General features: G+C 71.7%; 49 protein-coding genes and 1 pseudogene (1 of these 50 running past the window's edge). 22 read left to right on the top strand and 28 right to left on the bottom strand.

What is annotated here, in order from left to right; all coding sequences use genetic code 11:
• Both ACZ69I_RS15195 and ACZ69I_RS15190 read right to left on the bottom strand, forming a co-directional pair.
• Window positions 1-145 carry the 5' portion of an alpha/beta hydrolase gene (locus tag ACZ69I_RS15195; RefSeq protein ID WP_470832529.1) on the bottom strand. The gene continues 1175 nt to the left of window position 1, outside the view, so 145 of the gene's 1320 nt are visible here — the first part of the coding sequence; the start codon lies at window positions 143-145; its stop codon lies beyond the left edge, outside the window.
• A gap of 145 nt (window positions 146-290) precedes the next feature.
• Window positions 291-503, bottom strand: coding sequence for a hypothetical protein (locus ACZ69I_RS15190; protein ID WP_470832527.1), 213 nt, complete (start codon window positions 501-503; stop codon window positions 291-293).
• Between the two features lie 95 nt (window positions 504-598).
• Between ACZ69I_RS15190 and ACZ69I_RS15185 the strand changes: the two genes are divergently transcribed.
• Entirely contained in the window at window positions 599-745 is a 147-nt protein-coding gene (locus tag ACZ69I_RS15185; RefSeq protein WP_470832526.1) for a hypothetical protein, read from the top strand.
• 35 nt (window positions 746-780) lie between these two features.
• Here the strand turns inward: ACZ69I_RS15185 and ACZ69I_RS15180 are convergent, their stop codons facing one another.
• Window positions 781-1545, bottom strand: coding sequence for a bestrophin-like domain (locus tag ACZ69I_RS15180; RefSeq protein ID WP_470832525.1), 765 nt, complete (start codon window positions 1543-1545; stop codon window positions 781-783).
• Between the two features lie 15 nt (window positions 1546-1560).
• The gene (locus ACZ69I_RS15175) at window positions 1561-2100 is read right to left on the bottom strand and encodes a hypothetical protein (protein ID WP_470832524.1); all 540 of its coding nucleotides are present in this window, start codon (window positions 2098-2100) and stop codon (window positions 1561-1563) included.
• 297 nt (window positions 2101-2397) lie between these two features.
• On the opposite strand from ACZ69I_RS15175, the gene ACZ69I_RS15170 reads away from it, so the two are divergent.
• The 4 genes from ACZ69I_RS15170 (at window position 2398) to ACZ69I_RS15155 (ending at window position 6903) form a co-directional block, all read left to right on the top strand.
• Window positions 2398-3378 carry an SCO0930 family lipoprotein gene (locus ACZ69I_RS15170; protein WP_470832523.1) on the top strand — a complete coding sequence of 327 codons (981 nt, stop codon included), beginning with the start codon at window positions 2398-2400 and terminating at the stop codon, window positions 3376-3378.
• 212 nt (window positions 3379-3590) lie between these two features.
• Window positions 3591-4403, top strand: a complete 813-nt coding sequence (locus ACZ69I_RS15165; protein ID WP_470832522.1) for an SAM-dependent methyltransferase — start codon at window positions 3591-3593, stop codon at window positions 4401-4403.
• A complete protein-coding gene (locus tag ACZ69I_RS15160; protein WP_470832520.1) occupies window positions 4400-6535 on the top strand; it encodes a putative bifunctional diguanylate cyclase/phosphodiesterase in 2136 nt (711 codons plus the stop codon). The genes ACZ69I_RS15165 and ACZ69I_RS15160 overlap by 4 nt, the downstream gene beginning before the upstream one ends.
• Before the next feature lie 74 nt (window positions 6536-6609).
• Entirely contained in the window at window positions 6610-6903 is a 294-nt protein-coding gene (locus ACZ69I_RS15155) for a DUF3303 family protein (protein WP_470832518.1), read from the top strand.
• A 42-nt stretch (window positions 6904-6945) separates the two neighbouring features.
• Here the strand turns inward: ACZ69I_RS15155 and ACZ69I_RS15150 are convergent, their stop codons facing one another.
• The gene (locus tag ACZ69I_RS15150) at window positions 6946-7821 is read right to left on the bottom strand and encodes a LysR family transcriptional regulator (RefSeq protein WP_470832517.1); all 876 of its coding nucleotides are present in this window, start codon (window positions 7819-7821) and stop codon (window positions 6946-6948) included.
• A gap of 94 nt (window positions 7822-7915) precedes the next feature.
• Between ACZ69I_RS15150 and ACZ69I_RS15145 the strand changes: the two genes are divergently transcribed.
• From ACZ69I_RS15145 to ACZ69I_RS15130, 4 genes are all read left to right on the top strand, one after another.
• A complete protein-coding gene (locus ACZ69I_RS15145; RefSeq protein WP_470832515.1) occupies window positions 7916-8623 on the top strand; it encodes a succinate dehydrogenase in 708 nt (235 codons plus the stop codon).
• Between the two features lie 3 nt (window positions 8624-8626).
• Window positions 8627-10585 carry a fumarate reductase/succinate dehydrogenase flavoprotein subunit gene (locus tag ACZ69I_RS15140; RefSeq protein ID WP_470832513.1) on the top strand — a complete coding sequence of 653 codons (1959 nt, stop codon included), beginning with the start codon at window positions 8627-8629 and terminating at the stop codon, window positions 10583-10585.
• Window positions 10582-11328 carry a succinate dehydrogenase/fumarate reductase iron-sulfur subunit gene (locus ACZ69I_RS15135; protein ID WP_470832512.1) on the top strand — a complete coding sequence of 249 codons (747 nt, stop codon included), beginning with the start codon at window positions 10582-10584 and terminating at the stop codon, window positions 11326-11328. The genes ACZ69I_RS15140 and ACZ69I_RS15135 overlap by 4 nt, the downstream gene beginning before the upstream one ends.
• Window positions 11329-11408: 80 nt before the next feature.
• A complete protein-coding gene (locus ACZ69I_RS15130; RefSeq protein ID WP_470832510.1) occupies window positions 11409-12923 on the top strand; it encodes an acyl-CoA synthetase in 1515 nt (504 codons plus the stop codon).
• A 26-nt stretch (window positions 12924-12949) separates the two neighbouring features.
• Here ACZ69I_RS15130 and ACZ69I_RS15125 read toward each other — a convergent pair whose 3' ends face one another.
• Together ACZ69I_RS15125 and ACZ69I_RS15120 are read right to left on the bottom strand one after the other, a co-directional pair.
• Window positions 12950-15307, bottom strand: a complete 2358-nt coding sequence (locus ACZ69I_RS15125; RefSeq protein ID WP_470832508.1) for an ATP-binding cassette domain-containing protein — start codon at window positions 15305-15307, stop codon at window positions 12950-12952.
• Window positions 15308-15403: 96 nt separating this feature from the next.
• On the bottom strand, window positions 15404-16420 hold the full coding sequence (locus ACZ69I_RS15120) for an LLM class flavin-dependent oxidoreductase (protein ID WP_470832506.1): 1017 nt from the start codon (window positions 16418-16420) through the stop codon (window positions 15404-15406).
• Window positions 16421-16462: 42 nt separating this feature from the next.
• On the opposite strand from ACZ69I_RS15120, the gene ACZ69I_RS15115 reads away from it, so the two are divergent.
• The gene (locus ACZ69I_RS15115) at window positions 16463-16951 is read left to right on the top strand and encodes a phosphatase domain-containing protein (protein ID WP_470832504.1); all 489 of its coding nucleotides are present in this window, start codon (window positions 16463-16465) and stop codon (window positions 16949-16951) included.
• Window positions 16952-16962: 11 nt separating this feature from the next.
• Here ACZ69I_RS15115 and ACZ69I_RS15110 read toward each other — a convergent pair whose 3' ends face one another.
• The gene (locus ACZ69I_RS15110) at window positions 16963-17184 is read right to left on the bottom strand and encodes a dodecin (RefSeq protein ID WP_467675354.1); all 222 of its coding nucleotides are present in this window, start codon (window positions 17182-17184) and stop codon (window positions 16963-16965) included.
• A gap of 291 nt (window positions 17185-17475) precedes the next feature.
• On the opposite strand from ACZ69I_RS15110, the gene ACZ69I_RS15105 reads away from it, so the two are divergent.
• Window positions 17476-18681, top strand: a complete 1206-nt coding sequence (locus tag ACZ69I_RS15105) for an extracellular solute-binding protein (protein ID WP_470832806.1) — start codon at window positions 17476-17478, stop codon at window positions 18679-18681.
• A gap of 85 nt (window positions 18682-18766) precedes the next feature.
• Here the strand turns inward: ACZ69I_RS15105 and egtD are convergent, their stop codons facing one another.
• The 6 genes from egtD to ACZ69I_RS15075 form a co-directional block, all read right to left on the bottom strand.
• Window positions 18767-19729 (bottom strand): L-histidine N(alpha)-methyltransferase, encoded by a 963-nt coding sequence (egtD, locus tag ACZ69I_RS15100; RefSeq protein WP_470832502.1) that lies wholly within the window; start codon window positions 19727-19729, stop codon window positions 18767-18769.
• Window positions 19726-20481, bottom strand: coding sequence for an ergothioneine biosynthesis protein EgtC (egtC, locus tag ACZ69I_RS15095; RefSeq protein ID WP_470832501.1), 756 nt, complete (start codon window positions 20479-20481; stop codon window positions 19726-19728). Before egtC ends, egtD begins: the two co-directional genes overlap by 4 nt.
• Complete coding sequence (egtB, locus tag ACZ69I_RS15090) at window positions 20481-21824, bottom strand: ergothioneine biosynthesis protein EgtB (protein ID WP_470832499.1); 1344 nt, start codon at window positions 21822-21824, stop codon at window positions 20481-20483. The genes egtC and egtB overlap by 1 nt, the downstream gene beginning before the upstream one ends.
• The gene (gene egtA / locus ACZ69I_RS15085; protein WP_470832497.1) at window positions 21821-23161 is read right to left on the bottom strand and encodes an ergothioneine biosynthesis glutamate--cysteine ligase EgtA; all 1341 of its coding nucleotides are present in this window, start codon (window positions 23159-23161) and stop codon (window positions 21821-21823) included. Before egtA ends, egtB begins: the two co-directional genes overlap by 4 nt.
• 154 nt (window positions 23162-23315) lie before the next feature.
• Window positions 23316-23747: a type II toxin-antitoxin system PemK/MazF family toxin gene (locus ACZ69I_RS15080; protein ID WP_470832805.1), complete on the bottom strand. Its 432-nt coding sequence runs from the start codon at window positions 23745-23747 to the stop codon at window positions 23316-23318.
• Between the two features lie 101 nt (window positions 23748-23848).
• Window positions 23849-25279: an amidase gene (locus tag ACZ69I_RS15075; RefSeq protein ID WP_470832495.1), complete on the bottom strand. Its 1431-nt coding sequence runs from the start codon at window positions 25277-25279 to the stop codon at window positions 23849-23851.
• 167 nt (window positions 25280-25446) lie between these two features.
• Here ACZ69I_RS15075 and ACZ69I_RS15070 point away from each other — a divergent pair, with 167 nt between their 5' ends.
• A complete protein-coding gene (locus ACZ69I_RS15070; protein WP_470832493.1) occupies window positions 25447-26481 on the top strand; it encodes a LacI family DNA-binding transcriptional regulator in 1035 nt (344 codons plus the stop codon).
• 22 nt (window positions 26482-26503) lie between these two features.
• On the opposite strand, the gene trxA is transcribed toward ACZ69I_RS15070, so the two are convergent.
• Window positions 26504-26887, bottom strand: coding sequence for a thioredoxin (gene trxA / locus ACZ69I_RS15065; protein WP_470832491.1), 384 nt, complete (start codon window positions 26885-26887; stop codon window positions 26504-26506).
• Window positions 26888-27051: 164 nt separating this feature from the next.
• On the opposite strand from trxA, the gene ACZ69I_RS15060 reads away from it, so the two are divergent.
• Window positions 27052-28476, top strand: a complete 1425-nt coding sequence (locus ACZ69I_RS15060; RefSeq protein WP_470832489.1) for a dihydrolipoyl dehydrogenase family protein — start codon at window positions 27052-27054, stop codon at window positions 28474-28476.
• 55 nt (window positions 28477-28531) lie between these two features.
• Here the strand turns inward: ACZ69I_RS15060 and ACZ69I_RS15055 are convergent, their stop codons facing one another.
• Entirely contained in the window at window positions 28532-31804 is a 3273-nt protein-coding gene (locus ACZ69I_RS15055; RefSeq protein WP_470832488.1) for a bifunctional cytochrome P450/NADPH--P450 reductase, read from the bottom strand.
• Window positions 31805-32019: 215 nt separating this feature from the next.
• Between ACZ69I_RS15055 and ACZ69I_RS15050 the strand changes: the two genes are divergently transcribed.
• The 4 genes from ACZ69I_RS15050 to crcB (ACZ69I_RS15035) all read left to right on the top strand — a co-directional run bounded on the left by ACZ69I_RS15050 (window position 32020) and on the right by crcB (ACZ69I_RS15035) (window position 34865).
• Window positions 32020-32763, top strand: a complete 744-nt coding sequence (locus ACZ69I_RS15050; RefSeq protein ID WP_470832486.1) for a PAS domain-containing protein — start codon at window positions 32020-32022, stop codon at window positions 32761-32763.
• Window positions 32764-32819: 56 nt separating this feature from the next.
• Window positions 32820-33929, top strand: a complete 1110-nt coding sequence (locus tag ACZ69I_RS15045; protein ID WP_470832804.1) for a M20 family metallopeptidase — start codon at window positions 32820-32822, stop codon at window positions 33927-33929.
• Between the two features lie 70 nt (window positions 33930-33999).
• Window positions 34000-34494, top strand: coding sequence for a fluoride efflux transporter CrcB (gene crcB, locus ACZ69I_RS15040; RefSeq protein ID WP_470832484.1), 495 nt, complete (start codon window positions 34000-34002; stop codon window positions 34492-34494).
• Window positions 34491-34865, top strand: a complete 375-nt coding sequence (crcB, locus tag ACZ69I_RS15035; protein WP_470832482.1) for a fluoride efflux transporter CrcB — start codon at window positions 34491-34493, stop codon at window positions 34863-34865. The genes crcB (ACZ69I_RS15040) and crcB (ACZ69I_RS15035) overlap by 4 nt, the downstream gene beginning before the upstream one ends.
• Window positions 34866-34916: 51 nt before the next feature.
• Here the strand turns inward: crcB (ACZ69I_RS15035) and ACZ69I_RS15030 are convergent, their stop codons facing one another.
• Window positions 34917-35258: a tetratricopeptide repeat protein gene (locus tag ACZ69I_RS15030; protein WP_470832480.1), complete on the bottom strand. Its 342-nt coding sequence runs from the start codon at window positions 35256-35258 to the stop codon at window positions 34917-34919.
• Window positions 35259-35476: 218 nt separating this feature from the next.
• Between ACZ69I_RS15030 and ACZ69I_RS15025 the strand changes: the two genes are divergently transcribed.
• Window positions 35477-36406: an endo-beta-N-acetylglucosaminidase H gene (locus ACZ69I_RS15025; protein ID WP_470832479.1), complete on the top strand. Its 930-nt coding sequence runs from the start codon at window positions 35477-35479 to the stop codon at window positions 36404-36406.
• A gap of 123 nt (window positions 36407-36529) precedes the next feature.
• Here the strand turns inward: ACZ69I_RS15025 and ACZ69I_RS15020 are convergent, their stop codons facing one another.
• Both ACZ69I_RS15020 and ACZ69I_RS15015 read right to left on the bottom strand, forming a co-directional pair.
• Entirely contained in the window at window positions 36530-38845 is a 2316-nt protein-coding gene (locus ACZ69I_RS15020) for a glycosyl hydrolase family 18 protein (protein ID WP_470832477.1), read from the bottom strand.
• 334 nt (window positions 38846-39179) lie between these two features.
• The gene (locus ACZ69I_RS15015; RefSeq protein ID WP_470832475.1) at window positions 39180-44858 is read right to left on the bottom strand and encodes a hypothetical protein; all 5679 of its coding nucleotides are present in this window, start codon (window positions 44856-44858) and stop codon (window positions 39180-39182) included.
• A 293-nt stretch (window positions 44859-45151) separates the two neighbouring features.
• On the opposite strand from ACZ69I_RS15015, the gene ACZ69I_RS15010 reads away from it, so the two are divergent.
• A complete protein-coding gene (locus ACZ69I_RS15010; protein WP_467675388.1) occupies window positions 45152-45892 on the top strand; it encodes a trypsin-like serine peptidase in 741 nt (246 codons plus the stop codon).
• A gap of 71 nt (window positions 45893-45963) precedes the next feature.
• Here ACZ69I_RS15010 and ACZ69I_RS15005 read toward each other — a convergent pair whose 3' ends face one another.
• The 3 genes from ACZ69I_RS15005 to ACZ69I_RS14995 all read right to left on the bottom strand — a co-directional run bounded on the left by ACZ69I_RS15005 (window position 45964) and on the right by ACZ69I_RS14995 (window position 48163).
• Window positions 45964-46215 (bottom strand): CBU_0592 family membrane protein, encoded by a 252-nt coding sequence (locus ACZ69I_RS15005; protein ID WP_470832473.1) that lies wholly within the window; start codon window positions 46213-46215, stop codon window positions 45964-45966.
• Window positions 46216-46323: 108 nt separating this feature from the next.
• Window positions 46324-46764 carry a VOC family protein gene (locus ACZ69I_RS15000; protein ID WP_467675392.1) on the bottom strand — a complete coding sequence of 147 codons (441 nt, stop codon included), beginning with the start codon at window positions 46762-46764 and terminating at the stop codon, window positions 46324-46326.
• A 184-nt stretch (window positions 46765-46948) separates the two neighbouring features.
• Window positions 46949-48163 carry an amidohydrolase family protein gene (locus ACZ69I_RS14995; RefSeq protein ID WP_470832471.1) on the bottom strand — a complete coding sequence of 405 codons (1215 nt, stop codon included), beginning with the start codon at window positions 48161-48163 and terminating at the stop codon, window positions 46949-46951.
• Window positions 48164-48265: 102 nt separating this feature from the next.
• Between ACZ69I_RS14995 and ACZ69I_RS14990 the strand changes: the two genes are divergently transcribed.
• Window positions 48266-48733, top strand: a complete 468-nt coding sequence (locus ACZ69I_RS14990; RefSeq protein ID WP_470832469.1) for a MarR family winged helix-turn-helix transcriptional regulator — start codon at window positions 48266-48268, stop codon at window positions 48731-48733.
• A gap of 5 nt (window positions 48734-48738) precedes the next feature.
• On the opposite strand, the gene ACZ69I_RS14985 is transcribed toward ACZ69I_RS14990, so the two are convergent.
• The 5 genes from ACZ69I_RS14985 to ACZ69I_RS14965 form a co-directional block, all read right to left on the bottom strand.
• Window positions 48739-49308 (bottom strand): carboxymuconolactone decarboxylase family protein, encoded by a 570-nt coding sequence (locus ACZ69I_RS14985; protein ID WP_470832468.1) that lies wholly within the window; start codon window positions 49306-49308, stop codon window positions 48739-48741.
• A gap of 128 nt (window positions 49309-49436) precedes the next feature.
• On the bottom strand, window positions 49437-49736 hold the full coding sequence (locus ACZ69I_RS14980; RefSeq protein ID WP_470832466.1) for a winged helix-turn-helix transcriptional regulator: 300 nt from the start codon (window positions 49734-49736) through the stop codon (window positions 49437-49439).
• Window positions 49737-50000: 264 nt separating this feature from the next.
• Window positions 50001-50783, bottom strand: a complete 783-nt coding sequence (locus ACZ69I_RS14975) for a phosphotransferase family protein (protein ID WP_470832465.1) — start codon at window positions 50781-50783, stop codon at window positions 50001-50003.
• A 41-nt stretch (window positions 50784-50824) separates the two neighbouring features.
• On the bottom strand, window positions 50825-52189 hold the full coding sequence (locus tag ACZ69I_RS14970) for an MATE family efflux transporter (RefSeq protein WP_470832463.1): 1365 nt from the start codon (window positions 52187-52189) through the stop codon (window positions 50825-50827).
• A gap of 299 nt (window positions 52190-52488) precedes the next feature.
• Window positions 52489-53745, bottom strand: coding sequence for a neprosin family prolyl endopeptidase (locus ACZ69I_RS14965; RefSeq protein WP_470832462.1), 1257 nt, complete (start codon window positions 53743-53745; stop codon window positions 52489-52491).
• Between the two features lie 217 nt (window positions 53746-53962).
• On the opposite strand from ACZ69I_RS14965, the pseudogene ACZ69I_RS14960 reads away from it, so the two are divergent.
• Both ACZ69I_RS14960 and ACZ69I_RS14955 read left to right on the top strand, forming a co-directional pair.
• Window positions 53963-54142: pseudogene (locus tag ACZ69I_RS14960) on the top strand (VOC family protein); the annotation flags it as partial.
• Between the two features lie 92 nt (window positions 54143-54234).
• Window positions 54235-55179 (top strand): threonine/serine dehydratase, encoded by a 945-nt coding sequence (locus ACZ69I_RS14955; RefSeq protein ID WP_470832461.1) that lies wholly within the window; start codon window positions 54235-54237, stop codon window positions 55177-55179.
• A 62-nt stretch (window positions 55180-55241) separates the two neighbouring features.
• Here the strand turns inward: ACZ69I_RS14955 and ACZ69I_RS14950 are convergent, their stop codons facing one another.
• Window positions 55242-55739, bottom strand: a complete 498-nt coding sequence (locus tag ACZ69I_RS14950) for a cupin domain-containing protein (RefSeq protein WP_470832459.1) — start codon at window positions 55737-55739, stop codon at window positions 55242-55244.
• Window positions 55740-56138: the final 399 nt, after the last annotated feature.

Raw genomic sequence — 56138 nt, 5'->3', positions numbered from 1 at the left:
GGAGCAGCCGGGTCCACCAGCGGCGGTCGCGGGAGAGGAGCAGGGCGGCGAGCGCCAGACAGCCGAGGATCCGTACGACGAGCGGGACCGCTCCGTCGACCAGTGACCAGTCCAGCGGCCCGGCGGCCATCGGTACCCGCTCCACGCGCGTCCCCGTTCCGTTCGGTCCCGTGCGGCCCCGAAGAAACCATAACAATGGGGCCGGGTCCGGCAAATCGGGCAACTCTGTTCACGGGGCGGGGTGAGGCGGGGCGGGGCCGGGCCCGTCGCCCGTCCGGGCTGTCCTGTCCTCAGACGTCCGTCCACGCGTGCGCCATGCCGCGCCACTCGACCAGATGCGGGTCGTCGAGCGCGATGTCGGCCTCGCCGATGCCCGCGCGCCGCAGGAGCTCCGTCAGGTCCGCGTCGCTGCGGGCGACGCCGACGTCCTGCCCGCGCACGGTGACCCGCCGTCCGCCGTCGGCGGCGGGCGGATGGACGACGATCGGTGTCTGCCAGGCCATGACACAAGGGTGCGCCGTACGGGAGCGCGGCGCAGCGCGGTTCACGGCCAAGGCGGAACCGGGACGGCCGCAGGGCCGGGATCGGTGGCCATACTGTGGAGCCGACCGCACCGCGCACCGCACGGGAGCGCGTCGACGGCGAGTCGAAGCTCAGCCTGCGGGTGCTCAGCCTGCGGGTGCGGGCGGAGTCGGCGATCACCCTGTGGCGGCTGCGCCTCGGCCGCCGGGGCGCGGGGAGCTGACGGGCGGGCTCCCCGCGCCCCCGGGCCGGGCCCGGTCAGCCTCCCAGTCCCGGGAACAGCGCCCGGAAGGGTTCCGCCGTCGCCGCGATGCCGCGGCTGTAGGGCGCGTCGAAGTCCCAGATGAGGAAGAGCAGGAAGGCGAACAGGGCGGAGAAGATGCCCGCGAGGACCAGTTCGCGCACGGTGCGGCGGATCTGCAGGGCGAAGATCATGCCGATGGTGATGAGCCCTCCGATGATGAGGCCGAACCAGACCACGCCGGGCATGGTCGCCCCCGTACTGTCCGCGCGGGCGCTGCGCGCGTCGTCCGCGGCCGCCACCGCGTCGACCAGGGGCTGGTAGGCCTGGGCCTCGAAGTCCGACTTCGGCTCGTAGTCCGTCACGTCGTGCCGGACGCGAGCCAGCAACTCGGCGCCCCGGTCGGTGAGTTCGCCCTTGTCCCTCATCGCGTCCCACTCGGTGGTGACGACATGGCTGGCATAGGCGTGGACATCGGCGCGGATCCGGTCGCGGACGTCGTCGGGGTAGACCCGCGCCCGCTCCGAGACCTCGTGCAGCGCCTGGGCCTCCAGCCGCACGTGTTCCTGCGCGCTGCCCCGTGCCTCCCACACACCCGCGATGGCCAGGCCGAGGACGATGGCGTAGACGACGCCGATCATCATCGTCATGTACTCGATGACGTCCGGAGTCTCGGACGCGTCGTAGTCCGCGCCGGTCCTGCGGTGCCGCAGCAGCGTCACGACGAGGACGACAGCGCAGGCCGCCGCCATCGCGAGGGTGAGAACAAGCCATTCCGACATGGAAACCTCCGGCGGTCAGCGCGGGCGGAGCGCGGCGACGGCGAGCACCGCGGGCGCCGTGATGAGCAGGGTGAGGGAGACGAGGGACGGGCCGCCGCGCGGCTGCTGCCTGCGCGACTGGGCGTGATACGCCGGATAGGTCACGGACGGGGGTGACGGAGTGGGCCGAGGGGTCACGGAAGGCTTCGGCTTCTTCGGCTTGGGCTCGGGGGCCGGTGCGGGGGGCGGCGCCGGTGGCGGCGGTGGCGGCGCCACGGGCCTGACGGGCGGCGCGGGAGCGGGGGGCGGTTCCGGGGCCGGTGGCGGGGGAGGCGGCGGTGGTGGTGGCGGAGCCGGAGGTGGCGGCGGGGGCTTCGGTTTCGGTGGCTTCGGGTGGTGCGTGGGTCCGGCGTGGCAGTCGCCGTCGCCCGCGACGGCCACCGCCCCACCGCCCGAACTCCCGCCGTCCTGACTGATCGAGGCGTACCCGCAGTCGTCGGCGGAGGCCGCGCCGACGGCCGACGAGGCGCCGAGCAGCAGGGCCAGCGCGATGAACGCCAACACGCGTATGGCCATGGGTGACAAGGCCCGTGATGTTCCGTGCACGACGGGGAGCATGAGCCGTACATCCGCCTGCCACGCCGGAGAGGCCCAGGAATGACCCGAAGGAAGGATCTCCCCGGTCGGGGGTTCGACGGCGCGATCTGCCCGCTCGGGGGTTCGACGGCGGGCGGTTCTCTCCCCGCGGCCGCGTCCGCCCCGGCAAAGAATCTTGCGGCGCGGCTGAACGCGACGGGCGCTCCCGCCCGTACCTAGGGCCATGTGTGACGCAATCGGGCGCCACAACACCTCTGTGGACAGTGGGAGTCAAGGATGCTGCATCCAAGTGGGGTTTCCCCCCGGGCCCGGCGGAGCGCCTCGCTCGTAGCGACGGCCGCGGCCCTGCTGGCGCTCACGACGGCGTGCGGCCAGGAGAAGGGCGACCAGTCACCGAACGGGCAGAACGTGGGCAACCAGGCGCCCGCGAAGGACGGCGGCTACGGAGCGGACGACGGCTACGGGTCGGACTCCGGCGCCGCGGACAAGGGCGCGGACGCCAAAGTGAAGCCCGCGGGGCAGCTCGCGGTGTGGGACAGCAAGAAGCTCGGCAAGGTCGTCACCGACAGCAAGGGCTTCACTCTCTACCGTTTCGACAAGGACACCGCCCAGCCGCCCAGGTCCAACTGCGACGCGGCCTGTCTGAAGACCTGGCCCGCCGTGGGTGCCGACGGGGCCAAGGCCGCGCCGGGCGTCGACGAGTCCCTCCTCGGCGAGGTCACCGCCGCCGACGGCACCAAGCAGCTGACCGTCGACGGCTGGCCGATGTACCGGTACGCGCAGGACGCCGAGCCCGGCGACGCCAAGGGCCAGGGCGTGGGCGGGACTTGGTACGCCGCGGCCCCCGACGGCAAGAAGGCGGCGCCCGCGGCGGCCGGCGCGGCCCCCGTCGACCGGGCAGGCCTGTCCACCCGCAAGGACCCGAAGCTGGGCGAGATCGTCGTCGACAGGAACGGCATGACCGTCTACCGCTTCACCAAGGACTCCGCCTGGCCGATGAAGTCGGCGTGCACCGGCGCCTGCCTCGACAAGTGGCCCGTCGTGGCCCCGGTGGCCAAGAACGACACTCGAGGAATCCTCGAGAAGGGCTTTATCGTCTTCAACCGGCCCGACGGCGCGAAGCAGCAGACGATCAACTGCTGGCCGCTGTACACCTTCGCCGGCGACAAGAAGCCCGGTGACACCAACGGCCAAGGCGTGGGCGGCACTTGGTATGCCGCGAGCCCGCAGGGGAAGCCGGTGGGTGCCGCGAAGTAGCCCGTACGGCGTACGGACAGACCGGCCCGTCTCCTCCCATATCACAGGGAGGGGGCGGGCCGGCCCGTGATGGGGGACAAGGCACTTGCCAAAGGCAGTGACCGAGAACGGACGACCAATTTCCGTTTTGACTCGCTCCCTTGGCGGACGATCAGTAGCCTCACCCTCGAACACCGGATCGCCTGCGTCACCCCCTACGCCTTGGAGTCTTGATGGAGCGTCCCGCCTGGGCCCCGCTCGGCATCGACATCTCGATGCCCAGCGTGTCCCGCATCTACGACTACTACCTGGGCGGCTCGCACAACTTCGAGGTGGACCGGGAGGCGGCCCGCCGGGCGATGGAATCCATGCCGGGGCTCCCGAAGGTCATGCAGGCGAACCGGGCCTTCATGCGGCGCGCGGTGCGCCACGCCGTCGAGCAGGGCGTCACGCAGTTCCTCGACATCGGCTCCGGCATCCCGACGTTCGGCAACGTCCACGAGGTGGCGCGACAGGCGAGCCCCGAAGCCCGCGTCGTCTACGTGGACCACGACCCGGTCGCCGTGGCGCACAGCCAGGCCGTGCTCGAAGGCATCGAGGGAACCGCGGCCGTCGCCGGGGACCTGCGCAAGCCCCGGGACATTCTGGGCAGTTCGGAGGTCGCATCGGTTCTCGACCTGGACCGCCCGGTTGCCCTCCTCCTTGTCGCCGTACTGCACTTCGTGGAGGACGCGTACGATCCTTACGCGGCGGTCGCCGAGCTGCGGGACGCAACCGCGCCCGGCAGCCTCGTGATCGTCAGCCACGCCTCGTACGAGGGGATCCCGGTTCCCCCCGAACAGGCCGGCCGGACGGTCGGTGTATACAAGGACATCCGCAATCCACTGATCATGCGCTCGCGCGACGAGGTCGCGCGGTTCTTCGAGGGATACGACATGGTGGAACCCGGTCTGGTGCCGATGCCGCACTGGCGGCCCGACACCGCGCCCGAGGAGGAGGATCCCTACTCCTTCTCGGGATTCGCCGGCGTGGGACGGAAGCGTTGAGCGGCGAGCAGGACGGACCCGAGGGAAGAATCCGCCGGTTCGCCACCATCTGGAGCCGCGCGATCTTTCCCGTGACGGCGACCTCGCTGACCCGCCCCGAGTTCGAGCAGCAACTGGTGCCGCTCGCCCGGCGGTTGAGCGACGCGCTGCAGGCACGCGTCTTCGAGGCGGCCGAGAGCCAGTCCGTCGGCGCCGCACTCATCGACACCCACTGCACGGACCCCGAGGCGCTCAGCCGCACGCTCGACTGCGTCGACGCCTACCTGGTCCTGTACTGCGGCGGCGACGGCCAGCAGGAAGCGCTGCGCGCCCGCTCCGCGCGCATCCAGCACGCGATGGCCGCCGGTTTCGCCCAGGCCCTGCGCGAGCGCACCCTCGCCGAGCAGGAGGCGATCTCCCGCGCCGCGCTGAGCGCGCGCAGCGCCGTCGCCGAGGCGCTGCACGCCAGCGAGGCGCGGTTCCGAGCCGTCTTCCACGGCGCCGCGATCGGCATCGGCATCGCGGCCCTCGACGGCACGGTCCTCGAGGTCAACGACGCGCTGATCCGCATGTTCGGCGGCTTGGAACACCAGCTGCGCGGGCGCAACGTGGGGGAGTGGACGCACCCCGACGACTCGCCGCACGTCTGGAAGCTGTACGAGGAACTCGTACGCGGCGACCGTGAGCACTACCGCGTCGAGAAGGCCTTCTACCGCCCCGACGGCACGGTTCTGTGGACCAACCTGACCGTCTCCCTGCTGCGCGACGCGGACGGCCAGCCGCAGTACCAGCTGGCGCTGATGGAGGACACCACCGAGCGCAGGCTGCTCAACCTCCGCCTGCGGTACGAGGCCACGCACGACGCGCTCACCGGGCTGCCCAACCGCACCCTGTTCTTCGAGCGCCTGGAGAAGGCCCTCGCGGCGGGCACCACCGCCCGGTTCGGCCTCTGCTACCTGGACCTCGACGGCTTCAAGACCGTCAACGACAGCCTCGGCCACGCGGCCGGCGACCGGCTCCTGGTCGAGGTCGCCGACCGGCTGCAGTCCTGCGCGACCGCCCCCGGCGAGATGGTGGCCCGGCTCGGCGGCGACGAGTTCGTGGCGCTCACCACGGGCCCCGACACCGAGACGGAGGTGGACGAGCTCGCGGGCCGCATCATGAACGCGCTCGCCGCCCCGATCCGCGTCGACGGACGCGAACTGACCGTACGCGGCAGCATCGGCATCGTGGAGGGCCCGGCGGGCGAGCGCGGCGCCGCGGAGGTCCTGCGCAGCGCCGACATCACGATGTACCGCGCGAAGTCGGCGGGCGGCAACCGGTACGAGCTCGCCGACCCCGAGGCCGACGCCCGCGCCATCACCCGGCACGGCCTGACCACCGCGCTGCCCGCCGCCCTGGAGCGCGGCGAGTTCTTCATCGAGTACCAGCCGCTGGTGCACCTCGGCGACGGCAGCGTGCGCGGTGCCGAGGCGCTGGTGCGCTGGCTGCACCCGCAGCACGGCGTCATCGGCCCGGACCGGTTCATCCCGCTCGCCGAGCACACCGGCCTGATCGTGCCGCTCGGCCGCTGGGTCCTCGAGGAGTCCGTGCGCCAGGCCCGCCTGTGGGAGGCCCGGCACACCGACGCGGGACCGCTGCGCGTCAACGTCAACCTCTCGCCCATGCAGCTCACCCACCCGGGCCTCGTCTCCGACACGGTCGACATCCTGGAGCGCGAGGGCCTGGAGCCGGGCGCGCTCTGCCTGGAGGTCACCGAGTCCGCCCTGATAGGAGCGGACGACGACCTGCTCAAGCCGCTGCGCAGGCTCGCCGAGATGGGCGTCGACATCGCGCTCGACGACTTCGGCACGGGGTACTCCAACCTCGCCAATCTGCGCCGCCTGCCGGTGAGCGTGCTCAAGCTGGACCGCTCGTTCACCCAGGGCATGCAGCACTTCCCCGCGGACCCCGTCGACCTGAAGATCGTCGAGGGGATCGTCGCGCTCGCCCACAGCCTCGACCTCGCGGTCACCGTCGAGGGCGTCGAGACCGGCGCGCAGGCGGACCAGCTGCGGGAGCTCGGCTGCGACACGGCGCAGGGCTGGTACTACGCGCGGCCAGGCCCGCCGGACCGGCTGCACGAACTGGCACTCGCGGACGCGATCAGCTGACCGGGGCGCTGCCCCGGCCCTGAGGTGCGGGGCGGTGCGGACGGCGGGACTCTGGAAGGGAGGAAGTGAGTCCCATGAGAGTCATGCTGAGAGCACGTCTGGACACCCAGGCCGCGAACGAGGCGATCAAGAGCGGAGCCCTGCCGAAGATGATGGGTTCGCTGACGGAGCGGCTGCAGCCGGAGGCGGCCTACTTCGGCCCGAGCGACGGCGGCCGGTGCTGCACTTTCGTCTTCGACATGCAGGACACGTCGGAGATGCCGTCCATCACCGAGCCGCTCTTCGGCGAGGTCGGCGCGGAGATCGAGATCTACCCGGTCATGAACGCGGAGGACCTGCGCAAGGGCCTGGAGGCGCTGGGCCACTGACGCCCCAACCCGGAGCGCAGGCGGGGGTTCGCGGACAGGCGCTCAGCGCGCCAGCAGCATCCGCTGGAATTCGCGCGCCGCGCGCGGCGGCGCCACGTCGCTGCGGTGGGCGAGCGCGATCGTGCGGTGCAGGCTGGGGCGGGCCAGCGGCGTCATCCGCAGGCCGGCGCCCGAGCGCTCGGCGACCATGCGGGGGACCACTGCCACGCCGATTCCCGCGCGCACGAAGCCGAGCACCGCGTCCATCTCGCCGCCCTCCACCGCGAACTCGGGCTCGAAGCCCTCGGCCCGGCAGGCGCTGACGGTGAGCTCCCGCAGGTCGTAGCCGTGCCGGAACATCACGAGGCGCTCGCCCTGCAGATCCGCGATCCGTACCGAGCGGCCCAGGCCCCGTGCTTCCGGTGCGGACACCACGACCAGGTCCTCACGCAGCAGCTCGACGGTGGTCAGGGCCGGGGAGGGGCTGGGCAGCGGGAGGACGACGAGCGCCAGGTCCAGCGCGCCGCGCGCCAGTTCGCGCACGAGGTCGTGCGAGCCGCCCTCCTCGATGAGGAGCTGGATGCCCGGATGCCGGTCGTGGAAGGCGCGCAGGACATCGGGGAGCAGGCCCGTGCACACGCTCGGCGTCGCGCCCAGGCGGATGCGGCCGCGGCGCAGCTGCGCCAGTTCCTGGACCTCGATCCGGGCGGTGTCCGCGTCGGCGAGGATGCGGCGGGCCAGCGGCAGCAGCGCCTCGCCCGCGTCGGTGAGGGTGATGTTGCCGCGCGCCCGGCTGAAGAGTTCGGCACCCAGCTCCTTCTCCAGGGCCCGGACCTGCTGGGAGAGGGAGGGCTGGGAGACGTGCACCTCCTCCGCGGCGCGGGTGAAGTGCCGGGCCTCGGCGACCGCGACGAAATACTGCAGCTGCTGGAATTGCATGGTCGAACGATACGCGGTCGATAGGCTCAGGCTATGGAGATGAGCTGAACCATCTCTTGGACCGATCGGGACTTTCGGCCGTAGCGTCTCTGACATGGCTCTGGCAACGCGGACGGACAAACGGCCGTCCATGACCCGCACGCTGTGGGACTCCACCATCGGCAAGAAGACGGTCATGGCGGTGAGCGGCCTGATCATGCTGCTCTACCTCATCGCGCACATGATCGGGAATCTGAAGATCTTCTTCGGTCCTGCGGAGATCAACCACTACGCGCACTGGCTCCGCACCGTCGGCGAGCCCTTCATGCACTACGAGTGGACGCTCTGGCTCATCCGCGTGGTGCTCGTCGCCGCGGTCGTCGCGCACGCCACCTCCGCGTACCAGCTGAGCCGTCGCGACATCCGGGCGCGCCCCACGAAGTACGTGCACAAGCGGCGCGAGGCGAGCTTCGCCACCCGCACCATGCGCTGGGGCGGCATCATCATCGCCCTGTTCATCGTCTGGCACATCCTCGACCTGACGACGGGCACCGTGCACCCGGGCGGCTACGAGCACCTCCACCCGTACCAGAACATCATCGACACCTTCTCGACCTGGTACGGCAACGTCGTCTACATCGTCGCCGTGGTCGCCGTCGGTTTCCACGTGCGGCACGGGCTGTGGAGCGCGGCCCAGACCCTGGGCGTGGGCACCGCCGCCCGCGACCGCGTCCTGGGGCTCCTCGCCAACGGCTTCGCCGTGGTGCTGACCCTCGGCTTCGTCTCCGTACCCGTGGCCGTCATGACCGGACTGGTGAGCTGACCCATGAACTACTCCAGTGAGTACTCCGCGTACGCGACGGGTGAGCCGCTCGTCGACGACAAGGCCCCCGCCGGGCCCATCGCCGAGCGCTGGGACACCCGCCGCTTCCAGGCGAAGCTGGTCAATCCCGCCAACCGGCGCAAGCACACCGTGATCGTCGTCGGCACCGGCCTTGCGGGCGGCTCCGCCGGGGCCACCCTCGCCGAACAGGGCTACCACGTCGTGCAGTTCTGCTACCAGGACTCTCCGCGCCGCGCCCACTCGATCGCCGCGCAGGGCGGCATCAACGCGGCGAAGAACTACCGCAACGACGGCGACTCGATCCACCGCCTCTTCTACGACACCGTCAAGGGCGGCGACTTCCGCGCCCGCGAGTCCAACGTGCACCGCCTCGCGCAGATCTCCGTCGAGATCATCGACCAGTGCGTCGCCCAGGGCGTGCCCTTCGCCCGCGAGTACGGCGGCCTCCTCGACACCCGCTCCTTCGGCGGCGTGCAGGTCTCCAGGACGTTCTACGCGCGCGGCCAGACGGGGCAGCAGCTCCTGCTCGGCGCCTACCAGGCACTCAGCCGCCAGATCGCCGCGGGCAACGTGGAGATGCATCCCCGTACCGAGATGCTCGACGTGATCGTCGTCGACGGGCGGGCCCGCGGCATCGTCGCCCGCGACCTGGTCACCGGCAGGATCGACACCTACTTCGCCGACGCGGTGGTCCTCGCGTCCGGCGGCTACGGCAACGTCTTCTACCTGTCGACCAACGCCATGAACTCCAACGCCACGGCCGTCTGGCGGGCCCACCGGCGCGGCGCGTACTTCGCCAACCCCTGTTTCACGCAGATCCACCCCACCTGCATCCCGCGCACCGGTGAGCACCAGTCCAAGCTGACGCTGATGAGCGAGTCGCTGCGCAACGACGGCCGGATCTGGGTGCCCAAGGCCAAGGGCGACGACCGCCCGGCGAACCGGATCCCCGAGGACGAGCGCGACTACTACCTGGAGCGCATCTACCCCTCCTTCGGCAACCTCGTGCCCCGCGACATCGCCTCGCGCGCCGCCAAGAACGTGTGCGACGAGGGCAGGGGAGTGGGCCCCGGCGGCCAGGGCGTCTACCTCGACTTCGCCGACGCCATCCGGCGCATGGGCAGGAAGAGCGTCGAGGAGAAGTACGGCAATCTCTTCGACATGTACGAGCGGATCACCGCGGAGAACCCGTACGAGGTGCCGATGCGGATCTATCCCGCCGTGCACTACACGATGGGCGGCCTCTGGGTCGACTACGACCTGCAGACCACCGTCCCCGGGCTCTTCGCGGTCGGCGAGGCCAACTTCTCCGACCACGGCGCCAACCGGCTCGGCGCGAGCGCCCTCATGCAGGGCCTCGCCGACGGCTACTTCGTCCTGCCGTCCACCATCAACGACTACCTCGCGCGCCACCCGCACAAGGACGAGGTGGGCGACGACCACCCCGCCGTGCAGGAGGTGCTCGCCGAGACCGAGGACCGCCTCAACCTGCTCCTGTCCGTCGACGGCGACCGCACCCCCGACTCCTTCCACCGTGAACTCGGCGAGGTCATGTGGGAGTTCTGCGGCATGGCCCGCACGGAGACCGGGCTGCGCAAGGCCCTGGAGCGCATCCCGCAGATCCGCGAGGAGTTCTGGCGCCGCATCAAGGTGCCGGGCACCGGTGAGGAGTTCAACCAGTCCCTGGAGAAGGCCAACCGCATCGTCGACTACCTGGAACTCGCCGAGCTGATGTGCCTCGACGCCCTGCATCGCGCCGAGTCCTGCGGCGGCCACTTCCGCGAGGAGTCCCAGACGCCCGACGGCGAGGCCGCCCGCGTCGACGAGGAGTTCTCCTACACGGCCGCCTGGGAGTTCACCGACACCGGCGCCGCTCCCGTCCTGCACAAGGAAGACCTCGTCTTCGAATACGTCCACCCCACTCAGCGGAGCTACGCATGAAGCTCACCCTGCGCGTCTGGCGCCAGAAGAACGCCGACGCCGACGGCGCGATGTCCACGTACGAGGTGGACGGCATCTCCTCCGACATGTCCTTCCTGGAGATGCTCGACACCCTCAACGAAGAGCTCATCGTCAAGGGCGACGACCCGGTCGCCTTCGACCACGACTGCCGCGAGGGCATCTGCGGAGCCTGCTCGCTCGTCATCAACGGCGACGCGCACGGCCCCGAGCGCACCACCACCTGCCAGCTCCACATGCGGTCCTTCGAGGACGGCGACACCATCGACATCGAGCCGTGGCGCGCCGCGGCCTTCCCGGTCGTCAAGGACCTGGTGGTCGACCGCTCCGCCTTCGACCGGATCATCCAGTCCGGCGGCTACATCAGCGCACCGACCGGGGCGGCGCCCGAGGCGCACGCCACGCCCGTGCCCAAGCCGGCGGCCGATTCGGCGTTCGAGCACGCCGAGTGCATCGGCTGCGGGGCGTGCGTCGCGGCCTGCCCCAACGGGTCGGCCATGCTCTTCACCTCGGCCAAGGTCAACCACCTGAACGTGCTTCCGCAGGGTGCGCCCGAGCGGGAGACGCGCGTTCTCGACATGGTGACGCAGATGGACGCGGAGGGATTCGGCGGCTGCACGCTCACCGGCGAGTGCGCCACCGCCTGTCCGAAGGGCATTCCGTTGCCGTCCATCGCCGCGATGAACAAGGAGTGGTTGAGGGCCACGCGCAAGGTCGGCCGGTAGCCGCTGCCCGGTTGGGTGCGGGACGGCTGTGGCTGGTCGCGCGGTTCCCCGTGCCCCTGCGGGGCGCGTACCGTCTGCCCATGTATCCGGGAGCGTACGACCCCGCCAGAACGGCCGTCGTCACCGCTGACGGCACACGGAACCTCACCTACGGACAGCTCGAAGAACGCTCCCTGCGGCTCGCGGATCATCTGCGGGCCGCCGGGCTGCGCCGGGGCGACCACCTCGCCCTGCTCTGCGACAACGACCCGCGCGCCCTGGAGATCTACTGGGCCGCCATGCGCTCCGGCCTCTATCTCACCGCCGTCAACCACCACTTGAGCGACGACGAGGCCGCCTACATCGTGCGAGACTGCGGCGCGGGCGTACTGATCGTGTCGGGTGCGCTCACCGAACAGGGCGACAGGGTGCGGGAGTTGGCGAGCGGGCCCGCGCTGCTTCTCGGGCTCGACGACGGCACCTACGAGAAGGCGCTTGCCGGCGCCTGCGCCGTACCGCCGGACCGGCAGCCGCTCGGGGCCGACATGCTCTACTCCTCCGGCACCACGGGACGCCCCAAGGGGGTGCGGCCCGCGCTTCCCGAGGGGGACGTGCGTGACCGGCCCACGACGTACACCGCCGTCTTCCAGACGATGTACGGCTTCGGCGAGGACACCGTCTACCTCTCGCCCGCGCCGATCTACCACGCCGCGCCGCTGAGGTTCTGCGGTGTGGTGACCGCGCTCGGCGGCACCGTCGTCCTGATGGACACCTTCGACGCCGAGAGGGCCCTCGCGGCCGTCGAACGCCAGCGGGTGACGCACAGTCAGTGGGTGCCGACCATGTTCGTGCGCATGCTGAAGCTGCCCGCCCGGGTCCGCGAACGCCACGACCTCTCGTCGATGAGGATCGCCATCCACGCCGCCGCGCCCTGTCCCGTCGAGGTCAAGCGTCGGATGATGGAGTGGTGGGGGCCGATCCTGTACGAGTACTACTCGTCGACGGAGGGCAACGGCATCACGTTCATCTCCCCGCAGGAATGGCTGCGCAAGCCCGGTTCGGTCGGCCGCGACGGATTCCTCGGCACCCTGCGGATCTGTGACGAGGAGGGGCGCGTGCTGCCGCCCGGCGAGACCGGAACCGTCTACTTCGAGCGCGACGAACCGCCCTTCCGCTACCACGGCGACGAGGCCCGCACCCGCGAGGCCCAGCACCCCGCGCATCCGAACTGGACGACCACCGGCGACATCGGCCACGTCGACGAGGACGGCTACCTCTTCCTCACCGACCGCAGGGCCTTCATGATCATCTCGGGTGGCGTGAACGTCTACCCGCAGGAGGCCGAGGACGTGCTCGTGCTGCACCCCGCCGTCGCCGACGCGGCCGTCGTCGGCGTGCCCGACGCCGAGATGGGGGAGGCGGTCAAGGCGGTCGTCCAGGTCGAGGAGGGAGTCGCCCCCGGCCCCGGCCTCGAGCGGGAACTCATCGACTTCGTACGGGAGCGGCTCGCGCACTACAAGGCGCCGCGCACCGTCGACTTCACCGACCGTCTGCCGCGCACTCCCACCGGCAAGCTGGCGAAGGCCCGGCTGCGGGAGGCGTACCGGCGGGGGTGACCGGCGGGGGCGCGGGACCCCAGGGGTCAGCCCCGCCCGCCCGGGGCTCCCAGCGCGCGGGCCAGATACGGCGCGGTCCGGCTGCCCTCGGCACCCGCCACCCGCGCCGGGGTGCCGGCCGCCACGATGAGGCCGCCCCGGTCACCGCCGCCGGGGCCGAGGTCGACGACCCAGTCCGCGCCCGCCACGACCGCCATGTCGTGCTCGACGACGACCACGGAGTTGCCCCCGTCGACCAGTTCGTGCAGGCGATGGGTGAGGACCTCGACGTCGGCCGGGTGCAGGCCGGTCGTCGGCTCGTCGAGGAGGTAGAGCGTGTGGCCCCGCCCGACCCGCTGCAACTCGCTGGCCAGTTTGATGCGTTGGGCCTCCCCGCCCGACAGCTCCGTGGCGGGCTGGCCGAGCCGCAGATAGCCGAGGCCGACGTCGAGGAGCGTGCGCAGGCTGCGCAGGACGGCCGGTGTGTCGGCGAAGAAGCCCGCGGCTGCCTCGACGGTCAGGTCGAGCACCTCCGCGATGTTCCGTCCCCGGTACGTCACTTCGAGCGTGGCGGGGTTGTAGCGGGCGCCCGCGCAGTCCGGGCAGGGTGCGTAGGTGCTCGGCAGGAAGAGCAGCTCGACGCTGACGAAGCCTTCGCCCTGACAGGTCTCGCAGCGCCCGCCCGCGACGTTGAAGGAGAACCGCCCCACGCCGTAACCGCGCTCCTTCGCCGTGTCCGTGGCCGCGAAGACCTTGCGCACGACGTCGAAGAGGCCGGTGTAGGTGGCCAGGTTGGAGCGCGGTGTACGTCCGATCGGCTTCTGGTCGACGCAGACCAGGCGGCCGACCCCCGCGAGGTCCTCGGTGATCTCGCCGACGAGCGTGGACTTCCCCGAACCCGACACGCCCGTGACGGCGGTGAAGGCGCCGAGCGGGATCTCCGCCGTCACGTCCCGGAGGTTGTGCCGGGTGACCGGGCCGATTTTCAACCAGCCCTGCGCGGCGCGCACTTCACGCGCCGGAGGGGCTTCCCGGCCGAACAGGAAGCGGGCCGTGGCCGACTCGTGGACCCCTTCGAGCTCCGCCACCGGACCGCTGTGCAGCACCCGCCCGCCGTGCTCGCCCGCCCGCGGGCCGACGTCGACGAGCCAGTCCGCGTGGCGCATCACGTCGAGGTGGTGCTCCACGACGAAGACGGAGTTGCCCGCCGCCTTCAGCCGGTCGAGGACCGTCAACAGGGCCTCGGTGTCCGCCGGGTGGAGCCCCGCCGACGGTTCGTCCAGGACGTACACCACGCCGAAGAGCCCCGAGCGCAGCTGGGTCGCCAGGCGCAGGCGCTGCAGTTCGCCCGCCGACAGGGTGGGCGTGGCGCGGTCCGGACTGAGGTAGCCGAGGCCGAGCTCGGTGACGGTCGCGATGCGGGCGAGCAGGTCCCCGGTCAGGACGCGGGCCGTCTCCGAGGTGTCCGCGGCGCCCGCGAGGGCGTCGGCGAGGTCGGACAGGGGCAGCGCGGCGAGCTCGGCGATCGTGCGGCCCGCGAAGGTGACCGCCATCGCCTCCGGCCGCAGCCTGCTGCCGCCGCACGCCGGGCACGGCGCGCTCGCCAGGAACCGCTCGGCCTTGGCGCGCAGCGTCTGGCTCTTGGAGTCCGAGAAGGTCTTCATCACATAGCGGCGGGCGCTCATGTAGGTGCCCTGGTAGGGGCGGTGGATCCGGCCGGCCTCCCGCACCGGGTGCACGGTCACCACCGGCTGCTCGTCCGTGAACAGGATCCAGTCGCGGTCCCGCTGCGGCAGCTCGCGCCAGGGCCGGTCGACGTCGTGGCCCAGGGCGTCGAGCACGTCCCGCAGGTTCTTGCCCTGCCAGGCGCCGGGCCAGGCGGCGATTGCGCCCTCGCGGATGGACAGCGACGGGTCGGGCACGAGCAGCTCTTCCGTCGTGCGGTGGACGCGGCCCAGGCCGTGGCACTCGGGGCACGCGCCGGCCGCCGTGTTCGGCGAGAAGGCGTCCGAGTCGAGCCGCTCGGCGCCCGGCGGATAGCTGCCCGCGCGGGAGAAGAGCATCCGCAGGGAGTTGGAGAGCGTGGTGACCGTGCCGACGGAGGAGCGGGAGGTCGGCGCCGAGCGGCGCTGCTGGAGCGAGACCGCGGGCGGCAGCCCGGTGATCTCCCCGACCTTGGGGGCGCCGACCTGGTGGATCAGCCGCCGGGCGTACGGCGCGACGGACTCGAAGTAGCGCCGCTGGGCCTCGGCGTAGACGGTCCCGAACGCGAGCGAGGACTTCCCCGAGCCGGAGACGCCGGTGAAGACCGCGAGGACGTCGCGCGGGATGTCCACGTCGACGCCCTGGAGGTTGTGCTCCCGGGCGCCGCGGACGCGTACGAACGGGTCATGGGGGCTGTGCATGGGGACTCCGTACGCGGCTCGGGGACAAACCCCACCATTCTAGGCCTCGGGCCGACGCGCGAGCCGGGAGCCCCTACGGGCGGGGCCGCAGTCGCCTCAAAGCTGCGGGGCCGGAGCCAGCCGCGCCACGCGGGCCAGCCGCCGGAAGGAGTCCAGGAGCCCGGCCCGGTCGTACGTACTGGTCGTCACGAGGACTTCCTGCGCCCCGCTCTCCTTGATCACCCGCTCCAGCTCGTCGGCCACCTGCTCCTCCGTGCCGTGCACGTGACCGCGCAGCCCCGCCTCGTAGAAGCCGCGCTCCTTCTCCGTCATGGCCAGGGCCTCCACCCGCTCGGCCGACAGCAGCGGCGGAAACGTGCCGTGCGTGCGCGAGTACGCCATCGACCAGGCCTCCGGGACGAGGAGCCGACGGGCCGCCTCCTCGCTCTCCGCCACCGCGACGGTGCCCGCGATCATGACGTACGGCTCGGCGAGCCAGGGCGAGGGACGGAAGCCGCCGCGGTACCGCTCGATGCCGCGCAGCATCTTCTCGCGGCCCCGGATGTCCCCGATGACCAGCGGCAGCCCCGCCTCGGCGGCGATCGTCGCGCCCTCGCCCACGGCCAGCACGTACGGCGGCACGGTCAGCCCCTCGGCGGGGCGGGCCCGCACCCCCGTGCCGGACGTCCCGCGGAACCAGTCGAGCAGTTCGCCGAGCTGCCCCGCGAAGTCCTCGGCAGCGTGTTTGTCGCGCCCCAGCGCCTTGCGCACCCCGTCGGTGAAGCCGACCGAACGGCCGAGCCCCATGTCGATCCGGCCGGGAAAGAGCGATTCCAGCACCCCGAACTGCTCGGCCACGACCAGCGACTGATGGTTCGGCAGCATCACTCCGCCCGTACCGACGCGGATGGTGCGGGTGGCCGCCGCCACGGCCGACGCGAGGACCGTGGGCGCGGAACCCGCCACGCCGGGCACGCCGTGGTGCTCGGAGACCCAGAAACGGTGATAGCCGAGCGCCTCGAGGTCCTGGGCGAGGCGCACGGTGTCGCGCAGCGCCGCGGGACCGTCGTAGCCCTCACGGGTGCGGGAACGGTCGAGTACGGAGAACCGGGTTGCTGCGATCACTGAGCTCACACAGGGTTCAACACCTGGCCGCCGTCATGATTCCCTGTCGGAGTGACCGACACCAGCAGACCCCTCGCCGTGTTCGACCTGGACAACACCCTCGCGGACACCGCGCACCGCCAGCGGTACCTGGTGGGCGGGGCACGCGACTGGGACGCCTTCTTCGCCGCGGCGCCCCAGGACCCGCCCTTGGCCCGCGGCATCGAGCTGGCCCGGGCCAGTGCCGAGGAGTGCGAGGTCGTCTACCTGACGGGCCGCCCCGAGCGGTGCCGGGCGGACACGGAGGACTGGCTGGCGCGCCAGGGCCTGCCGGCGGGCCGCGTCTGGATGCGGCGCGACGGCGACCGCCGCCCGGCCCGCCGCACCAAACTGGAGATCCTGCGCTCCCTCGCCCGGGACCGCGAGATCCGCGTGCTGGTGGACGACGACGAGCTCGTCTGCGACGAGGCGGAACGCGCGGGCTTCACCGTCCTGCGCGCCACCTGGGCCGCCGAGTCCGAACCTCTGAAGACGGCCCAGGAGGAAGACGGCCGAACCTGACCGCCTCCCGCCTACGCGCTGTCCCCGTCCTCCAGCCGGAATCCCACCTTCAGCCCCACCTGGTAGTGCTGGATCCGCCCGTCCTCGATGTGCCCGCGCACCTGTGTGACCTCGAACCAGTCCAGCGAGCGGAGCGTCCGCGAGGCCCGCTCGACGCCGTTGCGGATCGCCTGGTCGATGCCTTCGTGGGAGGTGCCGACAATCTCGGTGACGCGATAGGTGTGGTCGGTCATGAGCGTGTTCCTCCGGGCCGTCGGGTGGCGTCGCGCGGCGCCGATGAGCGCCGTCACTCCACCGTGCACCAGTGCGCCCGCTCGCGCGAGATGGCGTCACCCCTTGACCAGGCCTTTGGTACATACCAAAATCCAGGCCAGTAACCCGTTCGAGCCACGAGCTCATCCCCCCGCGTCGGGCCGACCTTCCCTGTCCGCAGGCAGAAAGTGACCCACGTGAACCCGCACCACCGCGCCGCCGTGTCTCTGGCCCTGGCGCTCTCCTCCTCCGTTCTCCTCGCCGGATGCGGGATGCTGCCCGGCGGGGACGACTCCCGGACCGTCACGGTCTGGCTGATGCGGGGCAGCGCGTCGCCCGAGTTCGTCGAGCGCTTCACGGCGGACTTCGAGAAGGAGCACGACGGGCTCGAACTGGACGTCCGCGTCCAGGAGTGGACCGGCATCGGTACCAAGGTGAAGAAGGCGCTCAAGGAGGAGGACGGGGACGGCCCCGACGTCATCGAGGTCGGCAACACCCAGGTCGCGCAGTACGTGGACGAGGGCGGCCTGTACGACCTCACCCTGGAGTCCGCGCGCGACCTCGGCATGAACGACTGGCTGCCGGGTCTCGCCGAGCCGGGGCGCTACCGCGGCGCCCAGTACGGCATCCCCTGGTACGCCGCCAACCGCGTCGTCATCTACAACAAGGACCTGTTCGCGCAGGCGGGCATCAAGAGCCCCCCGCGGACCCGCGAGGAGTGGGTCACGGCCACGGAGAAGCTCAACTCCGGCGGCAATCAAGGCATATACCTGGCGGGCCAGGACTGGTACACCCTCGCAGGCTTCGTCTGGGACGAGGGCGGCGACCTCGCCAAGGAGACCAAGGAGTCCTCCGGCGACTGGCGCGGCAGCCTGCACACGGCGGCGGCCCGGCGCGGCATGGAGTTCTACCAGCGGCTGCAGGCGCTCGGCGACGGCCCGCGCGACTCCGACGAGGAACACCCCTCACAGGCAGGCGTGTTCGCGGGCGGCGACGTCGCGCAGATCATCACGGTGCCCGGCGCGGCCCGCGCCATCGAGGAGAAGAACCCCGAACTGAAGGGCAAGCTTGGCTACTTCCCCATCCCCGGCAAGAAGGCGGGCAAGCCCGGCGCGGTCTTCACGGGTGGCTCCGACCTCGTGGTGCCCGAGCACAGCGACGACCACAAGGGCGCGGTCGAGGTGATCGAGGCGCTCGCGGGCAAGAAGTGGCAGACCGACCTGGCCCGGACGATGAACTACGTCCCGAACAAGGCGAAGCTGGCCCCCGCCGTCGCGGGCGAGGAGGGTGTCGCGGCGATGGCCGCAGGCGCCGCGAACGGCCGGGCGACGCCCAACTCGCCCCGCTGGGCGGGCGTCGAGGCGGACAACCCCATCAAGGAGTACATGACGCAGGTCCTCATGGGCGGCGACCCGGAGGCCGAGGCCCGCAAGGCCTCGGACCAGATCACCGAGGCGCTGAACGTCGGAGGGCTGTGACGGACGGCCCGGTCCCGCGCCGCACGGGCGGGACCGGGCACGCCGGGTGAGCTCTCGGGGCCGGTCGGGGACATGGCCCGGACTCTTACGCCACCGTGCTCAGCGACAGCGCGAAGCGGCTCCTCTCGTCGGTCCACCAGTGCGTCAGTTCCAGTCCGGCGGCGGCCAGTTCGGACCGTACGCCGTCCTCCCGGAACTTGGCCGAGATCTCCGTACGGAGCTCCTCGCCCGCGACGAAGTCGACCGCCAGGTCGAGCGCGTGGATCTTCACCGTCTGATCGGCGGTGGAGCGGAGCCGCATCTCGATCCACTCGCGTTCGGCGTCCCAGGCGGCGACGTGCTCGAAGGCGTCCGGGTCGAAGTCGCCCGCCAGCTCGCGGTTGATCACCGACAGGACGTTCTTGTTGAACGCCGCCGTCACGCCCGTCCGGTCGTCGTACGCGGAGACGAGCACCGACTCCTCCTTGACCAGGTCCGTGCCCAGGAGCAGCGCGTCGCCGGGCTGCAGGAGGGCGTGCACGGAGGAGAGGAACGCGGCGCGCTCGGCGGGCAGCAGATTGCCGACCGTGCCGCCGAGGAACGCGACCAGGCGCGGGCCCGGCGTGCCGGGCAGTGCGAGGCCGCGGGTGAAGTCGGCGATCAGGGCGTGCACGTCGAGCGCGGGCCGCTCGGCGACCAGGGTGTTCGCGGCGCCGGTCAGCGCGCTCTCGCTGACGTCCACGGGGACGTAGGTGTGCAGGTCAGGCAGGGCGTCGATCAGGTGGCGGGTCTTCTCCGAAGAGCCCGAACCCAGCTCGATCAGCGTGCGGGCGCCCGTGACCTCGGCGATCCGCGCGGCACGGGCCACCAGGATCTCGCGCTCGGCGCGGGTGGGGTAGTACTCGGGCAGGGTGGTGATCTCGTCGAAGAGGGCGCTGCCGCGCGCGTCGTAGAACCACTTGGGCGGCAGCGACTTCGGGGTTCGGGTGAGGCCGTGCAGGACGTCCGCGCGCAGCGCGGCGTCCGTGGCGTCCTCGGGCAGGGTGCGGGTCAGCAGGAACGGGCTCACGCAGGGGGCTCCTTGAGCGGGGTCAGCAGTACGTCGGTGCGGTCGGCGGCGAGCAGCGTGCGGTCGGGCACCTCGCGCCAGTGGGGGGTGTCGTCGTAGGGCTCGGAGGCCACGACGGTGCGGCGGCCGGGCTCCGCGAGGTACCAGAGGGTGTCGCCCCAGGCCGTCGCGGTGATCGTGTCGCCGTCGGTGAGCAGCAGGTTGAGGCGCGATCCGGGGGCGGCCTCGGCGACCTCGAGGACGGTGTCCGCGAGGGCCTGGCCCGCCTCGTCGCCGCGCAGCAGCCGGTGCCGGACGAGCGCCCACACCAGCGCGGAGTCGCAGCGCGCCTCCATGGAGAGCAGCTCGGCGGGCGGCAGGCCGTGGGCGAGCGGGGCGAGGGAGCCGGGCCAGCCGGTGACCGCGCCGTTGTGACTGAACAGCCACGGCCCGGTGGCGAACGGGGCCGCCGCGGCCTCCCCGTCCGCGCCCGCCACGGTCGCGTCGCGCACGGCGGCGAGGAGCGCCCCGGAGCGCACGACCCTGGCGAGATCGGCGAACGACTGATCGCCCCAGATCGGCCCGGTGCGACGGTAGCGCGCGGGTTCCGGGTCGCCGTCGGCGTACCAGCCCACTCCGAAACCGTCGGCGTTGACCGTGCCGTGCCGCTGCATCCGGGGCGCCCACGACTGACGGAACAGGCTGTGCGCGGGCGTCACGAGGAGGGCGCCGAGCGCCTCCGGCGGCCCGACGCAAGCGAGGTGTCGGCACATCAGGCGGTCTCCGGGTCCGCGGTCTCCGTGGGCCCGGCGTCCCGCGCCGTGCGGAACCCGGAGAAGATCTGCCGCCGCACCGGATGGTCCCAGTTGCGGAACGTGCCGCGGCAGGCCACCGCGTCGACGGAGAAGGCGCCGCCGCGCAGCACCTTGTAGTCGCCGCCGAAGAAGACGTCCGAATACTCGCGGTAGGGGAAGGCGGAGAAGCCCGGGTAGGGCAGGAACTCGCCGGCGGTCCACTCCCAGACGTCGCCGATCAACTGCCGTACGCCGAGCGGCGATTCACCCGCCGCGTAGCTTCCGGCGGACGCGGGACGCAGGTGCCGCTGGCCGAGGTTGGCCCGCTCCGGAGTGGGGTCCGCGTCGCCCCACGGATAGCGCATTGACCGGTCGGTGACCGGGTCGTGCCGGGCGGCCTTCTCCCACTCCACCTCGCTGGGCAGGCGCCGTCCCGCCCAGCGCGCGTACGCGTCGGCCTCGTACCAGCTGACGTGCAGCACCGGCTCGTCGGCGGGCACCGGTTCCACCGTTCCGAAGCGCCGCCGCAGCCACTGGCCGCCCTCGCGGCGCCAGAACAGCGGCGCCCGCAGCCCGTTCTCCCGGACCATCGCCCAGCCGGCCGGGTCCCACCAGCGCATCTGGTCGTAGCCGCCGTCGTCGATGAAACGCTGGTACGCGGCGTTCGTCACCGGAGTCGTGTCGATGAAGAACGGCGGGACCAGGCGGCGGTGCGCCGGACGTTCGTTGTCGAGGGCCCACGGTTCGGTGGACGTCCCCATCGTGAACGGGCCGCCGGGGACCAGGACTTCGGCGGGACCGTCGAAGGGCTCGCCGGACGGCGGGTCGGGGGCGGTGAGGGCGGTGGGGCCCGTCCGCAGCTGATGGGTGATCAGCATGGTCTCGTCGTGCTGCTGTTCGTGCTGCGCGATCATTCCGAACGCGAAGCCCGCGTCGGTGAGCGGCGTACCGCGCAGCGGCGTCTTCTCCAGGACGTCGAGCGCGCGGCCCCGCACCTCGGCCGCGTAGCCCCGGGCCTCGGCGGGCGCCAGCAGCGGGAGCCTGGGCCGCTCGGCGCGGGGATGCTCGAACGCGTCGTACAGCGAATCGATCTCCGGGCGCATCGCGTCGCGGCCCGCGACCGCGCGCAGCAGCCACTGCTCCTCCTGGTTCCCTATGTGCGCGAGGTCCCAGACCAGCGGTGACATCAACGGCGAGTGCTGTGCGACCAGTTCGGACTCCTCCACGCAGGTGGTGAGGAGGGTGGTGCGGTCCCGGGCGGTCAGGAGCGCGGCCAGCGCGCGCTCCCGGAGGGCTTCGGGGTCGGCGGTGGAGCCTGTCATCGGCGGGAGTCCTTCCCAGGCGTGTCGTGGGGGTGGCGGGCGTCGCGCAGGCCGTCGAGCAGGTCGTCGGCGGGGCAGCGGCCCCGTGCGACGTACCGGTCGGCGAAGGCCGCGACGGCGTTCCGCACGGACGTGGCCGCGCCGAGGCGGGGCAGCGCGTCCATGGCGGCGGCGAAGCAGGCGACGGCTGCCTCGCGCAGTTCGGGGTCGGCCGGGCCGTGCCGCGCCGCGTCGAGCCAGAGCGGGTTGTGCGGTGCGGCGGGGGAGTCCGGCGGTCCGTACCGCTCGGCCAGCGGTTTGACGGCGCGGTAGGCGGTCTCGGCCGCCTCCGGATCGTCGAACAGCGCGCTCGTCACGGCCAGCGGCACGATCCAGCCGTCGTCCCCCGGCTGCGCGTCGACCATCCGCAGCTCCAGGTGACCGCGCGGGCGCACCGGCGGGAACAGCGTGGTCAGGTGGTAGGCGAGGTCCTCGCGGTTGGGTCTGCGCGGTGCGCCGGCCCGGGCCCACTCCCGGAAGCTCAGCCCTTCCGGGACGCTCCAGGGGCCGTCGCCCGGCTCTCTCTTGACGCACATGACGGGCGCGTCGAGGGCGTGCCGGGTCCAGACCTCGCGAGGCTCCCCGTCGAGCGGCGGGGCTCCGGATCTGCCGGGCTCGATGCCCGCCCACACGGCCTGCCGGGTCGAGCGCCAGCCGGTCGGACGGCCGTCCTGCAACGGCGAGTTGGCGAACACGGCGACCAGGACGGGGCCGAGCAGGTGCGCGAGCCGCCAGCGCCGCGCGTAGCCGAGCGGGCCCGGCTCCTCGTAACCGGCGTCGAGGCAGATCTGCACGGAGGCCGTCGAGCACATCATGCGGCGCCCGGCCGGTCCGCCGCGGTCGAGGCAGGCCTCCAGGGCGTCGTAGCGGGGTTCGCGCAGGATCCGTGCCGGTGGCCGCCACGGGTCGGCGCCGTATCCGCTGAGGGTGAGGTGGTGGGAACGTAACGCGTCGCGTACGACGCCGAGGTCGGCCTCCATGGCCGATATGCACTCCGTCAGCGAGGTGGCGGGAAGCGAGCTGAGCTCCAGCTGGCCGCCGGGTTCGACGGTGACGGACGACTGCAGGGGCAGGGCCCGCAGTGCGGTGTAGGCCGCTTCGAGGCGGGCGGTGGGTACGGGCAGGTGGGGTCGGCCTGGCTCGTGGACGAGCCATTCCAGTTCGACACCGATGACACGGGGCGGTCCGGTCTTGAAGCAGATGCCGCGGACCAGCGCCTCCACCTCGGCCTCCGACACCGTGTCCCGCACCCTTGTGGGGCGCGTGGTGCGGTGTTTCCTACAGTCTCCCTCAGGCATGCGGGGATCCTTCCATCCGGTATTGCTCGTCACACCCAAAACCCTTGAGGGCCTCCGCACAAGAGTGCCCCTCAGGCCGTTCTCGTACCGGGAATTTCGGTTGCGCCGTCCGGCGCCCATGGAGGCACCGGCCAGGCGGGTCCGCGACCACCGCTCAACGCCAGCCGTAACGCTCCCTCAGACGGAGCACGACCAGGTTGAACCGCATCCGGTCGAGCGCGCACGCCTCGCGCCGCATCCCGCGCTCGTGCACCCGCAGCACCCGGTCGATGTCCACCCAGGAGTCGCGTCCCCCGCGGTCCCAGGGCCCGCTCCCGATGGGCACCCACTCGCGGTCGTGGTCGTGCCGCTTGCTGGACAGCTGCACGGCGAGCAGCGTGCCGGACGCCTCCCGGGCGACCACGAGCACCGGCCGGTCCTTGCCCCGCCCGTCGTTCTCCTCGTAGGGCACCCAGGTCCAGACGATCTCACCGGGGTCGGGATCGCCGTCGCGGTTCGGCGCGTACTGCGTGTGCACCCGGCCCACCTCGCGCGGCTCGGCCTCGGTGGTCGCGGTGGCGCCGGAGCGGCCCGGCGACGCGGACATGTGCGGGTCTTCGATGGAAGCAGTCACATGGATCACCGTAGAACGTGTCCGTGCCGGTCCGCGGAGCGGCACGGGCGGACGTCCGCGGACCCGGCCGCGCGCTACGGCGTCGCGGCCGCGTCGGGCACCGGCGCCGGCCACTGCTCGTACCACCGCTGGTCCGCCTCCAACTGCGCGGCCAGGGAGATCAGGAGCGGCTCGCTGCCCGCGGGGCCGAGCAGCTGGGCGCCGACGGGCAGACCGCCCGGGGCGCGGCCCGCGGGCACGTTGACGCCCGGCCAGCCGAGTACGTTCCACGGCCAGGCGTAGGGACACGCCGCGATCATCGCCCGGTCGGTCCGCCAGCCGCTCAGCGTGGCGAGCGCGCCGACGCGCGGCGGGGGAGCGGCGGTCGTCGGCGCGATCACCACGTCGTACGTCGTGAAGACGGCGCCCACCCGGCTGTGCAGCGTCGCCTCCGCACGGCGTGCGAGCCGCAGCGGGGTGCGCCCCAACAGCCGCCCCATGCGGGCCGCTTCCCGCGTACGCCGGTCCAGGAGCGAGGAGTCCGGCACCCGGTCGCTCCACTCGGCGATGCCCGCCGTGGCACGCGGTACGAACGCGAGCCCGATCCGGCCGTAGCGGGGGTCGGCCTCGGCTACGTCGTGCCCGAGCGCGGTGAGCCGGTCCGCGAGCGCCACCACCCGGTCCCTGACCACCGGGTGGAGCTGCTTGGGCGTCGCCGTGAACGGCATCCGCAGCGACAGGGCGATCCGCAGCCGCCCCGGATCGCGGGTCGCGGCCTCGGCGGCCCGGATGGGCGAGGGCCGGTGCAGGTCGCCCTCGTGGCTGCCGCTCGCCGCGTCCAGGAGCAGCGCGGCGTCCGCGACCGTCCGGGCGAGCGGCCCGTTGACGGTGATGCCCTGGAAGGCCTCGGGCCACGGCCACGTCGATATCCGGCCGCGCTGCGGCTTGATGCCGACCAGATGGGTCCAGGCCGCCGGTATCCGCACCGAGCCCGCGCCGTCCGAGCCGAGGGCCGCGGGCACCAGACCCGCGGCGACCGCGGCCGCCGAGCCGCCCGACGAACCGCCGGGCGTGTGGCCGGTGTTCCACGGATTGCGGGTGTCGCCGAAGCCGGGCCCCTCGGTGAACGGCCACTGCCCCAGCTCACACGTGTTGGTCTTGCCGACGATCACCGCCCCGGCGGCCCGCAGCCTGCGCACCGCCTCGGAGTCCGCCGTCCTCGGCGGGAAGTCGCCCCGGCAGCCGAACGCGGTCGGCTCACCCGCCACGTCCATGTCGTCCTTCACGGCCAGCGGCACCCCGAGCAGCGGCCGTCCCGAGGACGCGCCGCCCGCCGCCAGCTCCCGGTCGGCCGCGTCCGCCTCGGCGAGCGCGGCCCGCGCCCGCACCAGCTTGAACGCGTTGAGCACCGGCTGCGACGCCTCGATCCTGGCCAGCGTCCGCTCGGTCAGTGCCCGCGCGGACACCTCTCCATCGGCCAGCGCCCGGGCGGTGCGCGCCAGGCCTTCGGCACGGTCGGCAGTCATGGGGGGACACCTTCGCTCGACGACGGGTGCCCGAACGTTAACCGGCGAGTAGGGCAACGCGGAACGCGGGAAGGGAAGTTCACGCACCCGCGACCGGCCCACGGGCCGAGCGCGCTCCACCGCCCGGCCGGTGCGGCAGCGGCGGCATCTGCGAGGATGACGGGGCCATGGCGCAGATACCGAAGCAGCAGTCCACACAGCGCTCCGTGCCGACGAGCGCCGACGTCGCGCGTCTGGCGGGGGTCTCCCGCGCGACCGTCTCGTACGTCCTCAACAACACCAGCGCCGTCCGCATCAGCGAACCCACGCGCCGCCGCGTCCACGAAGCGGCGAGGGAGCTCGGCTACGTCCCCCACGCCGCCGCCCGCAGCCTGCGCGCCGGACACAGCCGCATGGTCCTGATGCCCACCGCGGAAATCCCGGTCGGCCCGCTCTTCAGCCAGTTCTTCAACGAATTGCAGTGGGCGCTCGGCCGTCTCGACTACACCGTCGTGCAGTACGCCAGCCTCGGCCTGACCGGCGAGGACGCCGCCCGCGCCTGGGCCGAACTGCGCCCCGTGGCCGTGCTGGCCCCCGACGCCTCCGCGGTCGGCCCGCGCGGCGTCACCGTCCTGAAGCGGTCCGGCGCCAAGGCCGTCTTCACCCTGGGACCGCACCGGGTGGAGGGCGCGCACGCCCTCCTGATGGACGGACGCAGGGTCGGCGAGGCCGCCGCCCTGCACTTCCTGGCCCGCGGGCGGCGCAGGATCGGCGTCGTCGTCCCCGAGGAACCGGGCCTGGAACACTTCTCGCGCCCCCGGCTCGAAGGGGTCCGCCAGGCCGTCGAGAGCACCCGCACCACCGGCGCGTCGGTCACCGAACTGCCCCTCGCGTACGACGAGGAGTCAGCGGCCCGGCTCGTGGCCCGCTGGCCCGACCTGGGCCTCGACGCCGTCTTCGCGTACAACGACGAATACGCCATGCTCCTGATGCGCGCCCTGCAGGACGAAGGGATCGCCGTCCCGGAGGGGACCGCCCTCATCGGCTCGGACGACCTGATGCTGGGCCGGCTCCTCAGGCCCCGGCTCAGCACCGTCCGCATCCAACTGCCCTCGGGCCGCGGACTGGCCGAACTCGTCGACCGTGTGGTGCGCGACCCGGGCGCCGAACCCGAGGTGCACGACGTGCTCGGAGCGGACGTCGTGCACCGCGAGTCCAGCTGACCGCTACGGCCCGGAGTACCGCTTACTCGCCCTGCTGCTGGGCCTGCTCCTCGGCGACCTGGCGGCGGACCTCGTCCATGTCCAGGTTCCTGGCCTGGCCGATGACATCGGTGAGCGCGGCCTCGGGCAGCGCGCCCGGCTGGGCGAACACCGCGACCTGGTCACGGACGATCATCAGGGTCGGGATCGACTGGATGTTGAAGGCCTGCGCGAGCTCGGGCTGCGCCTCCGTGTCGACCTTGGCGAAAACCAGGTCGGGATTGGCCTCGGCGGCCTTCTCGTACACCGGGGCGAACTGCTTGCACGGCCCGCACCACTCGGCCCAGAAGTCGATCAGGACGAATCCGTTGTCCGTGACCGTCTGGTCGAAGTTGTCCTTGGTGAGCTCCAGGGTGGCGCTGCTCATGGTGTGTCCTACTTCCTGCTGTCGGGCGTAGCCGCTGTGCACAACGGCCGATGGTGCGGACGTATTCCGCCTGTCGTACGCGCGGAAGGTGCCGCATGTGCACCGGCGCATTACGCGCGCGTACCCGTGTGGCCACGGCGCACACCTGCCGACAGACTGTCCTCATGACGGATGCCATCACATACGACGTAGTAGTCATCGGAGCAGGTCCAGTGGGGGAGAACGTGGCCGACCGGGCCCGGGCGGCCGGGCTCAGCGCCGCGATCGTGGAGAGCGAGCTCGTCGGGGGCGAGTGCTCCTACTGGGCCTGCATGCCCAGCAAGGCCCTGCTGCGCCCCGTCATCGCCCGCGCGGACGCCCGCCGCGTCCCCGGCCTGCGCCAGTCCGTGCAGGGACCGCTCGACGCCCCCGCCGTCCTCGCGCACCGCGACGACTACACGTCGCACTGGAAGGACGACGGCCAGGTCGGCTGGCTGGAGGGCGTCGGCGTCGACCTGTACCGGGGCCACGGCCGCCTCGCGGGCCCCCGCGAGGTCACGGTCACCGGCACGGACGGCACCGCGCACACGCTGCGGGCCCGCCACGCCGTGGCCGTCTGCACCGGCACCCGCGCCGCCCTGCCCGACCTGCCGGGCCTCGCCGACGTCAAGCCGTGGACCAGCCGCGAGGCCACCGGCGCCGACCACGTGCCCGGCCGCCTCCTGGTCGTCGGCGGCGGCGTCGTCGCCGTGGAGATGGCCACCGCCTGGCAGGCCCTCGGCTCAGCCGTCACGGTGCTGGTCCGGGGCGGGGGCCTGCTGCCCCGCATGGAGCCGTTCGCGGGCGAGCTGGTCCAGGAGGCCCTCACCGAGGCGGGCGCCGAGGTCCGCTCCGGCGTCTCCGTCACCGCGGTGCGCCGCGAGAACGGCACCGTCACGGCGACCCTGGACGACGGATCGACCCTCCAGGCCGACGAGATCCTCTTCGCCACGGGCCGCGCCCCGCGCACGGACGACATCGGTCTGGAGACCGTCGGCCTGGAACCCGGCTCCTGGCTGTCGGTCGACGAGAGCCTGCGCGTCGAGGGCAGCGACTGGCTGTACGCGGTCGGCGACGCGAACCACCGCGCGCTCCTCACCCACCAGGGCAAGTACCAGGCCCGTATCGCCGGTGCCGCCATCGCCGCCCGCGCGCAGAAGATCCCGCTCCTGGAGAGCGACCGGTGGGGGGCGCACGCCGCCACGGCCGACCACGACGCCGTCCCGCAGGTCGTCTTCACCGACCCCGAAGCGGCCTCCGCGGGCCTGACCCTCGCCGAGGCGGAGGCCGCGGGCCACCGCGTCCGCGCCGTCGACTACGACATGTCGGGCGTCGCGGGCGCGGGCCTCTACGCCGACGGCTACCGCGGCCGCGCCCGCATGGTCGTCGACCTGGACCGCGAGATCCTCCTCGGCGTCACCTTCGTCGGTCCCGGCGTCGGCGAACTCATCCACTCGGCGACGATGGCGGTCGCGGGCGAGATCCCCATCGACCGCCTGTGGCACGCCGTCCCGGCCTACCCGACGATCAGCGAGGTGTGGCTGCGGCTCCTGGAGACGTACCGGGGCTGAGCCGTCCTGCGGTGGCCGTCGTCGGGTGTTCCTTCCGACGACGGCCGCTCACACGTCAGCCGCCCCGATAGACGTCCTCGACATAACGGCCCGCGGTGACCAGCTCCCGCCACCACACCTCGGCCGCCGCGCTCCCGCCGCCCGCGCACTTCGCGCGCAGCCGCTGGAACGCCTCCCGGACGCCCGGGGCCATCCGCGCGCCGTCGCCGCAGACGTAGACCCGCGCCCCCGCCTCCAGCAGGCCCCAGACCTCCTCGGCCTCCGCCTCGATCCGGTGCTGCACGAAGCGGAGCCCGCCCTCGGGCGCGCCGGAGTACGTCGGGCGCATCGACACCGCGCCCGCGCGCTCCGCGTCCGTCAGCTCCGCGCGGTGCAGGTAGTCGACGTCGGGGTGGTCGCAGCCGAAGTAGCAGAGCGCCGGAGCGAGCCGGCCGCCGTCGCGCAGCACCCGCAGGCGGTCGGCGATCGCCCCGCGGAACGGCGCGAGACCCGTGCCCGCGCCGACCATGATGAGCGGGGTCTGCGACGCGGCATCGATACGGAAGTCGTCCCGGCAGGGTTGCACGCGCGCGTGGAGGGTGTCGCCGGGCCGCAGACGGTGCAGGTACGACGATCCGGCGCCGCGGAAGGTACCGCGGCCCGAGCGGTCGGGGGCCGAGAGGAGCGAGACCATCAGGTCGGCGTGGTCCGGCGAGACCGCGGGCGACGAGGAGATCGAGTAGTGGCGCGGGCGGACCGGCGCGAACAGTTCGAGCAGTACGGGCCAGGCGAGCCTGCCGCACAGCGCCGGATGGTCCTCGATCAGGTCGAGGAGGCTGCCCTTTCGCTCCGTCAGCGCCGCCCGGTCGCCCGCCAGTCGCTCCAGCGCGGCCCGTTCCGGCGGGCACGGGTTGTGCTCGGCGAGCAGGGCGGTCTGCGCGGCGGTCGGGGAGCCACCCAACTCGACGTACCGGCCGAGGAGTTCACGGACGGCGACGGGGCGGTCCAGCGGCAGGGTGGACCGGCCGGGCCGACGGGCCCGGATGCTGAGGACCGTGTCCAGGGCGACACCGAGGACCGCCGCCGCGCGCTCGACCGACGCGGGGTCGTTGACCGGCAGGACGGAGAGGTGGTCGGCGGTGCGGTACGACACGCCGTCCGGCAGCGCCACGCGCAGGAACCGCTTCGGGCGGCCGAGCGGATGGGCGAGGTCGGCGAGATCGGCGGTCTCCGTGACGGTCATCGGCACCGTGCCGTGCCGGGCGTCCAGCGCGTCCAGCGGCCCGCCGCAGACCTCCACGACGTCGTAGCCGCCGGCCTCGGGCGCACCGCCGGTCTCCCCGACGCTCTCCGGGTCGCCGTACTGCCGCAGCAGGGTCCGGCGCAGAGCCGAGGTGAAGCGGTCCACCGCGCCGGTGAGGTCCCCGGAGGCGTCGGCCTCGGCGCGCTCCAGGAGGCGGGTGGCGCCCGCTCCGGCGAGTCCTTCGTCGACGAGGGTGGGCACCCGCTGGTAGGTCGCCGGCCAGTTGCGGTCCCCGACGCCGAGGACCGCGTACCGCACGCCGTCGGCCGAGCCCGGCGCGGCCCGGTCCAGCCAGGAGACGAAGGCGCCCGCGTCGTCGGTGGGCCGTCCGTTGTAGGACGCGGCGACGATCACGACGGGGGAGTCGGCGGGCAGGGCGCCGGCCGCCTCGTCGAGCGGTGCGACACGCACCTCGAAGCCCAACCCGGCGGCGAGCTCCCCGAGTTGTGCGGCGTACTCGCGGCACGTCCCGAAGTTGGAACCGTGCAGCAGCGTCAGGGCGGTGCCCGCCACCGCCCGCGTGGGCAGCCCGTCCGACGCTCCCGTGGCGGCTCCCCCCGCCGCGCCGTCGGAGCCGGACGCGCCGCCGAGTGCGGACAGTCCGGCGACCGCGGCCCGGCTGCGCGCGCGGTCCGCCGCGGTGCGCGGGGCCAGCGTCATGGTGAAGCCCTCGGGCTTGAGGGTGAGGGTCTCCTTGACCTTCAGGCGGTAGCCGGCCCGGTCGACGAAACGGTAGCGGTGCACCAGCATGCCGAGCAGCATGGTGGCCTCGTGCAGGGCGAACTGCCGCCCGATACAGGCACGTTCACCGGTTCCGAAGGGCTTGTACGCGTGCGGGGAGCGGGCCGCCTCGGTCTCCGGGGCGAAGCGCTCGGGGTCGAACTCCTCGACGTTGTCGCCCCAGACCGGGTCGCGGTGCAGCATCGGCGTGAGCACCACCACGTTCTGGCCCGCCTTGACCGGGTGGCGCCCACCGAGGGTCGTGTCGGCGCGGGCCCTGCGCTGGAAGGCGGGGGCGGTCGGCCACAGCCGCAGCGCTTCGTTGAGCACCTGGCGTACGTAACGCAGCCTGCCCACGTCCTCGTACGTCGGCTCGGGGTCCGGCTCGTCGCCCCACAGCGCGTCGACCTCGGCCTGCGCGAGGTGCAGGACCGCGGGGTTGCGCACCAGGTGGTGCAGGGCGAAGGAGAGCGTGCCCGAGGTCGTCTCGTGCCCGGCGATGAGGAAGGTGATGACCTGATTGCGGATGTTCGCCTCGTCCAGGGCCTCGCCGCTTTCGGGGTGCGGGGAGTTGAGCATCAGGCCGAGCAGATCGTCGGTGCCGGTTTCGCCCGACGCCTTGCGGGTCTCGATCACCTCGTCGACGACCTCGGCGAGAAAGGCGGCGTCGGTCTCGAAGGCCGCGTCCTGCGCGCCGTACTCCCCGGCGGGGTCCCGGGCCAGCTTCGCCTGGCTGTGCGCCAGGCCCCGGACGAGCGCCCGCACGAAGGGGTGGGGTTCGGCGCGGCCGAAGGACTCGAAGTCGTAGCCGAACCCGGCCAGGCCGATGGTGTCCAGCGTCATCCTGGTCATGTCCTCCGACACGTCCACCGGCGCGGACTCGGCCGCGCCCGGCGTGAACCGGCCGTCCCAGGAGGCGATGAGGCGCCGGGCCACGCGCAGCATGTGCGGGTGGTACGTACGCATCGAGTTCATGGCGAAGGCGGGGAGCAGGATGTCGTGCGCCTTGGCCCAGTTGGGTTCGTCGTCGTACGCCGTGAACAGGCCGTCCCCCGCGATGCCGCGGACGTTCTCCAGGGCGGGACCGATGCCCTTGGAGAACCTGCTTTCGTCGGCGAGCTCCGCGACCAGCTCCAGGGAGCTGACCCAGACGGTCTCGCGACCGTGGTACCTGCGGACGTAGAAGGGGCCGTGCCGCCGCGCGAGCTCCACGGACTGCTGGATCGGAGTGGCGGTCGGTCCGGCCGCCGTCACATCGACGGTGGGCAGGACGAGGTCCGGGTGGTCCCGGAGACCGCAGACCTCGACGGTGTGTTCTTCGCTCATCGGCCAGTGCCTCTTCCCGTGGACGCAGGGGAGTTGAGCGCCCAGGAGTGGGGCGCCGTCCCTACCGTGGCCCGCCCCGGCCCGCGATCCTCGGCGAGAACTACATAATCTTGTAGGGGTCTTTTCGGCCCCGGCGCTTGCGCACGGAACACCGAAGTGCGTGGCGGCGGGGGCGCGGGCCGGACGTGTCGTGACGCGGGTGGGGAGTGATGTAGGTGAGTGATCCGGGCGCACCCGACAGCCGCTCCGGCGACGGGGCGAGCAGCAAGGAGAAGGTCGCCGACGCGGCCGTCTGGCGCGGGCGTTTCCTCAGCCTGCTCGACCGTTCCCCCACGCCGACCGCCATCGCGGGCGCGGACGGCCTCGTCTCCGTCGCCAACCCCGCGTTCGCCGCGGCCCTGGGCTTGCAGCCGGGGCGCGTGGCCAACCGGCTGCTGCTCGAACTGCTCACCCCCACCAACAGCCGCCAGCTCCGCAAGCTGGACGAGGCCATGCGCTCCGGCCGCAGATCCCGCTACCCCGTCGAGGCGACCTGGAGGGCGGGCGGCACGGCACGGCACGGACAGGTGACCGTCGAACCGGTCACCGACCCGCTGGAGGAGACCCCGCCCCTGCTGGTGACGCTCCGCGTGGCCGAGGAACGGAAGGAGCCCGCCGCGGACTCCGCCCCTGCCGACCCGAACGGGGCAGGGGCGGAGCTCGCCCACCCCGCGCTGAGCGCGCAGGAGGCCCGCATCCTGCGCCTGGTGGCCGGCGGCGCGACGACATCGGTCGTGGCGCGCACGGTCGGCATCGGCGCCGACGGCGTCAACTACCACCTGACACGGCTCTGCCGCCGTCTCCAGGCACCGAACCGGACGGCCCTCGTGGCCCGGGCCTACGTCCTCGGACTCCTGGACCCGCTCGCGTGGCCGCCGAAGGTCTCGGCCCCCGCCACGCGCCGCACGGGCCCGCCGTAGACGGCGCCCGACCGGTCACGTTCCTTGATCGGCGCGCCAAGTACCCTTGCGCCGTGATGATGCGAGAGACCGCGGACGTGAGTGTCGACGCGATGATCGAGGACCTCAGGACGCTCGTCGAGGTCGAGTCGCCCTCGCGCGACGTCACCGCCCTGACGGCTTCGGCACAGGCTGTCGCCGCCGTCATCGAGAACCGTCTGGGCGGGCAGGCCCTGCTCATCGGGAGCGAAGCCGGGCCGCACGTCCACTGGTCGGCCGGCGGGGACCCCAGGGTGCTGATCCTCGGCCACCACGACACGGTCTTTCCGCTCGGCACCCTGGAACGCCGCCCGTTCCAGGTCGAGGGCGGGCACGCGACCGGCCCCGGGGTCTTCGACATGCTGGGCGGTCTCGTCCAGGCGATTCACGGACTGGCGGCGCTGGAGGACCGGTCCGGAGTGGAGATCCTGGTGACCGCCGACGAAGAGGTCGGCTCCCACTCCTCCCGCGCGCTCATCGAGGAGCGCGCCCTCGACTGCGGCGCCGTCCTGGTGTTCGAGGGCGCTGCCGACGGCGGCGGGCTGAAGACCGGCCGCAAGGGATGCGGCACGTTCGAGGTCTCCGTCCGGGGCCGCGCCTCGCACGCGGGCCTCGAACCCGAGGCGGGCGTCAACGCCCTGGTCGAAGCGGCACACCAGGTCCTGGACATCGCGGCCCTCGGCCGCCCCGGGATCGGCACGACCGTCACCCCGACCGTCGCCGGCGCGGGCACGCTCGACAACGTCGTTCCCGCCGAGGCGACCGTCGTCGTCGACGTACGGGTCGAGACCGCCGAGGAGAAGGACCGGATCGAGGCCGCTTTCGCGGCCCTGACCCCGCACCTGGCGGAGGCCCGGGTCACGGTCCGGGGCTCGGTCGGCCGTCCCCCGATGCCCGAGTCGGCGGCCGCCGGGCTGTTCGCGGTGGCGCAGCGGCTGATGCCCGGTGTGGCGGGCCGGGCGGTCGGCGGCGGAAGCGACGGCAACTTCACGGCCGCGCTCGGGGTGCCGACCCTGGACGGCCTCGGCGCGGTCGGCGGCGGCGCGCACGCGGATCACGAGTACGTGGTGGTCGATGCCATGGCCGGCCGGGCCGGCCTCGTCGCCGGACTCGTGCGCGCGATCCGCGACGGCGAGCACCTGTCCTGAGGGCCGACGACGTGCGCCCACGGCGGGAGCCGACGACGCGGTGACCGGCGGCGACGGTTAGCGTAGGCCCATGGGAGCTCAACGGCCCGGGGCGGTGGACGAACCCACGGACCCCGACATCGATCTGTCCGTGGCCGCGCAGCGCCGCGAAGCGGCGCGGGACCGCCGGGGCCAGGGGCAGATCCTCGCGGCGGTCTCCGTCGGCGGCGGCCTCGGCGCCGTGGCCCGGTACGCGGCGTCGACGATCTGGCCGGGCGCCACCGGCGGGTTCCCCTGGACGACCCTCGTGGTGAACGCCGTGGGGTGCGCGTCGATCGGCGTCCTCATGGTGCTCGTGAGCGAGGTGCGGACGGCGCACCCGCTGGTGCGGCCGTTCCTCGGCACGGGAGTCCTCGGCGGCTTCACCACCTTCTCGACGTACGCGGTGGACATCGAGCGCCTGGTACGGGACGGCCGCGCCCGCACCGGCCTGGCCTATCTGGGCCTGACCCTGCTCGCGGCCGTCGCGGCGGTGTGGTGCGCGGCGTGGACGACGCGCCGCGTGGTGGCGTGGAGGCGCGCGTGAACTGGTTGCTCGTCGTCGCCGGCGGCATGATCGGCGCCCCGCTGCGCTATCTCACCGACCGTGCCGTGCAGCTCAGGCACCGGACCGTCTTTCCCTGGGGCACCTTCACCGTCAACGTGGTGGGCTGCCTGGTCCTCGGGGTGGTCACCGGCGCGGTCGTGGCGGGCGCGGCGGGCTCGCACACCCAACTGTTCCTCGGCACCGGCCTGTGCGGGGCACTGACGACCTACTCGACGTTCTCGTACGAGACCCTGCGGCTGGCCGAGCGCGGTGCCGGGTTCTACTCGGTGGCCAACGCGCTGGGAAGCGTCGTCGCGGGTCTGGGCGCGGCGTTCGCGGGGGTGGCCGTGGCCGAGGCCCTCTGGCCGTGAGGCGAGCCCCGCGGGGACGCGACGTCCCCGCGGGCCCCGCCCCGGGCCGCCTCACACCGGGGCGACGTCCCCGCTCAGCGCGGCGGCCATGCGCAGGTGCGGCCTCGCGTCGTCGGTGCGGCCCTGGCGCTCCAGGGTGCGCCCCAGCATGAGCCGGGCGTAGCTCTCCACCGGATCGAGTTCGAGAACTTCGCGCAACGCGGCCTCGGCGCGCAGCAGTTGGGCCGAGTGGTAGTAGGCGCGGGCAAGGAGCAGACGCGGGGCGACCTGCTCGGGCACCTCGTCGGCGAGGGCGTCGAGGATCCGCGCCGCCGTCACGTACTCCTTGGCGTCGAAGAACAGCCGCGCACGCTCCCAGCGCTCGGCCGCCGTCCCCTGGTCGTAATAGGTCATGTCCACTGTCTGCCTCCTTCGTGGCGTGTAACGAGGCCATGTAGTTGAAAATTCCACGATGGCCACGCGGCGCGTGTGAGGCCGCGAGATGCGTGGGAATCGTGAAGATCTCCCGCGTGATTCTCCGGATTCGGTCACTTGAGCGGAAAACTCTGAGGGCTCACTCGGCGCTTCGAACACGTCGGGCGCCGACCCACACGATGGGAGACCGATCAACGATGTTCACTCTGGTACGGAGCAGAGCGCGGACGGCAGCGCTCGCGCTCTCAACCGTCGCGGCCCTCGCCTTCGGTACGACCGCCGCGACCGGCGCGGTGGCGGCCCCCGAGCCCGCCCCCGCACCCACGAAACAGGGACCGACCTCGGTGGCGTACGTCGAGGTGAACAACAACAGCATGCGCAACGTCGGCAAGTACACCCTCGCCAACGGCGGCGGCAACGTCTTCGACGTCGCCGTGATCTTCGCGGCGAACATCAACTACGACACGAGCAAGAAGGCGGCGTACCTGCACTTCAACGAGAACGTGCAGCGCGTCCTCGACAACGCCGCCACGGAGATACGGCCGCTCCAGCAGAAGGGCATCAAGGTCGTCCTCTCGGTGCTCGGCAACCACCAGGGCGCGGGCTTCGCCAACTTCCCGTCCAGGCAGGCCGCTTCGGCGTTCGCCAAGCAGATGTCGGACACCGTGGCCAAGTACAACCTCGACGGCATCGACTTCGACGACGAGTACGCCGAGTACGGCAACAACGGCACAGGTCAGCCCAACGCCAGCTCGTTCGTGAACCTGGTGACGGCGCTGCGCGCGAACATGCCGAACAAGATCATCAGCCTCTACAACATCGGCCCGGCCGCGTCGCGCCTCTCCTACGGCGGCGTCAACATCTCGTCCAAGTTCGACTACGCCTGGAACCCGTACTACGGCTCCTGGCAGGTTCCCGGCATCGCCCTGCCGAAGTCGAAGCTGTCGCCCGCGGCCGTCGAGATCGGCGGGACCTCGCAGAGCACGGTCGCCAGTCTCGCCCGGCGCACCGTCAGTGAGGGGTACGGCGTCTATCTGACGTACAACCTCGACGGCGCCGATCGCAGCGCCGACGTCTCCGCGTTCACCAGGGAGCTGTACGGCAGCAACGCCGTCTACACGCCGTAGGGCGGCGGTGCGTGCCGCGTTCTGACAACGATGTCGGGGCGCGGCCGTACGTCGTGGTGACGTGACGGCACAGGGGGAGGGCCGCCTCGGAGGGGGTTTCCGGGGCGGCCCGACTCGTGGGGCCTACCTCAGCCCGCGGTCCAGCGCGTTGAACAGGACGTTGTTCGAGGTGTCTCCGGACATCTCCCAGATCATGCCGCCGAGCAGACCCTTGGACTTGATGTACTGGGTCTTCTTCTCGATGGACCAGACGTCGTCGAAGGACCACCACTGGCCGTTCGCCCCGGTGTAGCCGTACGTGGAGACGGACTGCTCGTCGTGGTGGACGGTCAGGTTCGGGAAGGCGGCGACGAGGTTGTCGTAGCCGCGAGTGCCCGCCTCCTCCTGGAACTGGCCGGGCGCGGCGCCGTTGGCGCTCTGCCACTCGCCGTGCACGCCACCGTCGGCGACCTGCTGCCAGCCGCGCCCGTAGAACGGGAAGCCGATGGTCAGCTTGCGCGGCTTGATGCCCTGATCGGTGTACACCTTCACGGCGTCGTCGATGCTGAAGTCGGTGGGGTAGGGACTCTGCGCGTCCTTGTACAGGTTGGCCTGGTGCCCCGTGCGGTTCGGTTCCCAGGAGTTGTCGCTGCCCGCGCCGTGGAAGTCGTAGCCCTGGACGTTGCCGAAGTCCAGGTATGTGAAGACCTCCTTGAGGTCCCAGCCGTCGTTGATCTTCTTGGCGTCGGCCGGAGTGAAGGCGGTGAGCAGCCGGTGGCTGCCGCCGAGCGCGTCGAGCTGCTTGCGGAACTCGGCGATCAGGGCCGTGTTGTTGGCCTTGTCGGCCGTGCTCCAGTGGTTGCCGGGGTGGCCGTCCGGCGAGCCCGGCCACTCCCAGTCCAGGTCGAAGCCGTCGAAGATGCCGGCGGCGACGCCGTCACCGCCCGCTCCGTTGTACGCGGGCAGATTGCCCTTGATGTACATGTCGACGCAGGACTTCACGAACTTCTTCCGCGCGTCGTCCGTCCTGGCGACGTCGGAGAAGTACTTGGAGTAGGTCCAGCCGCCGAGCGAGACGACCACCTTGAGGTTCGGGTGCTTGGCCTTGAGCTTCTTCAGCTGGTTGAAGTTGCCGCGCAGCTTGCCCCAGCCGTCGTCGGCGACGCCGTCCACGGACTGCCCGGCGGGGAAGGCCCGGCCGTAGTCGGCCTCGGCGTCCCCGGCTCCGTCGCCCTGGTTGGGGTCCTGGGGGTTCTGCGTGGTGCCCTTGGTGACGCCGTTGAGGCAGGTGAGGTTCTTCGGATCGATGTTGGCGAAGGCGTAGTTGACGACGTCGAGCTTGCCCGCGGCGCCGGACGTCTCCAGGTCCCGCACGAAGTACTGGCGGCCGTAGATGCCCCACTGCACGAAGTAGCCGACCTTGGCGTAGCCGCCCTGGCCCACGGGCTCCTTGGTGGTGACCGACAGGGCGTTGCTCGCGGGCGACGCGTTGTCGGCGGCGTCCCTTGCCTTGACGGTGAAGGAGTACTCCGTGTCGGGCGTCAGTCCGGTCACGGTGCTGGTGAGCGTGTCGGCGGGCAGGCTCTCGACGAGGGTCGTGCCGCGGTAGACGTCGTACGCGGCGACGCGCTGGTTGTCGGTGGCCGCGTCCCAGGCGAGCTTCACGGTGCTCGAAGTGACCTCGCCCGCCCGGAGGTTGCGGGGCGCGGTGGGCGGCACGGTGTCGGTCGCCGGGTCCACGGTGGTCGCCGTGACCGGGGCACTGGCCTCGCCGGTGTTGCCGCGCGAGTCCTTGGCCCGGACGCTGAACTGGTAGGCGGTCGCGGGTTCCAGGCCGCGCACGGTGGCCTGGGTGGTGGCACTGGCGGCGACCACGGTGGTGCCGCGCAGCACCTCGTACGAGGCGACGGGGAAGTCGCCCTGCGCGGCCGCCGTCCACTTCAGGCCGACCGTGCGGGCGGTGGCGTCGGCGACGCTCAGGCCGGTGGGGGCCTTCGGGGGCACGGCTGCGGTGCCGTCGCACTTGTCGCCGTTGATGAGGCAGCCGGTGGGAGCCTTGAGCTGGCCGCTGCCGCGGAAGCTGTAGCTGTACGGCTCGGTGTCCCGGCCCGCCGGGACGCGGGCGTTGTAGTACGCGGGCGTCACGACTACGTGCCTGCCCTTGACCTCGGCGGTGCCGTGGGTGTGGTCGCTGATGGTGACGCCGTCGGGCAGGTCGAACTCCAGGGACCAGGTGTCGACGGCGGTGTCGCCGCTGTTCTTCACGACGAACTTGCCGGTCCAGGACGAGCCGCTGCCCTCGCTGACGAAGGTGGCGGTGAGCTTGGCGGCCGCGATGGCGGGGGCCGCGAACGAGGTGAGTCCGGCCAGCGCCAGTGCGAACACGGCGAGGACGGCGATGAGGCGTCGGGGGCGGGCCAGGGCCTGGTGAGCTCTGGCTGGGGATCTGAGTGGGGACACGGCTCTCCTTGGGGGAGGTGAGGCGTCCGTCCGTGCCGGGCCTGCCGAGGCCGGGTGCCGGGGCTTGTCGGGAGGCTCTCCTTCGGTTCGCGTCCGGGTGTCCGCCACTGCCGACGTCGCGTCAGGCGTACGAGGCCAGGGGCGGATGCGGGAACGGGTCCGGTGGGGCGGGGGTCGGACGCTTCCTGCGGTACAGACCTCTCAGAGAACCACTGTCCGTGAGCATGTCAACGCGGGCGGAAGGGCCCGTCGGCCGTACCAATGCGCGGTGCCGAACCCCTCTGCCACGCTCCCGCGCCCGTAAAGGACTGGACCAATGCGGTGAGATTTTGCTTCACCTTGACTCGGTGGCCGATCGAGCGCGCGGCGACAGGTCCGGCAGGTCCGCCTCGGTGCGGGCGAGGACGATCTGGTCGAAGAGCGCGCCGTCGCCGTTGCTGCGCAGGGCGAGCTGGTCGACGACCTTGACCGCTCCGGCGGTGATCTTCCACAGGTCGAAGCGTTCGACCTTCCAGTCGGCGGGGACGGGGCCCTCGATCCGCTTCTCGACCATGGACGTCTGCGGCGGCCAGTGCGAGTCGCCGACGGACACCGAGAAGACCGGGGCCGACGTAGCGGGTCCGAACCGGACGCTGATGCCCGTGGTCGTCGCGCTGAGGGCCTTCCAGGCGAACTGGAGGTAGCGGTACTGGCCCGGGGCGCTCGGGTTCTCCACGATCCTGAAGTCCCAGTCGTGCATGGCGTGTCCGAAGGGGGCCCTGAACGTGGGGTAGCGCTCCACCGCCTTCTTCAGCCGCAGGCAGCTGGTCCCGGCGGCGGCGCCCCCGATCTGGATGTCGGCGGCCGAGCTGTCCTCCACGATGTCGCGCACGTCGTCCTCCCGGTCGTCGAAGAGGACGGCGAGCGCGTTCCCCTCCAGCACGTCCCGGTGGGAGTTGCCCACCACGGTGCCGTGGAGGACGAGTTCGCCGAGCCGGATGTTGCCCACGGGCCAGCTGCCGCCGCCGGTGGTGCGCAGCCGGAAGCGGGAGGAGGACAGGGCATCGAACGCGTGGCTGTGCACGGCGCCCGCGTCGGAGAGGAGCTTCGGGCCGTCCTTCCAGAGCCCGGACCTGGTGTCCCACCACTGCAGTTGGACGTCGCGCAGCCACGACTCGGGGTGGGCCGGGTCCTCGGCGAAGGTCACTCCTGTCAGCCGCACCTGCGTGCGGAAGGTGTCCACGGTGAACAGCAGCTCCTGGCCGGCGACGGCGCCGATGGCGCCGATGACCGACGGGGACACCCACGGGTTGGTGGGCGCATCGGCGCGCCCGTCGCTGAGCAGGGCGACCGCGTTCTGCCTGGTGAGGTCGATGTAGCGGGTCGGATTGACGAGGCGTACGTCAATGAGGGCGCGGGCGGTCGTGATCAGGTTGGGTGTCAGGTCCTTGGGCGCCGTGGTGTTGCCCCAGCCCGCGCGGCGGACCACGGGAACCGGGTCGGGCGCGAGGAGCTTGGGGCGGATGTCGGTCTCGGACGGGGAGAGTTGGGTCCGCCAGCGTTCGTCGAGACCGGCGGTGTAGCGGAGCACCGCGCCCGTCCAGGTCGCGACGAGGAGACCGCCGTCGGGCAGCCAGGCCGGGACCGGCAGCGCCTTGAGGTCCTTGGTGGTCAGGGGGGTGCCGTCGCGCCGCAGCACGGTGAGGGTGCCGAGTTCGCTGCCGACGGCGACGCGGGTGCCGTCGGGCGAGACCCGGGGGCGGCGCAGCAGGTCGTCCCCGGTGTACGTCCACAGCAGTCCGCTCCCGGCGTCGTACGCCTTGAGCTGGTTGCGGAAGGTGACCGCGAGGAACGAGCCGTCGGCGCTGACGGAGACCTCGCCCGCGGCGGTGGGCAGGGTGTTGACCAGCGTGCCGCCGCGGATCACGTACACGCGGCCGCCGTGCGCGTCCGACCAGATCACGGCGGTGCGCCGGTCACCGCTGACGGCACCGCCGCCGAAGCTTCCCTCGCCGGTGGGGATCGTCCACAGGGTGCGGCCGTCCGCGGCGGCGAGCCCGGTGATCGTGCCCGCGGCGAAGGTGATGAGGGTGTCGTCGTCGAGGGCGAGGAGGCGCAGCGGGGTCCGCTCGCCGGTCTTCCACCACTCGTGCGCCCACCTCTCGCGCGCCTCGCCGTCGTCGTCCCACAGCGCGAGGCCCAGGTCGCCGGAGGTGGCGATCCAGGAACCGCCGGGCGCGGCCGCGAAGTTGTTCAGGCCGTAGTCGTGGCCCCACTCGCCCTTCGTCCAGTCGGTGGCCTTCTTGGGCAGGCCGAACAGGGCGAACCGGCGCCGGGGCGAGCCGTCGGCGCCCAGCAGGTACAGGTGGTAGCCCTCGGCGCTGTGCAGGTCGTAGCCCTGTGCGGCGAAGCCGTCGCCGGGGGCGCTCGGGGCGTAGGCGAAGTGGTGGCCGAGGCGGCGACGCCAGCGCGTGGTGCCGGTGGCGAGGTCGAGGCCGTAGAGGTTCTGGTCCCAGTTGAAGGCGTTGAGGGCGGCGGTGCGGCCGTCGGCGGAGACGGCGATGTCGCGCACGTGCGGGCCGAAGGCGTACTCGGCCGGGGGCGGCAGCGGGTCGTGCGTCAGCGGGACGACGGCGTAGAGTCGGGCGGGGACGGTGCGCAGATCCGCGGTGAACTCCCCGCCGAGCAGGCTGACCCGCTCGCCGGTGAGCACGTCGACGACCTGGTGCAGCGCGGGCAGCGCCACCTTCAGCTTCACCGTCACGGGAACGCGGTGGCCGCACCGCAGGCCCACGCGCCAGACCAGGCTCGGATCCCAGTCGAGAAGCGTGTTGTTGACCGCCCAGATGTACGTGGTGTTCCCGGCCTTGCGCTCGCTGAGCCACACCTCGGGGTTGTCGCACTCGGCGACCGGCGCGACGACGTCCTTCAGGGCGGCGGTGACCTTGGCCGCCTGGTCGAGGAAGATCCGGCGCAGCCGATGGTAGGACGCGTCGTCGCTCTGCGGCGTCTCGTCGTTCTCGACGTGGGTGAAGGCGGTGCCGAGGGCGCGGTAGGCGTCCTTGTACCGCTGGACGCAACTGTCGTCGGCGTAGACGGGGACGGCGTCCGGGCCCTGGCTCACCTCGGTGAGCGCTGTGTGCAGACGCGGGTCCAGGTCGGTGCGCTGGCCGATGAGCAGGACGGCGTCGTAGCCGCGCAGGACGTCCGCGCCGACGTCCTCGGTGAAGACGAAGGTGGCCGGGCGGTGGGCGTACAGGCAGGCGGTGTAGGCCTCGTAGAGCCGCATGAAGTACTTGCTGCTGAAGCCCTGCGAGGTCTCCAGGCGCTGCATGCGGGTGGAGACGACGATCGCGACGCGGTCCGCGCCGCGGGCGCCCGCGGTCGTGGGGCCCAGGCGGGCGCACAGGTCGAACGCGGCGCGCAGCATCGAGGTGCGGCCCGCGCCGCCGGAGCGGGGTTCGCCGGGCCTGCCGCCGCTGCCGCCGCCGCGCTCGTCGAGGACGGTGATGTCCTCCAGGTGGTAGGCGCCCTGGTCGCCGGTCATGCCGGTGCCGTTCGCGCCCCGCATCACCTGTTGCAGCAGGGTCGGCAGGATCATGCCGCCGGTGCCGTCGTCGTTGAAGAGCTCCGGGTGGCCCCAGGCCGGTTTGCCCGGGCGCCGGTAGTAGTCGACCATGTGGGCGGTGGCGCCGAGGAGTTGGAGCTGCTCGCCCTGGTAGTGCAGGTCGACCTCGTCCGCGGGGGCGAACACGGTCGGGGGCAGGGTCTGCGGTGCGCGGTAGGGGCCGGTCATCGCGCTGATCCTGCCCGGGAACCGATGGTTCAGGACCTCCCGGAACCGGGCTCCGGCGGCTGTCTTGAGGGCGATCGAGCGGTCGGTGACGGTGTCGAGGATCGGCACCCAGCCACCGGGCTGCTCGACCAGCCGCAGTGCGTCGTTGTACTCCTTGCGCTCGCCCTCGCTCTGCGCGGCGCCGGCGCCGATCGCGCCCACCCACCAGTTCGCGCCCCAGGTCCAGCCGCGGAACGCCGCGTAGGTGTGCAGGCTCTCGGTGACCTTCAGCAGGTCGCGTTCGAGCGCCGCCTGGTCGCGGGGTTCGTGGTTGCCCGGCCAACTGAGCGGCAGGTAGGTGTCGTTGGCGTAGAGGACCGCCTGTTCCTCCATGCCACGTGCGCCGTATCCGGCGATGGTGCGGCGGGCGGGGTCCTCGAAGACGGCCTTGTCCCAGTGGACGGCGGTCCGCGACAGCTTCAGCCGGTCGACGACGTCGGAGTCGGCGGCCGCGTCCTTGAACCTGTCGGGCCAGACGAGGCCGAGGCGGTCGACGAAGAGGTTGAGCCCGAGCTTCTCGGCCCTGGCGGCGTGGGCCTCGACGGTGTCGGGGAGGTCCGCGAAGACCGGCAGGCGCTGCGTCGAGGGGTTCTTGACGAGGTCCCGGGGGTCGGAGGGGATGCTGGCGTGGTTGTTGGCGTAGATGTCGCTGTACCAGGTGATGTGGAAGTCCGGCCGCCGTACGAGGCCGGGCCCCAGGTCGAGGTGGGCCGAGGCGACGGTGAAGCCGGGCGGCTGCCGGGCGTCGATGACGTAGCGTCCGGGTACCAGCGTGCCGGTGTACTGCCCGGTGAGTTCGAGGCGGCCCTCGCCGTCCGTCAGGGTGACGTCCTCGGCGTGCACCTCCGTACCGGCCCGCAGCACCCGCACGTGTGCGCTGCCCGGCAGCGGGGTGCCCTCGGCGACGCGGGCCACGACGCGCACGGTGATGGGCTCGCCGCGGCCGTAGGAGAAGCGGTTCAGTGCGGTCAACGTCTCGACGCCGCCCGTGCCGGTGTCGGCCCGGCAGGTCATCAGGGACAGCGAGCCCTTGGTGCTCTCGGGCGTACGGATCTCGACGACGCCGTCCACGACGTAGTCGCCGAGCCGTCCGGCGACGTCGGGTGACACCCGCAGGTGGTAGAGGCCCCGGGCGTCGGCGGGCGGGGTGACCGTCCCGGCGGTCAGCGGGAGTTCGGTGAACTCCGGTACGCCGAGCGGCCGCAGCCACACCCGGAAGCGCGGGTCGCCCGGCCACCGGCCCCGGTCGTGACGGATCGTCAGCGGCACCTTCCGGCCCGCCGTCCACTCGTCCGCCTCGTACGACACGGTCAGCCGCTCGATGTCGGCGCCGACCCGGCGCACCAGCGCGCCGGTGAAGTCGTACACCTCGAACAGGCACGTGGGGTCGTTCCGCTTCACGTAGTAGCGCTCGCCGCGCACCCTGAGGTACTGCACCACGTACGGGTCCTTGGGAAGGTCCAGGGTGACGGTGCGCTCGAACTGGCCCTGCGGGCCGTAGACGCTCACCTGCCGCCGTTGCGGTTCCCTCGCGAGCCCGGTGGAGACGTGGAGCCGGCCGTTGTCGTCGACGTCGTAGCCGCCGAAGGTGAAGCCCGCGGGCCGCACCGGAACGCTCCGTACCAACGCCCCGTCGAGCGTCGAGACACAGACGAGCCCGGCCCCGGCCGTCGTGGGCCAGGCGGTGTAGAGCAGCCCGCGCTCCTCGGCCACCCGCAGACCCGCCGGGCCCTTCTTGGAAGTGGCGTTCTCGTCGAGTCCGGTGAGGGTGATGCGCTGGTCCACGGTGCCGGGCTTCAGCCGGACCACTTGCCTGCGGTGCTGGTCGATGGCGTAGAACCAGCCGGACCGGGCCGCCTCCACGGCCGAGGGCGCGAAGTAGCCGTCCGTGTTGTTGGCCGTGAAGTCGTCGATGCTGCCGAGCCGGTTGAACTCCTTGTCCCAGAAGTCGATCCGGTGCGGGAAGTGGGTCTCGGCGGTCGCGATCACGCCCTGCGCGTCGGCCGTGATCGCCAGCGCCGCGTACCCGACCCGCCCGAACCGCTGCGCCGAGCCGTCCGGCGCGAGCCGCAGCGCCTGGCCGTCCGTGTGCCCACCGATCACCAGATAGACGTTGTCCTCGCGGCCGAGACCCAGGTGCAGGGCCGGGACGTCGAACGCGGGGTGGTACCTGGACACGACGTGCTCGATGGTCCTCACGGTGCGTCTCCCTCGGGAAGCCGTGCGCCGACCGGGCGCCGATGGCGATGCCACCGATCAGCTTCTCGTCATGCGCACAAGGAGGGAAAGCGCCACGACGAGTGAACGGACGAACTTTTGTGCGGCCGCGCCGACGTCGATCCGGGGGGGCGGGCGAGCACCGCGCCCTCCGGCCGTTCACGCGCTCGCCCGCGGGTATTCACCGCCCAACAGGATCTTTTGTGCGGGGCGTCACAGAGAATCCTCGGATTCCCCGGGCATGCTTCCCGGAAATCGAGCGGAGGGAGCGACGGATGGTGAGGCGCATACGGCTGAGGCGCAGACCCCTACGGGCGCTGTTCGCTGTGGGCGCCCTGTTCTCGTGCCTCGCGCTCGCGGACGGCAACGCGCTGCCCCGCGCCGTCACCGCGACCGTGCGGCCCGGGCCGCCGGACACGGCGCGGGTCGGCGCCCTCTTCGACGGCGGCCTGGACGACGAGCACTTCTGCACCGCGTCCGTGGTGCACAGCAAGGGCCGCAACCTCATCGCCACCGCGGGCCACTGCCTCAGCGACGGCAAGGGCGTCACCTTCGCCCCCGGCTACCACGACGGCAAGGCGCCCTACGGCCTGTGGACGATCGACCGCGTCTACTCCGACGACCACTGGGCCCGCGACGGCGACGAGGACCACGACCTCGCCTTCGCCGTCCTCGAACCCCTGGACGGCCGCCTGGTCGAGGACGTGACCGGGGCCAGCACCCTGGACACCACGGCGGACCCCGGCCACCGCGTCACCGTCACCGGCTACCCCTCCGACGAGGACGCCCCGCGCACCTGCACCAGCACCACGCACCGCTTCCGCGCGGGCCAGCAGCGCATCGCCTGCCCCGGCTTCAGCAGCGGCACCAGCGGCAGCCCGTGGGTCACCGCCGACGGCCACTTGACAGGCGTCCTCGGCGGCTACCACGGTGGCGGCGACACCCCCGACGTGTCGTACAGCGTGATCCTCGGCATCGAGACGGCCACGCTCTACGCCAAGGCGGCGCACGCCTGACGTCGGGCGGCCGACTGTCGGCAGGGCCGATGAGTGGGCTGCCGGGGGAGGTCAGACCAGGTCAGGCCAGGTCAGTGTCCCGCCCCGGTGGCCCGCCCCCGCGACTTGGCGAACAGACCCCAGAAGGACACGACGGCCCACGTCCCCTCCAGGAGCAGAAAGCCCCAGTCGCCCTCCACGACGGCGTCGATCGCCATGAGGAGTGAGCCGACGGCGTTGAGCCAGAGGTAGGACCAGGCGTCGGTGCGCATCCGGTTCGCCTGCACGGCGACGAACGCGGCGAGAACGAGCACGGAGCCGACGATCTGCACGGTGAGCCACATGCCGACGATCATCGGGGAGAGGGGTGCCGTCGGCGCGTACCGGGCGATCGTCGGTGCGGGATGGGGCCCGGATGGGCGATCGGGGCGGGTGCTGGGATTCAGCGGTTCTCAGCGCAGTTCCTCGGCCAGTCCGACGATGATGCCCTCCGGGCCGCGGACGTAGCAGAGCAGATAGCTGTCCTCGAACCGGGCGAGCTCGCCGACGAGTTCGGCGCCGTGCGGGCGCAGGCGGGCGACGGTGCCTTCGAGGTCGTCGACGGCGAACATGACGCGGTGCGTGCCCAGGATGTTGTGCGGCTTGTCGCGCGGGCCGTCGCTGATCGCCGCGGGGCTGCGGTACTTCGACAGTTCGAGCCGGCTGTGACCGTCCGGGGTCCGGAGCATCGCGATGTCGCAGTGGACTCCGTCGAGTCCGGTGCACCGGTCGGCGACGAGGCCCGCGACCTCCGTCCTGCCCTCCAGTTCCATACCGAGTTCCACGAAGAACGCGACGGCGGCGTCCATGTCCTCGACGACGATGCCGACGTTGTCCATGCGCTGAATCGCCATGATGGCTTCTCCCTCTTCCTCTTCCTCGCGCGGCCGTTGGTGCCCGCTGATGCCCCTGGGACGGAGCCGATGACACATTCTCGACATCCGCGGGGCGCCGAACCCGGAGAAATCCAGATCGCGCCGCGACACCGCTGCGGCAGACCCGCGGGCGGGGCGCCGCCACCGAGGGGGAGTACGGCGGTCAGGCCGCCAGGCGGGTGCCCCGGCGCCAGATGGCGCGAGTGTTGAGGGTGTCGCTGATGTCGCTGGTCGGGTCGCCTTCGACCAGCAGGAGGTCGGCGCGGAGCCCCTCGGCGACGCGGCCCCGGTCGCTGAGGCGGAAGCGGCGGGCCGTGGTCGCCGTGGCCGCGCGCAGGGCCCGTGCCGGTGTCAGCCCGGCGGCCACGAGGTACTGCAATTCGTGGTGGAGACTCGCTCCGTGTGCCAGGCCCCCGAAGAAGGTCTCGGCCATGGAGACGTCCGTGCCGGCCAGCACGTCGACGCCGGCGGCGTCCAGGGCGCGCACGGTGTCGTACACGTCGTCGAGCTTGCCCTGCGGGTAGCGGTTGTAGCTGGAGCGCAGGGTCTGATCCCACTGGGAGTCGAGGCGGGCGGCCACCCGGGGGTCGTCGGCGAGCTCGCTGCCGGTGATCCCCATCATCGAGGCGTTGAGGCTGATGCAGGGAATGACGAACACGCCCGCCTCCTTGACGAGGCGGATGATCTCGGCGGTGTGCGGCTGGTCCATGAACACATGGGTGAGGCCGTCGATCCCGGCTTCGACGGCCATTTCGGTGGCCTCCACGGTCAGCGCGTGGGCCACGGTGAGGGCGCCGTACTTCTTGGCCTCGGCGACACCGGCGTTCACGGTGGCCCGGTCGAGCGACGGCAGTCCCGGGTGCCCCTCCACGCTGCCGTCGTCGATCATGAACTTGATGAAGTCGGATCCGCGGGCGAGGAGTTGGGGCACGAAAGCGGCCGCTTCCTCGGGAGTGGTGGAGAACGGCATCAGCGGCATCACCGGGGGGAGGTCCCACTTGGGCCGGAAGCCTTCGGGCATCAGCTCGCTCGGGTGGCCGCCGGGCGGTGTGATGGCGAAGCCGGCGGAGCGTACGTCGGCTTGGGTGTCGTCGTCGGTGATGGACCCCCGGTTCTCGCGGGTGTTCATCCCCTGCATCTCCAGTTCGGTCGTCACCCCGAACCGCAGGGCGAGCGCCAGGGATCCGGGCGCGGAGTGGACGTGGGCGTCGATGAGTCCCGGCAGCAGTGTGGCGCCGCTGCCGTCGACGATCTCGCTGCCCGCGGGAGCGTCACCACCGATGCGGGCGATCGTCCCGCCATCGATGACCACGGTCCGTACGCCTACCGTCTTCTCTCCGTCGAAGACCTGCGCGCCGGTGATCGCGGTGAGTGCCATGGCAGCCCGCCTCATTTCTCCACTCGTCCAAGATTTACATACCCGATGCTATGTACTTGCCTGCGGGTATGCAAATGTGTGGAAGGGCCTAGACTCGGTCATATGAGCAGCGCGTCCTTCTCCGAGCAGCCCTCCGACGACGTGGCGCTGGACCAGATCGGCCCGGCATTGTCACGTCTGCGGCGCCGCGCACCGGCCTCCGGCAAGGACCTCTCCCGCAACCTCGTGCTCAATGTGATCGCCGACGCGCCGGGCGAGACGACCGTCGGTGGCCTTGCCGCGGAGATGGGCGTCGCCCAGCCGGTGGCCAGTCGGACCGTCGCCGCCTGCATAGATGACGGCTTGCTGCGCCGGGCTGCGTCCCAGACCGACGGGCGCCGCACCGTGCTCGAACTCACCGAGCACGGCGAGGCCGAACGCGACCGCTTCGCCGCCGAACAGAGAGAAGCATTCCTGGAGATCACCGCCGCCTGGTCGCGGGAGGAGCGGAGCCAGTTCGCCCGCCTCCTGGTCCGATACGGCGCCGACGCCACCGCGTGGTCCAAGCGGCAGGCCGCGACCCGCGCCTGAACGAGCTACTGAGGGGCCACATCCCGAAAGTGCGGCGCACCCGGCTCCGGGGCGATCCTGCTCGCGCGGGCGGTGAAGCTGATGGCGTGATACCAACCGCACAGCATGAGCAGGTCGAGGACTTGTTCCTCCGTGAACCGAGAGCGCAACCGGCTCCACAGGTCGTCATCGATGTCGCAACCGGTGTGGAGCGCGTCCACCGCGTCGATGAGCATGCGGTCGCGTTCAGCAGTCCAGCAGGGATCCGCACTGGTGCCGTGCGTCAGCGAAGACACCTGGTCGGCGGTGAGTTCGACGCGGTCGGCGAACCGCGCCACGTGCACACCCCACTCGTATTCGCAGCCGCAGAGAGCGCAGGTGCGGTCGATGACGATCTCGCGGTCGCGCAGGCCGAGGCTGAGCCGTCTGCTGAGCTGGTAGGCGCCCCACCCGTGCAGCGCTTCGGTGAGCTGCCGGTTGCGCGCGAACACGCGGAACAGGGCTATCGGCTCCTCGCCGCGCGGCATCATCCGGCTCAGCAGGGCGTCAGTGTCCGGCGGGAAGGGTCGTGTCAGTGGGGAGATCCGTTCGCTCATGCGCTCCTCCGGTTATCGGGTCGTCAGCGGTGGCGAATGCTGGGCGCGGTGCGGTGGACTGTCTTCGGACGGTCCCGGGCCGACACGACCATCCGGGAGCGGCCGGCCGGCCCCGCAAGCCGGTCGGCTCACTGCTCCTTGCTCTTGGGGCCGTGGGTGTCGAGATCAACGGCCCAGCGCTCCGCCCACGCGCGCAGGCCGACCAGGCCCTCGCCCGCCTCCTGTCCGAGCGCCGTCAGGCCGTAGCTCTCATCGGCATCGCGGTGTACGAGCCGCGCTTCGAGCAACTCGAGCAGCCGCTGTCGCAGCACGCTGGACGACATTCCGTCGCACCGCTGCTGAAGGGCCCGGAAACCCAGGGGTCCATCGCGCAGTTCCCACAGGATCCGCAGAACCCAGCGGCGGCCGAACAGATCGAGTGCGGCCATGAGCGGGCGCCCTGTGGTGGAACCCCGCACCGGATGCCCCGGCCTGGGCAGCCTCGGAGTCGCAGACATGGGTCGATGTCCTCTCGCCGCGAAGCGCGGTGCTTCGATTTCCGAAACGCTACGCTCGGCCGAGTGCTTTGAAAAGAGAAGCGGCCGGATTCGGCGGCGTGCCTTCTGATTCGGCGCCGGAGCGAGCTGGCATCCTGCGGGCCGGGGACGCGCGCCACCCCCTGATCGCGTACGGGATCTCGGTGAACTCGCTGCTCACATAAGAGACTTCAGCACGTCGGCCTCGCAGCCCGGCGCGGACGGATCGAAGCCGTGCTCGACCAGCCAGCGAACTCCCAGCAGGCTGCGCAACGACCACCACGCGCGGATCACGTCGAGGTCGACGTCGACGTCGGTGCCGTAGCCGACGAGGACGTCGCGGAGGTGCTCCTCGTGTCCGAGCGTCAAGGTGGCGAGGTCGTACAGGGCATCCCCCTGGCCCGCCTCGGACCAGTCGATGATGCCCGTGATCTCGTCACCGACTCCGCCACTGTCACCGTCACCGACTCCGTCGACGAAGACGTGCGCGATCTGCAGGTCGCCGTGCGTGAACACCGGGGTCCACGGCCGGAACGCGGCCTCGGCGACCTGGCGGTTGCGGGTGACCAGGTTCGCGGGCAGAACGCCGTTCGTCACGAGCCACTCGCACTCGCCGTCGAGTTCCGCCGCCAACTCGTCGAGGTCCCGGCCGGCCCGTCCGGGCCGTCGCGGCAACGGACCCTCGTGCAGCTTCCGTACGGCGGCACCCGCCGCGGCCCACGCCGCCGGGGAGGCGGTCGACGGCTCGCCGAGGCGGCCGAGCGCCGCTCCCCGGACCGCGGCGATCGCGAGCACGGGCGGCTTGCGCCACAGCACCTTCGGGGTCGGGACCGGCGCCAGAGCCATCACCTCGACCTCCCAGTCGATACGCGCTTGCTCGGCGTCCACCTTCAGGAACACGTCGCCGACCCGCAGCGTCGCGCGCTCGTGATGGGCGACGACGACCTCGACCTCATCCATGGCGATCATTATCCCGGGCCGACCGCCGATGTCACCGGGGTTTATGACCTGCGGGCCTCGGTGACGAGTTTGCGCATATGGGCGGCCCCCGCGACGAGAGCCACGGCGCCGGCCAGATTGGAGACGGCCACGGTCCAGTAGAGGCCGTCGGGGCTGTCGGACGCGGCGACCGCCCAGCGGCCGACCACGATGTTCCCGCCGAAGTAGACGATGTTCAGGGCCACGGCACGGCCGCCGCCTCCGACATGTTCGAGCAGGGTCAGCGCCACCAGGACCGGCCCCTCGACCACATAGGTGAGGCCCACGATGGCCAGGTAACGGGCGGCCGCCGCGGCCGCTTCGTCGTCGCCGGTCATCAGCCGCGCGATCGGTTCCCGGCCGAAGAAGGTCGCGAGGGCGATGACGGAGAAGACGGCGAAGGACAGCAGGATGCCGCTGCGGTAGGTCGGCGCCACGCTCCCGTAGGCACCGGCGCCCCGCTGCTGGTTGATGACGATCGCGGTGGCCGAGCCGAGTACGAGCGCGGGCATGATGATCAGGCTCTGCACCGACGAGGCGGTGGAGAAGCCCGCCACCGTCGCCTCGCCGAAGGGGCCGAGCACCCAGACCAGGGCAAGGCTGTAGAGGGAGATGAGGCCGAGGGTGGCGCCCACGGGCAGGCCGACGGACCTGATGTGGCCGAGCGTCGCGGGGTGCCACGGGGCACGCTGCCCGCGCCGCCACAGTCCCGCACGGCGCAGCAGCCACAGGCCCGCGGTCGTGCCCGCCACGGCGCAGACGGCTGCGGCGATGGGCAGGCTGTTCATCCCGAGCCCCGCGCCGAAACCGAGCCAGGCCACGAGCGCTATCTCGACGACGGAGCTCACCAAGGTGAGGACGAGGCTCTGTCGGGCGAACCCGAAGCCTCGCAGGGCGGACGCGCAGAGAGCGGGCCCGAAGCCCAGCAGGCTGACCACGGACATCCACCGCAGGAACCAGATGAACTCGTGGTGGGCGGAGTCCGATACGTCGAACAGCGCGGCGAAGGCGGGTGCGCCGAAGGAGAGCAGCAGGGTCAGCGAGGTTCCGACCACCACCCAGACCTTCATCATGCTCACAGTGAGCGGGAAGGCGTCCTCGGGGGAGTCCTTGCCCTTGCTCATCGCGCAGGCGACCTGGGTGCTGACGGCGAGGGCCGCGTTGACGGCGCTGAACACCATGCCGAGGGGCAGGAAGAGCGAGCGCACGTACAGGGCGTTGCTGCCCATGCGGCCAACCATCGCCACCAGGATCAGCATGGTCAGGTAACCGACGATCTCCCCTATGACCATGGGGACGGCGAGGCGGCCGATCTGCGGCGTGTGCCGGGCTGATCGTGGCTCCGGGGCGAGGGGCTCGGCGGCGGTCGTGTTCGTGCGCGATTCCATGAAAGAGCCCTCGGTGTTTTCTGTCGGCGGCCCCCGCTCACCACGGCTATTCGCTCGTCCGCCAATGCCACGAGAGACTCACTTGTGAAATGGAATGACGTTTCGTCGCATGAAGAGACCGCCAAGCTAGAGGATCTTTCGGTGCAGGGTCAACCATGGGACACGGCGGGGGAATCGACGGATGGATGCCCTCAACAGGCGCCAGAATCTGTGCTGTTGACTAAATCGCATTAGTTGTTCAGGGCCCTGAGAATCGGAACGCCCCCGTATCCGCGTACCCTCGTGCGGTGCGTCGCTCTTCAGCAGGAGTTTCCGCCCGGTCCCCCGAAGAACAAGTAACTTCCCCAGTCGGACCCCGAGTTGTTGGTGATCTGGAGTGAATAGCAGGGGCCGCTCACCGACCCCGCGTCCGCCAGGGTCGCGTGCACCGCACCGCCGCTCACGGGGTTCACCGCCGCGAGGCGCTGGTACGCCGCCTGTCCGAAGCCCGCCGACGCGTGTCGTCCGGAGCCCATCGGGGGCCACTGGGTGATCAGGGTCCCGACCTCGCCGCCGAACTTGGCACGGGCGGCGTTGGTGGCCATCGGCCCGTTGTTGAACCAAGCCGCCGGGTAGCAGCCGATGGGATGGTCGTCGAAGTAGAGCCACCAGGCGTTGTTGGTGAAGTAGAAGCCCATCTTGTACTCGACCTGTGTGCCGCCGCTCTGCGACACCGCCAAGGGGGCGCCCGGACGCACATACGGGTTGGGGACCGGCTGGAACGCCTGGCCTGCTTCGTTGTAGTAGGAGTGACCGGCTTCGTAGTTCCGCCGGGTGGAGAAGACGAAGAAGTGGGGCGTGGCGTTGCCGTACATCGTGATGTCGACGTGCCAGCCGCATTCCACGGTTTGCAGGACGGGGCCTTCGAGCCCCGCGTAGTACCACTGCTGGCTGAAGGTCGACTGGTTCGACGCCGCGGCGAACGGGTTCCACACGTTGATGCGGCTTGCTCCACCCAGGCAGGGGAGGTTCTGCTCGCCGGTCGCATACCGCTTGCCGAGCGCGGCTGCTGATGCCTCAGCGTCCGCGTCAACGGATGCGGCGAGGTCGAGCGGTCGTTCCTTGGCCGAGGAGGCCGCGAGGTTCGGGAAACGGCACAGCGCCGCGAGAGTGGTGCGGTACAGCGGTGTGGTGCCCGCGGGGGCGGCCCGTGCGGTCAACACATTCCGCGGCGGCGGGCTCATGGCTTCCCGCGACCTCGGGTCCGGTGTCATCGGCTCGTCGGATGCGGTGAGTTGAGGAGGGCCTTGGTCAGGAGCGACGGCGAGGCCGCCCCAGCGGCGCGCCGCGGGGTGCGCGTCCTCGGGGACGCAGTCGACGACCCGGCCATCGGTTTCGACGTAGCTCTCGGCGGCGTCGACGCCCTCGTACAGATCCATGACGTACGCCTGCAGCTCGTCGAAGTCGCGTGCGCTCGCGACGGTGGCGCCGGGCAGTCGGCGTGCTTCCTCGTACGTGGCCGAGGCGACGGACCGCAGAAAAGCGTCCAGGGGCTGGGGGGAGAGTTCAGCAGTCATGGGCGGTGCTCCTTGGTCGGATATCCGCATACGCACGGCCGGAGACAGCCGCGGACGTCGAGCCGACGGACCGGGCCACTCCGATTACACCTTCGGCCATGTGTGGATGTGGGGGTACGGGCCTTCTTCATCCTTGTGGGGGAGGAGGGGCCGCGAAGGGCCCGGCAACGAGAAGCTCAAGTACGCCGTCGTGGAGCGCGGCCACATCCACCTCGTACGGCCCACGCCCGTGCAGTTGCTGCGCCTGCTCGTGCTCCGCGCGGATGTCGCCGGGCGCCTCGGCGACGAAGAGGCCGCGGCGTCCGCGCTCGCCGAGGCCGCCGCGCTCCACCTCACCGCGCAGGAAAGGGAGTCGGTGCGCGACGACCTCGACCGCCTCGAGGAGCTGCAGGGCTAAGGTCTGCTGCGAAGGTGCGGAGCACACGCACGTATCGTGCTTGGTGAAGATGGCATGCGGCACTGCGTGCGACACAACTCGGAGGGGGCGCCATGACCGGTGTCGAGGAGCTGGAGGCCGCGGCGGCCACGATCGCCGGGCACGTGGTGCGTACTCCCACGCTGTCCAGTCCGGGGCTGAGCGCGCTGCTCGGTGTTCCGGTCACGGTCAAGCTCGAACTGCTGCAGCGCAGTGGGTCGTTCAAGGCGCGAGGTGCCGTACTGAAGCTGCTCACGCTGACCGACGCACAGCGTGCGGCAGGCGTGGTGGCGGTGTCCGGCGGCAATCACGGTGTTGCCGTGGCGGAGATGTCGGCCGCGCTGGGCGTGCGGGCCACGGTGGTCATGCCGCAGGCCGCACCGGCCCGCTCCGTTGCGTACGCCCGCGCTGCCGGCGCCGACGTCCGGTTGACCCCCACCATGGCCGAGGCGTTCGCCCTCATGGAGCGGCTGGAGGCCGAGGGCCTCACGCTCCTGCATCCGTTCGCCGACCCGGTGGTGATCGCGGGGCAGGGCACCGTGGGACTCGAACTTGACGAGGACGCGGGCGAGCTGACGGATGTCCTGGTCTCCATCGGCGGGGGCGGGCTGGTCGCCGGTGTGGCGGCGGCGCTGCGGGCGCGGCGGCCGGATGTGCGGGTGTGGGGCGTGGAGACCACCGGCGCCGACGCGATGTCACAGGCGCTGACCCACGGCGGTCCGGTACAGGTGGCCGTGGACTCGCGGATCACCACCCTCGGCGCGCCCACGGTGTCACCGCTGACGTACACCATGGTGCGCGACCTGGTCGACGAGGTGCTGGTCGTGCCCGAGGCGGAGGCCTTCGCCGGTGTCCGGGAGCTGGCCGAACACGCCAAGGTGTGGGCCGAGCCAGCCGCCGGCTGTCTCCTCCCGGCCGCCCGCCGCGTCCTCGCCAAGACCGGTGACGAGACGCGGCTCGGCCTGGTGATCTGCGGGGGCAACGCTTCGGTGGACGACGTGGTGGCGTACCCGAACTAGGGCTTCCCCCTGGAAGGGCTCATGGTTCATCTCGGACCAGGGCGGACGGGCAGGCGGGGCTGCTACTTGGCGGCCTCGAGCGCGGCCTGCCAGACGGGGCTGTCGACGTAGTGGTTGTCGTACAGCTCCGAGGAGTTCTTGATCTCCTCGAAGCCCGCCTCGCCGCGCATCACGCGGCCCAGCAGGCGCAGGTAGTCGAAGCGCGGCATGCCCGCGCTGAAGACGAACAGGACATCTGCCTCCCGGTCCGGCGCGGCGGCGAAGGCGTGCGGGGTGTGCGGCGGCACCAGCAGGAAGTCGCCCTTCTCCAGGACCTTCACCTCATCACCGACCAGGACCTGCAGGGCGCCGTCTATGACGAAGAAGAGCTCGGAGGCCCTGGTGTGGAAGTGCGCGGGAGCACCGACCGCACCCTTCGCGAACGTGGAGCGGTAGCTGGTCAGTTCGCTGCCGTCCGTGCCGTGGTCCGCCAGCAGGGTCATCACGCTGCTGGGGTCCGCGGTGGTCTCGGCGGTGGCGGCGCGGGCGAGGACGGCCTGGGGTGCGTGCGGCGCGTTCATATTGCTTGTTCCTGCCTGTGAGCTGCGGCTCCGGGCTCTCCCAGCGCCTTGTGAACACAACTCTAGGAGGCGGATAGACCCTCCACAGGGTGCACTTGGAGGCCGGTTGGGTGGGTCAATTCACTCGGCCCCCAGGCTTTGCTGAAGGCTTCGAGAAGCCTCATCCCGGCGGCGCACGCCGTGACGGTCTGTTAGCAGGTGGCGAGCGCGTCCGCCGCGCGGGCGAGGAGTTCGTTGCTGAGGGGGCTCGCGGTGGCAACGCCGTCGAAGATTCCCTTGTCTGGAGCATGACGCCCCCTAGGCCCTAGGGCTTGTCTGATAATTGATCTTGTGGTGGGTCGTGGTGAGCTGACGGATGTGGCGTGGGAACGGATAGCGCCCCTGCTGCCGGGTGTTGAC

This window comes from Streptomyces sp. NPDC036815, from assembly GCF_055609205.1.
The sequence above is the reverse complement of the archived record's forward strand: the minus strand, read 5'-3'. Positions and strand labels throughout refer to the sequence as shown.

What these genes read in the sequence shown, in the direction of transcription:
- ACZ69I_RS15190 (WP_470832527.1), bottom strand. Translation starts at nt 503, where the DNA reads ATGGCCTGGCAGACACCGATCGTCGTCCATCCGCCCGCCGCCGACGGC.
- ACZ69I_RS15180 (WP_470832525.1), bottom strand. Translation starts at nt 1,545, where the DNA reads ATGTCGGAATGGCTTGTTCTCACCCTCGCGATGGCGGCGGCCTGCGCT.
- ACZ69I_RS15175 (WP_470832524.1), bottom strand. Translation starts at nt 2,100, where the DNA reads ATGGCCATACGCGTGTTGGCGTTCATCGCGCTGGCCCTGCTGCTCGGC.
- ACZ69I_RS15170 (WP_470832523.1), top strand. Translation starts at nt 2,398, where the DNA reads ATGCTGCATCCAAGTGGGGTTTCCCCCCGGGCCCGGCGGAGCGCCTCG.
- ACZ69I_RS15165 (WP_470832522.1), top strand. Translation starts at nt 3,591, where the DNA reads ATGGAGCGTCCCGCCTGGGCCCCGCTCGGCATCGACATCTCGATGCCC.
- ACZ69I_RS15155 (WP_470832518.1), top strand. Translation starts at nt 6,610, where the DNA reads ATGAGAGTCATGCTGAGAGCACGTCTGGACACCCAGGCCGCGAACGAG.
- ACZ69I_RS15150 (WP_470832517.1), bottom strand. Translation starts at nt 7,821, where the DNA reads ATGCAATTCCAGCAGCTGCAGTATTTCGTCGCGGTCGCCGAGGCCCGG.
- ACZ69I_RS15145 (WP_470832515.1), top strand. Translation starts at nt 7,916, where the DNA reads ATGGCTCTGGCAACGCGGACGGACAAACGGCCGTCCATGACCCGCACG.
- ACZ69I_RS15140 (WP_470832513.1), top strand. Translation starts at nt 8,627, where the DNA reads ATGAACTACTCCAGTGAGTACTCCGCGTACGCGACGGGTGAGCCGCTC.
- ACZ69I_RS15135 (WP_470832512.1), top strand. Translation starts at nt 10,582, where the DNA reads ATGAAGCTCACCCTGCGCGTCTGGCGCCAGAAGAACGCCGACGCCGAC.
- ACZ69I_RS15130 (WP_470832510.1), top strand. Translation starts at nt 11,409, where the DNA reads ATGTATCCGGGAGCGTACGACCCCGCCAGAACGGCCGTCGTCACCGCT.
- ACZ69I_RS15125 (WP_470832508.1), bottom strand. Translation starts at nt 15,307, where the DNA reads ATGCACAGCCCCCATGACCCGTTCGTACGCGTCCGCGGCGCCCGGGAG.
- ACZ69I_RS15110 (WP_467675354.1), bottom strand. Translation starts at nt 17,184, where the DNA reads ATGACCGACCACACCTATCGCGTCACCGAGATTGTCGGCACCTCCCAC.
- ACZ69I_RS15105 (WP_470832806.1), top strand. Translation starts at nt 17,476, where the DNA reads ATGCTGCCCGGCGGGGACGACTCCCGGACCGTCACGGTCTGGCTGATG.
- egtC (WP_470832501.1), bottom strand. Translation starts at nt 20,481, where the DNA reads ATGTGCCGACACCTCGCTTGCGTCGGGCCGCCGGAGGCGCTCGGCGCC.
- egtB (WP_470832499.1), bottom strand. Translation starts at nt 21,824, where the DNA reads ATGACAGGCTCCACCGCCGACCCCGAAGCCCTCCGGGAGCGCGCGCTG.
- egtA (WP_470832497.1), bottom strand. Translation starts at nt 23,161, where the DNA reads ATGCCTGAGGGAGACTGTAGGAAACACCGCACCACGCGCCCCACAAGG.
- ACZ69I_RS15080 (WP_470832805.1), bottom strand. Translation starts at nt 23,747, where the DNA reads ATGTCCGCGTCGCCGGGCCGCTCCGGCGCCACCGCGACCACCGAGGCC.
- ACZ69I_RS15075 (WP_470832495.1), bottom strand. Translation starts at nt 25,279, where the DNA reads ATGACTGCCGACCGTGCCGAAGGCCTGGCGCGCACCGCCCGGGCGCTG.
- ACZ69I_RS15070 (WP_470832493.1), top strand. Translation starts at nt 25,447, where the DNA reads ATGGCGCAGATACCGAAGCAGCAGTCCACACAGCGCTCCGTGCCGACG.
- trxA (WP_470832491.1), bottom strand. Translation starts at nt 26,887, where the DNA reads ATGAGCAGCGCCACCCTGGAGCTCACCAAGGACAACTTCGACCAGACG.
- ACZ69I_RS15060 (WP_470832489.1), top strand. Translation starts at nt 27,052, where the DNA reads ATGACGGATGCCATCACATACGACGTAGTAGTCATCGGAGCAGGTCCA.
- ACZ69I_RS15055 (WP_470832488.1), bottom strand. Translation starts at nt 31,804, where the DNA reads ATGAGCGAAGAACACACCGTCGAGGTCTGCGGTCTCCGGGACCACCCG.
- ACZ69I_RS15045 (WP_470832804.1), top strand. Translation starts at nt 32,820, where the DNA reads ATGATGCGAGAGACCGCGGACGTGAGTGTCGACGCGATGATCGAGGAC.
- crcB (WP_470832484.1), top strand. Translation starts at nt 34,000, where the DNA reads ATGGGAGCTCAACGGCCCGGGGCGGTGGACGAACCCACGGACCCCGAC.
- ACZ69I_RS15030 (WP_470832480.1), bottom strand. Translation starts at nt 35,258, where the DNA reads ATGACCTATTACGACCAGGGGACGGCGGCCGAGCGCTGGGAGCGTGCG.
- ACZ69I_RS15025 (WP_470832479.1), top strand. Translation starts at nt 35,477, where the DNA reads ATGTTCACTCTGGTACGGAGCAGAGCGCGGACGGCAGCGCTCGCGCTC.
- ACZ69I_RS15010 (WP_467675388.1), top strand. Translation starts at nt 45,152, where the DNA reads ATGGTGAGGCGCATACGGCTGAGGCGCAGACCCCTACGGGCGCTGTTC.
- ACZ69I_RS15005 (WP_470832473.1), bottom strand. Translation starts at nt 46,215, where the DNA reads ATGTGGCTCACCGTGCAGATCGTCGGCTCCGTGCTCGTTCTCGCCGCG.
- ACZ69I_RS15000 (WP_467675392.1), bottom strand. Translation starts at nt 46,764, where the DNA reads ATGGCGATTCAGCGCATGGACAACGTCGGCATCGTCGTCGAGGACATG.
- ACZ69I_RS14995 (WP_470832471.1), bottom strand. Translation starts at nt 48,163, where the DNA reads ATGGCACTCACCGCGATCACCGGCGCGCAGGTCTTCGACGGAGAGAAG.
- ACZ69I_RS14990 (WP_470832469.1), top strand. Translation starts at nt 48,266, where the DNA reads ATGAGCAGCGCGTCCTTCTCCGAGCAGCCCTCCGACGACGTGGCGCTG.
- ACZ69I_RS14985 (WP_470832468.1), bottom strand. Translation starts at nt 49,308, where the DNA reads ATGAGCGAACGGATCTCCCCACTGACACGACCCTTCCCGCCGGACACT.
- ACZ69I_RS14980 (WP_470832466.1), bottom strand. Translation starts at nt 49,736, where the DNA reads ATGGCCGCACTCGATCTGTTCGGCCGCCGCTGGGTTCTGCGGATCCTG.
- ACZ69I_RS14975 (WP_470832465.1), bottom strand. Translation starts at nt 50,783, where the DNA reads ATGGATGAGGTCGAGGTCGTCGTCGCCCATCACGAGCGCGCGACGCTG.
- ACZ69I_RS14970 (WP_470832463.1), bottom strand. Translation starts at nt 52,189, where the DNA reads ATGGAATCGCGCACGAACACGACCGCCGCCGAGCCCCTCGCCCCGGAG.
- ACZ69I_RS14965 (WP_470832462.1), bottom strand. Translation starts at nt 53,745, where the DNA reads ATGACTGCTGAACTCTCCCCCCAGCCCCTGGACGCTTTTCTGCGGTCC.
- ACZ69I_RS14955 (WP_470832461.1), top strand. Translation starts at nt 54,235, where the DNA reads ATGACCGGTGTCGAGGAGCTGGAGGCCGCGGCGGCCACGATCGCCGGG.
- ACZ69I_RS14950 (WP_470832459.1), bottom strand. Translation starts at nt 55,739, where the DNA reads ATGAACGCGCCGCACGCACCCCAGGCCGTCCTCGCCCGCGCCGCCACC.